We start from the raw sequence: 56,754 nt of genomic DNA, 5'->3' as shown, positions 1-56,754 counted from the left end.
TGGAAGCGGGGCTGGTGCGCGATGGGCTGATCGCGCAAAGCGAAACGCAGCGCGCAGAATTCTGGAGCCTGCGGGAGCATATCCCGATTGCCAACAAGAAGATCGGCTCAGTGGCGAGCCATGACATTTCGCTGCCGCTGAGCGCCTTGCCGGATTTCATTGTGGAGGCGAATGCCAAGGTTGAGAGTTTTGGCCCATTCCGGATCAACTGTTTTGGCCATCTGGGTGACGGCAATCTGCACTACAATGTCTTTCCGCCCAAAGGTGGCAACCGGCATGACTATGACAACATTCGCCACAGCGTGAGTGAGGCGGTCTATGACCTCGTGCACAGCTATGGCGGCTCGTTCAGTGCAGAGCATGGGGTGGGACGGATGAAAGTCGCGGCCTTGCAGAAATACGGGGACCCGGCGCGATTGGCCGCAATGCGCGCCATCAAAGCCGCGCTGGATCCAGCCGGGATCATGAACCCTGGTGCGGTGCTTTAGGGCGCGCCGCCAGAACCTTTTGGGGACCTCACCCCAAGGGTAGATGGCAAACCGCCTCAATATTGTGGCCGTCTGGATCGAGAACAAAGGCGGCGTAGTAGTCTGGGTGATAGTGCGGTCTAAGACCGGGCGCGCCGTTGTCCTTGCCACCGGCTTCAAGGGCCGCAGCATGGAAGGCATCCACGCAGGCGCGATCTGGAGCGGTTAGGGCAATGTGGAGTTTGCCCCGTGTGGCGTCTTCTTCGGCGATCCAGAAAAATGGGCGGGTGTCGCCGTAGCCGGTGACCCGAATGCCGTCTGTGTGCTCAGGCGGCACGGTGAAGAGGCGTGTGATGCCGAGGGGTTTGAAGACGCGGTCATAGAACGCGACGGAACGCGCAAAATCGGTGACGCCAAAAGTGATGTGATCAAGCAAAAGCGGCTCCATCGCACAGGTCTGATCCCACCTTAGGCAGTCTCAAGCTGTCGATGAAGCCGTTTGTTGTTTTCAGGCTTTGCCGAAGCGGAGTTTACAGGCCTTCAAACTCGCAAAGCACGGAGACGTCCATTCCCATGGCTTCGAGCTTTTCACGGCCGCCGAGTTCCGGCAGGTCGATGATGAAAGAGCAGCTGATGATTTCGCCGCCCAGACGCTCGATCAGCTTGATGCCGGCCTCTGCGGTGCCGCCGGTGGCCAGCAGATCATCCACCACCAGAACCTTTTCACCCGGCTGGATGGCGTCATCGTGGATTTCCACGATGGCTTCGCCGTATTCCAGTTTGTAGTCCTGGGAGATGGTGGTGCCGGGCAGCTTGCCCTTTTTGCGGATCGGCACAAAGCCGACGCTCAGCTGGTGGGCAATCGCGCCACCGAGGATGAAGCCTCGTGCTTCAAGCCCGACCACCTTGTCGATACGCGTGCCCGCATAGGGGTGCAGCATCTGGTCAATCGCCATGCGAAAGCCGCGCGGGTCGGCAAACAGCGTGGTGACATCGCGGAACATGATGCCCTCATGGGGGAAGTCCACGATGGTGCGGATGTAGTCTTTGACATTGGCGGCTTTGGGCATGAGGTCCCTCAAAAATGGTGCTTATGTGACGGCTCACATCTGCCCAATACCGCAAGATTTCGCAAGAGGAGGTTACTGACGTTTTGCCGAGCCTTTGTAGCGGCGCAGGCGGTACATGGCGTTGGTGAGCCAGCGGGCGTGCGGTTTGTGCCAATCCAAGCGATCATTCACCAACAGAGTTTTGGCGGTGTAGAGATTCATCGCATGTCCTTTCGTTAACTGCTTCTGCTTTTTAGAATTTTCTGGACTATGTATATTTAACGTATATACGCTCTTCAGAATATCAAGGTATTCCTTACCAGGGGGTTAAGGTGGCAGATCAGGGTAAATCAGAGGCAGGGGCTGTGTCTTCGAGCAAGAAGGCAAAAGCGAAGGCCAAGGAAAAGTCCAAAGCCAAGAAGGACAGTCAGCTGATTTTGCGGCTTGATAAAGAAGAGCGCGACGCCTTTGTGGAGCTGTGCAAAGAGCTCGACACCAGCGCCGCGCGGGAAATCCGCGGGTTTATCCGCAAGTTTCTCAAGAAAAACAGCGCCTAAGGTGGGGCGCTGCGTCTGTGCTTATTGGCGCGCGCTTTAGCTTGCGCGCTTCAAGGTGGCCGTGAGCACGCCCATGCCCATGAGGGTTGCCCCACCCAGACGGGTGAGAGAGCGCAGAACGGCAGGGCGCGAAATGCGGCTGCGCATTTTGTCTGCCAGAAGCGCATAGGCCAGCGCGTTGAGCGCGGCGAGGGTGACAAAAGTTGCGATCAGAATGGCGAATTGCGGCAGCATGGGCGCGATCGGCGTGATGAACTGCGGCACAAAGGCGATGAAGAAGCCGATGCTCTTGGGGTTGAGGGCCGTGACGGCGGCGGCATGGCCAAACACGCCGCGCGCGGGCAGATCGCTGCCTTTGGCAAGATCCCCCAGATCGGTTGTGCCTGCACTGCGCAGCATCTTGAAGCCGAGCCACAGCAGGTAGACAGCCCCGACCCATTTCAGCACCGTGAAGGCCGTCGCGGAGGCCAGCACAATGGCGCCAAGCCCCAAGAGAGAGGCCGACATGGCGATCAGATCACCCAGAGCCACACCAGCCGCTGTGGCCACAGCCACCTGCCGCCCTTGAGTGAGCGCGTAGCTCAGCACCAGAAGGATGGTGGGGCCGGGGATCAGCAAGAGCGCGGTTGAAGCGGCGACAAAGGTCAGCCAGAGGTCAAAGGGCATGGGGCAGGCGCTTTCTGCGTTGGTGTGGTGTGCGTGGGAGCACTGTGTCTACGCCCAATCCAAGTTGCAAGAGCGGGGGCTGTGTGCCGGGGTAAAAGCGGGTCAGGATACCCAGACGCGACGAATTTGCGATTTTGTGATACGATAGACCTTGTTTTGTTGCGTTTTAGTGAGGTTTGTTATGACAAAATTTCTTCTGGCTGCCGTTTTTGCCTTCACCCTGATCACCCCTGTTCACGCACAGGGCTGCCCTGACACCCATTACCCATGTGGTGATGGCAGTTGCTGTTCTAAGTAGGGGTGTATCATGAAACTGTTAAAAACCGTGCTGTCGATGGCCGTGGTGGTTGTCGCTGGTCTCTTCGCTTTTTCCTGGTTCACCAATGTCACCGAGGAGGACATTTACGCCTTTCATGAATTGGACTTTGACACCAACCCCATTCGCCTGACACCGGGCAGCGTTGTGGCTGTTTCCCCCAATGGCAAGGTCACGCGGATTTGCGACTTTGATATTGCCAGCATCCATACGGGGCCGGTTGAAAAGTCGATATATTACAATCAACTGCGGCAAGATTTCCCGAGCTATGTGAAATCCATTGCGCTGGTGAAAACGGTGTTTGGATCCGACGCGGAGAAAACGCTGGCCGTGGCGGGTGACACTCTTGCAGCTTATGAAGGCCGTGAGTTTGTGGGGCGCAATGCGGCCATCACCAATCTCAAGGATACGGCCAAGAACTTTGACGATCCCAACTGCGAGCATGACATGGCTTGGCATCTGTCAAAGGGGTATAAGGCCTGCACCGTTGAGAAAGTGCTCAATCAGGTGATGCTGCAGGACAGCGGCGCGATCAACGTGCAGACGGTGGCCGTGTCTTTCGCCGAGTACTCCAATTTCGTCACGCCAAAGAAGTTTGACGAATTTGGAATCGAATACACCGATGCGGCGGCGGGGGCCAACGGGCAGAAATGCGAAGGCAGTTCCCACCCGTGGACCACTGTTGTCAAACGGAAGCTGAATGTCATTCAGCGGGTGACGGTCTCTGTCACCGAAACCGTTTCTGAAAGCTGACCCAGCTTACAAAACACGCCCGGCCACTGCGTTGAGTTTCTCGACCATGGCCGGGTCGTGTTTGTCCGGGGCTGTCAAAATCGCAAATTCCAGCGCGCGGTCACAGCCGTGTTCGCAAGGTGCGCGCTCCGCGCCCAGAAGGGCGGGGAGGCGGCGCACCATGTTGCGGCCTTTGTCAGCATTGCCCATCAGGATCTTGATGATCTCGGACACATCCACTTCGCCGTGTTCGGGATGCCAGCTGTCATAATCGGTGACCATGGCAACGGAGGCGTAGCAGAGCTCGGCTTCGCGTGCGAGTTTGGCTTCGGGCATGTTGGTCATGCCGATCACATCCGCGCCCCAGCTTTCGCGGTACATTTTGCTTTCCGCGAGTGTGGAGAACTGCGGGCCTTCCATGGCGAGATAGGTGCCGCCCTTGTGCACGTTGATGCCTGCGTCTTTGGCTGCCGTGAAGCAGGCTTCAGAGAGGCGTGGGCAGGTTGGGTGCGCGACGCTGACGTGCGCCACAAGGCCGGGGCCAAAGAAGGATTTTTCACGTGCAAAAGTGCGGTCAATGAATTGATCCACAACAACAAAATCGCCCGGCGCCATTTCCTCGCGGAAAGAGCCTGTGGCGGAAACCGAGATCACGTCGGTGGCGCCAAGGCGCTTGAGCGCGTCGATGTTGGCGCGGTAGGGCACGGAGGAAGGCGTGTAGACATGGCCGCGGCCATGACGCGGCAGGAAGGCCATTTTCACGCCTTCAAGCCGACCGGTCAGGATTTCGTCAGACGGGGTGCCGAAGGCGCTTTCGACCGCCTGCCACTTGGCGTCTTCCAGCCCGTCGATGTCATAAATTCCGGAGCCGCCGATCACGGCGATCATGGTCTCTTTGGTGGCCTCAGTCATGGCTGTCTCCCAGTTCCAGATGTTGGAGGCAGTCTTGGGCGGCGGGCCGCGGAATTGCAAGGAAAAGGCGCGGGTGTCGCCGCTCTGTCAGAGGCTTTGGTGCGCGCGCCAGCACATGGCGCTGTTTAAGGCGTTTGCAATCCGCGCTCAGACAGCTGGGCGACATAGTCCGTATAAGCGGCTTCAAAGCCTGTGAGCGGCCATGTCAGATCCTGCGAAGTGCCGTGGCGGTCGCGGAAGGTGAAGCGTAGATCGCCGCCTGCGCGCATTTCCTGAACCAGCGTATCGGCCGCCGCGCCGCCAAAGCGGCAGCCAGCCCCGGTGAGGCATCCTACGCGGTTGGTGTGCCAGACGGAGGTTTGATCGCGTTCAATCCTGAAGTTGCCGGGGGCGGTCAGCGTGCCGAGTTCCATGCCAAATTCGATGTCATAGCCGCTCTCGGCACCTGGGGTGAGGAAGAAGAACTGTGCGGCAAATTTCGGCTGTGGGGAGAAGACATCGACGCGGCGGATGTAGCAGCGCTGGGCGAGGGTGCCGCTTTCGTCGCGCTCGTCACAGATGGTGTTCCAGATGTCGTGGATCTCATGGTGGGTGACGCGCCAGTTGGAGGGGCGGTCGTTGCCGTCCTGATCCTGAGCGGCCAGGGGGGAAGTGGCCAGGGGAGAAGCGGCAAGAAGCAGTGCGATGAGCCAGCGCATGGTGGGTCCTTTGGCAAGACGGGGAGGGCGTGAGTGGTGGCGTGTGAGTGGTGGGGACGTGAGTGGTGGCAGAGTGAGTGGGCGAAACTGGCGACAGCTTCTCCCCAAAGGCGTGCATTGTCCAATCACGTGACAACAGGAGTTTGTGATCAGGGCCGCGTTGTGCGCCCGAGAGGATGCCGGTTTTGGCAGCAGAGCCAAGCCTATGTGCCCTTAAGCGTTGTGGAAATGCCCACCCGAGCCTGCGCCGCAGGTGCCCGCTATTGTTTGCAAGGCTCAAACCCGTTAGGGAGGCCACAACAGCGAACATTCCCTGACAGACGTAGGTAGCCATATGAGACGCGCGGCGTTGGCCATGCTGGCCAAGAATATTTCTCCTCCCAACCTTTCCATCATGCAAGATGAGGGGTTCACCCCGAGCCGGATCAAGACCGAGGTGCTTTCGGGCCTGACGGTTGCGCTGGCGCTGGTGCCTGAAGCGGTGGCCTTTGCCTTTGTGGCAGGGGTGCACCCGCTGGTGGGCCTTTATGCGGCCTTCCTTGTGGGGCTGATCACCGCGCTGATCGGTGGCCGCCCGGGTATGATCTCCGGCGCAACCGGTGCGCTGGCCGTGGTGATGGTCGCCTTGGTGGCCGAACATGGCGTGGAATACCTCTTTGCGACCGTGATCCTGATGGGGATTTTGCAGGTCTTTGCCGGGGTGATGCATTGGGGCAAGTTCATCCGCCTTGTGCCGCATCCGGTGATGCTGGGCTTTGTGAACGGTCTGGCGATTGTGATTTTCCTCGCGCAGCTGACACAGTTCAAAGATCCGGACACCATCGTGAACACAGGCCATGGCGCCGGTGGCGGTGAGTGGCTGGCCGGGCCGCAGCTGTTTATGATGCTCGGGCTGGTGGCGCTGACCATGGTGATCATCTGGGGGCTGCCCAAACTGACCAAAATTGTTCCGGCACCGCTGGCGGGCATTGGCATTACGGCGATCCTGGTGATTGGTCTTGGCATTGACGTGCCAACCGTGGGCGATATGGCTTCCATCTCCGGTGGTCTGCCGAGCTTCCACATCCCGTTTGGTGAGGGCGAAGGCATCTACCCGCCTGCGATGCTGGCACCGTTTAATCTCGAAACGCTTTATATCATCCTGCCTTACGCGGTGATCCTTGCAGCCATCGGCCTGATCGAGAGCCTGCTGACCCTGAACCTTGTGGGCGAAATGACCGGCAAGCGCGGTGGCGCGAGCCAGGAGTGTATCGCGCAGGGCACAGCCAATGTGGTGACCGGCTTCTTTGGTGGCATGGGCGGCTGTGCGATGATTGGTCAGTCGATGATCAACGTGAAGTCCGGTGGCCGCACACGGATCGCCGGTATCGCGGCGGCGCTGTTCCTGCTGGCGTTCATCGTGGTGGCAAGCCCGCTGATCGAACGTATTCCGCTGGCCGCGCTGGTGGGCGTGATGTTCATGGTGGTGATCGGCACTTTTGCCTGGAACAGCTTCAAGATTATGCGCCGTGTGCCGCGCATGGACGCCTTTGTGATCGTGCTGGTGACGGTTGTGACCGTGCTGGAAGACCTCGCTGTGGCGGTGGTTGTCGGGGTGATCGTGAGCGCTCTGGCCTATAGCTGGCAGAACGCGCGCCGCATCCATGCCCACACCCGCGAGAGCGAGTCTGATCCGGGTGCGAAGGTCTATGAGATCGAAGGGCCGCTGTTCTTTGGCTCTGCGGATGGTTTTGCCGAGCTGTTTGAGATCGAGAACGATCCGGCGCATGTGATCGTGGATTTTGCCCGCTCCCGCGTGGTGGACCAGTCGGCATTGCAGGCGATTGAGGCCGTAGCGGCAAAGTATGAAGAGGCGGGCAAGCAGCTGGTGCTGCGTCACCTGAGCCGGGATTGTCATGAGCTGCTGAGCAAGGCAGGCCACCTGATGGTGGATAGCGACGATGACCCGGAATATGAAATTGCCGTGGATTACTCGGTGCGCACAGGCGTGCTGAGCGGTGGACACTGACCGCTTCTGAGCGGAAACAGTGCGGAAAAGAAGAAGGGCTGGCCGATGGGCCAGCCCTTTTTGTTTGGAGAGGCTTTGATTATGCGGCCTGAAGATCGCCACCGGCAGGACCGCCGAGTGGGTCCGGGCCGTAGCGGTTGTCGCCCTGTGTGCCGGGGACAAACAGAAGCGCGAGGGCAAACAGAATGCCGATGCCCGGAATGATGGTGATCAGGATGGCCCAGCCGGTCCAGCCGAAGTCACGGCAGCGCTGGCTGCCGACGGCCCAGCTTGCCACGAAGAGCGGCAGGATCAGCACCAGAAGGATGAGGCCGAGGCCCGCGGTTGCCGTTGCCAAAGCGGCAATAACGGCACTCAGAACCATGGAGATGATCACCATGGTCAGAACGAAAAGGAAGTAGCTTTTGCGGTTGCGGCGGCCGGAAAAGGAAAAGATATCTTGAAAGACGGGCTTGGACATTTCTGCTCCTAATAGTTGAATATTTTGGTCATTAATATTTTTTTAATACCTGTGCTAGTGCAAATTCCCGGAAGCAGAACGCACTGAAGTCCGCTACACAGCTCTGGTAGGTCTTGGGAGGCATGATGCCGTTTTTTGCTATTCTGATCGGGCTGTTGCCGTCGTTTCTTCTGGTGGTTTTGGGCGGTGTGGTGCGCGGGCGTCTCTCGGTGAATGCCTGGCAGGGGCTGGACAGGCTCAACTTTGAAATCCTCTTTCCGGCGCTCTTGTTTGTGGCGGCCAGCCAGCGCCCGCTTGAGCTCGCGCAGGTGGCGGCGATTGCGCCCATCGTCTGGGGGCTGCTGGCGGTGGCGCTGGGCGTGGGCTATCTGGCGCGCCCGTTTGGGCCGGAGGCCTTTCGGGATTTTGCGGCCGGGTGGCAGACTTCCTGGCGGACCAACACGGCACTGGCGTTTATCGCGGTGGCCACCACCGACGCGGCGGGCGTGGGCGAAATGGCTGTGGTGGTGGGCATGGGGGTGCCGATGGCCAATGCGCTGGCGGTGATTGTGCTGAGCCGGGGCGGCAGCCTTGGGCTCTGGGGTACACTGCGCAAGGTGGCGCTGAACCCGTTTTTGCTGGCGTCGCTGAGTGGCGTGATCGTGGGCTTGTCGGGGCTGCGCATACCGGGGCCGGTGTTGGCACCATTGGAGTTGCTTGCGGCGGCGGCCATTCCGATTGCGTTGATCTCGGTGGGGGCGACGATGAACTGGGGGGCGCTGGCGCGGCTGGACCGGTTCAGCGGAGCGATATGTGCCACCAAGCTGGTTGTGATGCCTGCAAGCGCGCTGGCGGTCGCTTTGGCCTTGGGGCTTGAGAGTGGCGTGGCCGCGGCGATGGTGGTCTGGGCCGCCCTGCCCACCGCAAGTGCGGCGCATGTTCTGGCGGCGGGCTTTGGGGCGGATCGGGAGCTGGCGGCGACTTTGGTGGCGCAGACAACTTTGCTGGGTGCGGTGAGCCTGACGCTTTGGATCACCTTGGTGGAGGTGGTGTTTTAGCCCGGAACAAAGGCGCGAAGCGCCGCCGGGCATCGCCCGACCGACCGCATGGGCGGGCGATTTTGCAAGGTCTCAGCATCCAAAAAACGCAAGAATGATTAGAGAGATAAAGTGGCAGCTTGTGCCAGATGGTCGCCCACCTTCGGTCGGGCGATGCCCTGCGAAACTCAAGCGCGTTCTAGTGCTTCAACATCTCCCGCCATGATCGCGGGGACGGCGGCTTCGATGCGGTCCTGTGGCCAATCCCACCAAGCGACCTCCAAAAGGCGGGCAATTGTGGCCTCATCAAAGCGTTTGCGTTCCACTGTGCCGGGATTGCCTGTCACGATCCCGTAGGGCGGCACTGTGCCGCGCACCACCGCGCCTGCGCCGATGATCGCGCCATGCCCGATCTGCGCGCCGGGCAGCACCATCGCGCCGTAGCCGAGCCAGACGTCATGACCCACAACCGTGTCGCGCTTATCGGGCTGATAGCCTTCGGGCACGGTTTCACCAAAAATCGGAAAGGGATAGCAGCTCAGCCCATCCATGGCGTGATTGGCTGAGGCGGTGATGAAGCGCACCCCATGGGCGATTTGACAGAATTTCCCGATCTGCAGCTTTTCTTGCGAAAACGGGAAGAGGTAGGGGGCCAGATGGGTGGCCCAGTCCTCAGGCGGTGCGAAGTCAGAGGCATAGGTGAAGTCTCCGACCGAGAAGTTGGGCTGTTCAATCACAGCGGAGAGCAAAACCGTGCCTGCGTGGCGTGATCCATCCGGGAGCACGATGGGGTGCGGCAGGGTTGGATCGGGCAGGGGCATGGGGCTCTCCGTGTGTTGGGGTCAGCTTTGGCCGGGGCGGGCCAGCGTGAATGTGTTGTCGACCACCGAGTAGTCTTTGTAGCCAAGGCGGGCGAGGGGGCGGAAGGTGGTCACGTCAAAGATGCCGTCCACAAGGCAGTCGTCGCGCAGATGCACGCCGGTGACTTCGCCCAGAACCATAAAGTTGTTTTCCCCCAAGAGCGGCACGATCTGGGTCATGCGGCATTCCAGCGAAGCCGGTGCGCCGATGAGGCGGGGGCAGGCGATGGTGTCGCACTCGGCCGCTTCCAGACCGGCTTTCTCAAACTCGTCCACGTCTTTGTCAAAGCCATCGGTGGAGATGTTCATCGCATCGCGCATGTCAGAGGCAACGATGTTTACGCAGAACACCTCGGTGGCGCGGATGTTGGAGAGGCTGTCCTTGCCCTCGGCCTGATCGGGTTTCGCCCCGGTGGAGGCAAACATCACCTGCGGCGGGTTGTCTGCGAGACCGTTGAAAAACGAATAAGGCGCGAGGTTGCGCGCGCCGTTTGCATCTTGCGTCGACACCCATGCAATCGGGCGCGGGGTGATGATCGCTTTGAACGGGTTGTGCGGGAGGCCGTGGCCGTCCTTTGGCTGATAGAACATGAGGTTTCCCTTATTGGTTTGCAGGAAGTCGTAGCGCCATGTTAGGGGCGAGGGAACCGTAAAAAGACGTCACAATCGGGCAGGGAGCGGGCGGTGTTCACGCTGGCAGTGGAGACAGGTGAGGATTGGTGGGAGGTAGAGGCGCTGTATGACCTCTGCTTTGCGCCGGGGCGTGAGGCGCTGAGTTCTTACCGGTTGCGCGATGGGGTGGACCCTGTGGCCGGGCTGTCGCTGGTGGCGCGGGATGTGGATGGCATTCTGGCGGGCGCGATCCGGTACTGGCCTGTGAAGATTGGCGACGTAAAGGCCTTGCTCTTGGGGCCTGTGGCGGTGCACCCGACCCATCAGGGCGAAGGGCTGGGCGGTTTGCTGATCGAAGACAGTCTGAGCCGCGCCGCCCCTTTGGGCTGGGAGCGGGTGATGCTGGTGGGCGATGCGCCATACTACCGCCGCTTTGGGTTTGAGAAGCTTGCAGATGTTGTGATGCCGCCGCCGACCAACCCGGAGCGTGTGCTGGGACGGGCGCTGGTGGACGGCGCTTGGGAGGACATCGCGGGGGATGTTGAAAGCGTGGCTGGCTGAGGCCTGAAAAAAAACGCGCTGTTGGGGCCAAAATAGGGGGTAAACCCATGTCATATGAGCTGACCACCAAGCAGATTGCGGATCTGACCGCGCTGCGCCACGCGCTGCATGAGACGCCTGAAATCTCCGGTGAAGAGGCGCAGACCGCCGCGCATATTGCGGAGGCATTGCGCCAAGCGGGGGCGGATCAGATCTGGACCGGCCTTGGTGGGCATGGGGTGGCAGCGGCTTTTGAGGGCCAGGAGGCGGGGCCAACCGTGATGATCCGCTGTGAGCTGGATGGCCTGCCGATCCATGAGGTGTCTGATTTGCCTTACCGTTCGCAGATTGATGGCAAAAGCCATGTGTGCGGGCATGACGGGCATATGACGATGGTGATGGGCTGCGCGCTTGCGCTGGCCCAACGTCCGGCGCGTGGCCGCGTGATATTGCTGTTTCAGCCCGCTGAGGAAACTGGCAGGGGCGCGCCTGCGGTGGTGGATGATCCGCAGTGGTCTGCGCTGAAGCCAGACTATGCCTTTGCCATTCACAATCTGCCGGGCTTGGCGCTGGGCACGGTTGGGCTTTGTGCGGGCACGGCCTGTTGCGCCTCACGCGGGATGCAAATCAGGCTGGCGGGCAAAAGCTCTCATGCGGCCATGCCGGAGGACGGCGTGTCTCCCGCAGGCGCAATGGCGGAGCTGATGACCGCCTTGCCCGCGCTGAGCCGTGGGGACGCGCTGGATGAGGCCTTTCGCCTTTGCACTCTGACCCATTGCAGCCTCGGGGAGCCGACCTTTGGCATTGCGCCGGGGGATGGCGAAATTCGCTGCACGCTGCGCTGTGTGAGTGATGCCACCATGCAGGGGTTGATCGAAGAGGCGGAAACAGCTGTGACGGAGGCGGCCCTGCGCCACGGGCTTCAGGCCGAGATCACCTGGCATGATGTTTTTGCCGCGACGGTCAACGCGGATGAGGCGGTTCAGCTGACACAGCGGGCCGCGCAGGCCACGGGGCTGGCGGTGGAGATGATGCCGGAGCCGATGCGGTTTTCTGAGGATTTTGGCTGCTTCGGACTGGACGGCGCGACCGCGGCGATGATTTTTCTGGGCTCCGGAGTGGATCAGCCGCAGCTTCACAATCCTGACTTTGACTTTCCCGATGCTTTGATCCCGCGCGGCACCCATATGTTTCTCAACCTGATCACACAGCTGCTGGAGGCGTGAGCCTAAGCGCGCCTAGAGCATAGGTTGAAGCCTTGGGCGGGATGCCTACCTATTCTCCATGACCAAAGTAGAGATTTTGCCGGACGCGCCGCTGCGTGAGATTGATCTGGAACGCGAGTTGGATGCGCTGGCCAAGCGGTATCAGGGCGCAAGCGGGCTGGGGATGAAGGTGCTTGGTGTGCTCGGCATCCCTGTGGGCGGCTTGTTGAAATCGCTGCCGCAAGAGGTGCAGACCGGTCTTGGTGGCGCGACGGAATATGCTCTGACGCAGGCGGTGAAATGGGCCGATGGCAGCCGTGGGGTGATCAAGGATCAGCCGGATTGGATCAACGCCTCTATCACTGCGGCGCTGGGCGCGGCGGGTGGTGTGGGGGGCGTGACCTCATCATTGGCGGAACTCCCGATCACGGTGACAGTATTGCTGCGCGCTATCCAAGGCGTTGCGGTGCAGCACGGGTTTGATCCGTCCAAAGAAAGCGTGCGCTTTGATTGTGTGCGTGTGCTGGCGGCCAATGGGCCGTTTGAGGAAGACCGCGGCGCGGATCTGGCGATGTTGGAGCAGCGCGCCGGGCTGGCGGTGGGCGGCGCAAAATGGGTGACAGCGGTGATTGTGCCCCGTCTGGCGCCCGTGCTGGGGCAGAAGCTGGCGGCGCAGGCGGTGCCGGTGATTGGCGCCGCTGCCGGCGCGGCGACGAACTATGCCTACACCAGCTATTACCAAGACATCGCCCATGTGCATTTTGGCCTGCGCAAGCTGGCTGTGGAGGCGGATGTTGCACCGGACGTGCTGGTGGCTGGGATGCGGAAGCGGCTGGGGACGGACTAGGTCTTTCATTAGCCCGGAACAAAGGTGCGTAGCGCCCGACCGCCCCCACGGGCAGGCGATGCTCCGAGCCTAAGCCTTAATTTCCGTTGCGCAGATACTCCATCACGGCGGGGCGGACGGATTGATCACCTTGTTCGCGCGCCTGATGGATCACGCGGCGCACCTCGCTGAGGTCCACGCGGCGCAGCAGGCTTTTGACCGGACCAATGGAGGCCGGACGCATGGAGAGGTGGCGCAGCCCCATGGCGGCAAGGCACACCGCCTCGATGGGGCGGCCTGCGTCTTCGCCGCAGAAGCTGAGCGGCGTGCCGGTGTCGATGCAGCGGTTCACGATGCCCTCAAGGAAGGTCAGGAAGCTCACATTCAACGTGTCATAGCGGCGGCGGACCCGTTCGTTTTCCCGGTCGGCCGCGAAGAAGAACTGCTTCAGATCGTTGCCACCGATGGAGAGGAAGTCGACCTCCTCATAGAACTTCTTGGGGGCAAAGCCGAGGCTTGGGGTTTCCAGCATCGCGCCCACTTCCAGCGTTTCCGGCAGAGGGTGTCCAAGAATACGCTCACGCTCCATTGCCTTGTCCACTTCGGCGCGGGCTGCGGTGTATTCCTCATATTGGGCGATGAAGGGGAACATGATGGTCAGCGGGCGGCCCTTGGCCCCGCGCAATAGCGCCTGAAGCTGCATGCGCATGACGCCGGGTTTGTCGAGCGCGACGCGCACGGCACGCCAGCCAAGTGCCGGGTTGGGCTCATCTTGGGGCGCCATATAGGGCAGCACTTTGTCAGAGCCGATGTCCAGCGTGCGAAACACAACGCGCTTGCCCTCTGCCGCATCCATCACGCGGCCATAAAGCTGCGCCAGTTCGGTGCGTTTGGGCATCTGGTTGCGGATCAGGAATTGCAGCTCGGTGCGGAACAGGCCGACCCCTTCCGCCCCGGAGGTGGGCAGGGAGGGCAGATCGGCCATAAGGCCCGCGTTCATGTGCAGATGCACCAGTTGGCCGTCCCGGCTTTCCGCGTCCTTGTCGCGGATTGAGGCGTAGCGTTCCTGGGCCTGGGTCGCCATGGCGATCTTGTCGCGGAAGGCTGTCACTACGGTGTCATCCGGGCGCAGGTGCACAATGCCCTGATCGCCGTCGACCATGATGTGGTCGCCATTGAGCGCTTCGGTCGTGATTTTGTCGGCGTGGATCACCAAAGGGATCGCCAGCGCGCGGGCCACAATGGCGGCGTGGCTGCCAACAGAGCCTTCTTCGAGCACGATGCCCTTGAGCTTGCGGCCATATTCCAGCAGCTCGCCAGGGCCGATGTTGCGGGCAATCAGGATCGGGTCAGAAGGCATTTCCGCACCGGTTTCGCTGCCCTGACCAGTCAGGATGCGCAGCAGGCGGTTTGAGAGATCATCGAGATCATGCAGACGCTCGCGCAGGTAGGCGTCGGTCACCTGTTCCATGCGGGACCGTGCGGCGGATTGCTCCATCTCCACAGCTGCCTCAGCAGAGAGACCGCGGGAGATGTCCTGCTCCATGCGGCGCATCCAGCCTTTGGAATTGGCAAACATGCGGTAGGCTTCGAGCACGTCGAGCTGTTCTTTGTCACCGCGGGCCGCCGTATCAAGCATCTTGTCCACGCCCACGCGCAGCTCTTCGACCGCGTCATTCAAGCGCTTCAGCTCGACCTCGGGATCGTCGGCCACAGGGTTGGTGACCACCACGCGCGGCTCATGCAGCCAGACATGGCCCTCGGAAGCCCCCTCCTGGCCGGAGGTGCCGCGAAACATCTCTGATTGCTGGTGCAGGGCGCTCATGGCCGCGCCTTCGCCGATGAAGGCGCCAAGCTCGGTCATTTCCGCAAGCACCATGGCGACAACCTCCAGCGCGTAGACTTCGTCCAGCGAGAAGGTGCGCTTTTCCTTGGATTGCACCACCAGAACGCCAAGGTTGTCGCCGAGTCGCTGCACCGGCACACCGCAGAAGCTCGAAAAGATCTCTTCGCCGGTTTCCGGCATATAGCGGAAACCCTTGGCGTTGGGCGCGTCGTCGGTGTTGACCACGGAGGAGGCGCGGGCCACGCGGCCCACAAGCCCTTCGCCCACGCGCAGGCGGGTCTGGTGCACCGCTTCGGGGTTCAGACCTTCGGTGGCGCAGAGCTCAAGCGTTTCATCATCACGAAACAGATAGATCGAGCACACTTCGGTGCCCATCGAACTGGCGATCAGGCTGGTGATCTTGTCGAGGCGTTCCTGACCGGCACTGTCTTCGGCCAAAGCGTCTCTGAGCCGCCCCAGCAGTTTGCGGCTTTCCGTCTGGGTATCTTGCGCCATAAACGGTGTGGTCCTTGGTTGTCGCTCACCTTGCGAATAGACCACAACCGCTCAGAAATCAAAACGCTTTATCTGCACCTTACCGTGGGGCAGGCTGTGAAGCTTACCGGCTTCGCATGGATTTTGGTCACTTCACGCCGCCACCCGTGGTAGGAGGTCGCGGGAGTCTTCTCCATATTTAGGGGATTGTTAACTGAAGTTGCCTCGCGTTTAAATTGAGGCAGTTAAAACCAACGAAGTACTTCCTGACGATGACTATTGTGAAATCGCTGTTGGCGGCGACAGCGCTAACTTTGAGCTCTCTGACATTGGCCGCACAAACCGCAGATCCCACTGAGCTTGCGTTTTGGGATACGGTCAAAACATCCGAAAATGCCGAAATGCTGCAGCTTTATCTGGAAAACTATCCAGAGGGCGCATTTGCCGGCTTGGCAAAGATCATGATCTCACAGCTTGGCGGCGCGCCTGCGGAGCCGAAAGCGGCGGCGGATGAGAGTGCGACGGATGAGGCAGCATCGCGTGCGGAGCCAAGTCAGTCGGCAGCCATGCTGGAAAAGGCAATGCGCAACTGTGATGCGCTGGTTGGGGATGTTGAGAGTTATCTGCGCAAAGATGCTTATCTTCCGGTGTTTGATCTGTCTGATGCCGATCTTCGAAAGGCGCTCTCGTCGTGCTCGATGGCTGGGCTCACGGAGCAACCCTCTGCCTATTTTAAGCATTTCATGGCGTACTACGCTTTGCTGGATCGCGAGGAGCGGGGGTTGTCAAATGAGGAATGGTCGGTGCTCCAAAAAGCGGCGGATGCGGATTTTCCGGCGGCCATTGTCTGGGCTGGGCGGCTGTATTTGCACACCTATGCTGGAGGCGCGGAGCAGAGCTTTTTGAACGAGGGGCTGGCGATTCTGGAGCGCGGCGTTGCGCTGAAGCAAGAATATGCCGCGTTTGAATTGGGGCAGTTTCATAGCGGAGCAGAGCCATACTATAGCGACGCGGAAGTGCCTTACCATGTCGACAATCCGACGGAGGATTATGGGAAGGCGTTGCAGTACTTTGCCAAGGCAGAGTCCTTTGGCAGCGCCACAGAAGCGGCCTTTGAGCAAGGTGCACTTTATGGCGATTTAACGTTGGATATCCGCGATGCGGATGCGGCTGTGGCGGCCTATGAGCGCAGTATCGCGCGGGGGCAACGCCTTGCGGACTCTCACGGAAGACGCAGCGGTTTTTTGACCATACCTGCTTTATCGTCTGCTCGGATAGATGTGCCGCAAGATATTATGGGCTTTCTCTCAGAACCTGACTTTGCAAGCGGGGTTCAGGCTGCCATGACGGCTGCCGAGCTTGGGTGGGAAGAGGGGGAAGCCTTTTGGTCAACCCGTGCGCTGGAGATGTTGCAGAAGTTGCTGTTTGTGATCTCGGATGCGCAGGCCATAAACTACGAAAACAATTTTTTGGCCTGGCGTGGCTCTGAGGACAACACAAACGTCATTGGGTTCTTGAAGGCTATTGCGGATACGATCGAATCCGAAATGGTCACCCGGTTTGAACAAAACCATCACGGCGAGAGTGGCGAGGATGCGGAAACGATGCGCGCCTGGCGGGAGGCGTTTGATCGCCTGATGGATGACCGTGTATATGCGTTCACTGAATTGAATGAAGTCACCGGTTGGGATTTCGATTTTCGGAGTGCAGATGACTGTATCAAGTGGGTGAATGAGGAGTGGATCTCTGTGCGGGTGTTCGAAGTCGAGGTCTTCAATGAATGCCCTGCGGATGTGAGCTTTGCTATGGTGGTTGATCAGGTGTCTCACTCAGGGAAAATCCATAAGCACGAGAAGCGCATTGAGCTTCCTACATGGGGAGAGGAGACGCTTCGGTTTAGTGCCCCCTTCGACGCTAAAACGGCCAACTACAACTGGCGGGCGTGTTATTCAGTGCAGGGGGAAATTGTGTCGTATGACGACGGCGATGCCCTGTTTTGCGAGGGGGCTGACCCGACCGAGGCGCAGGATCTGGTGGGAAACTATATTGGGCGGCGTGATGCGCTTAAACGGCATGTGAAAGAACTCCTGGATTGGGAGCTCGAACAGTTTTGACAAAAAAGCCCGCCAGATGGCGGGCTTTTGATTTTGGGTGGAGGGCGTGGCCTTACGCTTTCTCAAGCTCAAAAGCGTCGTGCAGGGCCTGCACGGCCAGTTCCATGTATTTGCGCTCGATCAGCACGGAGATTTTGATCTCGGAGGTGGTGATCACTTTGATGTTGATGCCTTCGTCAGACAGCACTTTGAAAGCCTTGGCGGCCACGCCGGACTGGCTGCGCATGCCGATGCCAACCACAGAGACCTTGGCGACCTCTTCGTCGATGACCAGCTCGGCAAAGTTCAGGCCACCGGAGGATTTCAGGGCGTCCAGCGCGGCTTCGGCGCGTTTCACCTGATCGGTGGGCAGGGAGTAGGTCATGTCGGTGCGGCCATCTTCGGAGATGTTCTGCACGATCATGTCCACATTCACGCCCGCGTCAGACAGGCAGCCAAAGATGATGGATGCGATGCCGGGGCGGTCGGCCACGGACAGCAGGGTCATTTTGGCTTCGTCGCGCGAATAGGCGACACCGGAGACGACGTTGGATTCCATTATTTCCTCCTCATCGCAGACCAGCGTGCCTGCTTCATCGGATTGTTCTTCAAAAGAGCTGAGAACCCTCAGCCGGACTTGGTTGCGCATGGCGAGTTCCACGGAGCGGGTCTGGAGGACCTTGGCGCCGAGGCTGGCCAGCTCGAGCATTTCTTCAAAGGCGATCTTGTCGAGTTTGCGCGCCTTTTGGCAGATGCGCGGGTCGGTGGTGTAGACGCCGTCCACATCGGTGTAGATGTCACAACGCTCTGCCTCAAAGGCGGCGGCAAAGGCCACCGCTGTGGTGTCAGAGCCGCCTCGGCCCAGGGTGGTGATGCGGCCTTCCTCGGAGATGCCCTGAAAGCCTGCCACAACGGCAACACGCATGCCTTCGCCAAATTTGGCGTTGATGTTGTCGGTCGGGATGTCCTCGATGCGCGCCTGGCTGTGGGCCGAGGTGGTTTTGAGCGGCACTTGCCAGCCCTGCCAGCTGCGCGCCGGTACGTCCATTTCCTGCAGGGTCAGCGCCATCAGGCCTGCGGTGACGTTTTCACCGGAACTGACCACGGCGTCATATTCACGTGCGTCATAAAGCGGGGAGGTTTCATCGACATAGCCCACAAGCTTGTTGGTTTCCCCGGACATGGCAGAGACGATGACGATGACGTCATAGCCTTTGGCCACTTCCACGCCGACGCGTTTGGCGGCGCGGCGGATGCGGTCAAGGTTGGCAACAGAGGTGCCGCCGAATTTCATCACAAGTACGGGCATGGCGCGTCCTTAAATCGTAAGTCGGAGGGGGTTTACGCGGTTGGGGGGCGAGAGGCAAGCTTGATTGACTTTATCGGCCCTTGAGGTGGGCGTGAGAGGCGCGGGAGGCATGAGGGGCCAGCCCCTCTGGCGCAGTGGGCTGCGCCATTCACCCCGGGATATTTGGGCAATGAGAAGTTTGTGAATGAGAAGATTGGCGCGCTTAGTAGGCGTGGGCGCGGCCGTCCCAGGTTTCAAAGCAGCCGGTGGTCTCAAGAGACAGGGCGTCAAACCGGTTGATCAGGCCAGAAGCGCTTTCTTCAAGAGTGATGTCTGCCTGTGTGCCGCCCATATCGGTTTGCACCCAGCCGGGGTGGTAGATACCCACGGCAATGCCGATGTGGGCCAGATCGGTCGCCAGATTGCGCCCAAGGTTCAAGGCGGCGGCTTTGGAGGCGCGGTAGATGTAGGAGCCCCCCGGTGCGCGGGTGTGGGAGGCCATCTGCGAAGAGATGATCGCGATTTTGGGGGCCTCGGAGAGCTGCAGGTTGGGCAGCAGGTTCTGCACGGTCAAAAAGACGCCGGTGACATTGGTGGCAAAGCTGTCCGCCCACATGTCGGTCGGGTAGCCGTCTGCGAGGTTTTGGCCCTTGTCCAGATAGACGCCGGCATTGCAGATCAGGAGATCGATGGGCTGGGCGTCCAGTGCGGCGGCCATGGCGGCCTGGCTGCTTGCGTCGCGCACATCCAGAGGCAGGAAATCTCCTCCGCCGCGGCTGGTGCCGGTGACCTTGTGACCTGCCTTGCGATAGCGATCAGAAAGCGTTGCGCCAATGCCTCGGTTGGCGCCGGTGATCACGATGTGCATGGGAAGGTCCTCTCTGGGTGTCAGTTGGTTTTGCGGCCGATGGAAAATGGCAGGGGCGCGACCGGCACGCCCTCTTCGATCAGGGCTTTGGCCTCTTCGGGCTTGGCTTCGCCATAAATGGCGCGCTCTGGGGCGCTGCCTTCATGCATTGCACGGGCCTCGGAGGCAAAATCCTTGCCGACATAATCGGAGTTGGCCTCAACATGCTGGCGCAGCTCGCGCAGGGCCTGCTCTGCCGGGGAGGCCGGAGCGGAGAGGGCGCCGGGGTTGGGCTTGGGCGCCTCTGCCGGTTGTTCCTGTGGTGCCGGGGCGGCGGCCGCTTTGCGCGCCGGACGCACGCGAGGCGCCATCATTGCCTTGGTGACATCCGTGTTGCCGCATAGGGCGCAGGCGACCATGCCGCTGGCCTGAAGCTTGTCGAAGGCTTCTGCGGATTGAAACCAGCTGTCAAACCGGTGGTCGTTGGCGCATTTTAGGGTGTAGTTGATCATCGCGATGGCGTGTCTTGGTCAGCTCTTGGGTGGCGCGAACATATGGTGCGTGTTGGGGGCGATCAAGCTTGGCGCAGCTGTTCGGCCTATGACCTTGCGCGTTTCTTGAGCTGTTTTGTGTCAAAGTTGCGCACGATCTCTGCCAGTTCCGGGATGCGGATGTGTTTGGCGGCTTTTTTCGGGCGCATCCATTTGCGGCGGCGCTGGCCTGCTTCGGGGTAGTGTTTGGCGAGTTTGTCGACCTCCAGAGCAAACACCATCACGCGGATTTTCTGGCCGCGCAGCGGGCCGCGGGTTTTGCGGTAGCGGAACTGGCCAATGCTGTGCTTGCCGATCGCGCCGGTGATGCCGGCCTCTTCCCAGGCTTCCTGTGCCGCAGCTTTGTGGGGTTTCATCCCATCCATGGGCCAGCCCTTCGGGATGATCCATTGCTGGGTGCCGCGGGAGGTGACCATCAGGATCTGTGGTTTGCCCTTGCGGATGCGGTAAGGCAGCGCGGCAAATTGCAGGTTCTTCCCGGTTTTGCGGGCTTTCTGGATCATGGCCTCAAGGGCCGAGGGGGCGAGGAGGCCCATCAGCCAACTCCTTGGTTCACGACACGCGCATGAGAGCGTTTGTGAGGAAGGTAGCGCAGATTGGGGAGGGGGCAAGCGCATAGTCGTCGCAACCCGCGATTTCTCGTGGAGGGTGTGGTTTGGGTCGCGTTTGGGACTTCATGGGGCGCGTGGCCGGTGAAATGTGGGAATGAATGGGATGGGTGGCAATGTTCATGGGAACTCACTGCGAATCACGTGGGTGTGACGGCGATTTGTGGGGATGTTGCGGCGCGTTTTGAGGCTTTTTGAGCGCTAGGTGGAGATTTTTTGGGATTTCTTGGGAAGTCGATTTCTGTGGATAAATCACACATTATTTGGTGTTCAAAAGTAAATGTCTGTGGATATGTGGTGTAATTCGAATCGATCGGCACCAATTTGGCGCGTTTTTTGCGGTGCGAAAATCGTGTATATAGACTCTGCGGGGCAAAATTTGTGTTGCCTTCCATAAATTCCCATGGCATCCCTAAATCCACGATGAGGACGGGAACAAACGAGGCGCTAAGACCTCAAATCCCAAGTCAGGTTTCATACAGGCACCCGCTTTCATCGAAAAAAAGAGATCCGGTGCGTGGGCGAGCAGAACATCCCCCCAGGTGGCACGCGCAACTGGACACCCGCACAAGCGGGACGAGGGCGGCGGATTGATCAGTGGCAGCAGATCAATCCGCCGTTTCGCTTCCACCGGACCCATTCCGGGTGGTGGGGCAGGCAGAGGTTGAAAGGGGCCATAGGCAGTGGCGCTTATGTTTCGCGGCGAAAGCCGTAACAAGGTGGATACGAAGGGACGGATGTCGATTCCGGCCAAGTTCCGCCGTGTGCTTGAAGCAGGCGATCCAGACTGGAAAAGTGGCGCAAACCCCAACCTCGTGATCGTATACGGCGGCAAGACCCGCGATTATCTGGAATGTTTCACGGTTGAGGCGATGAATGATGTGGTGGCCCGCATCATGAAAATGCCCCGTGGCAGCAAGAAGCGCCTTGCGCTCTCCAATCTCTATCTGACCCTGTCGATTGACGCCTCGGTGGATGACACCGGGCGGATCGTGCTGCCCAAAGAGCAGCGCGACAAGATCGGCCTCGCGGACATGGCGGTGTTTGCCGGTAAAGGCGACACCTTTGAGATCTGGAACCCGGAGACCTATGAAGCCACCCAGGCGGAGGCGCTTGAGGCGGATGACGATTTTGATCCGGATGCCGATCCTTCGATTTACCTTGATGGCGACGAGGGGTTCTAAGGATGGCGACCCCTGAAGATCCCGCCACCAAACGCTCTCACATTCCTGTTCTGCTTGCGCCTCTGCTTCGCGCGGTGGCACCTGTTTCGGGGCGCTGGCTTGATGGCACATTTGGCGCGGGTGGTTATACCCGTGGGCTGATCGATGCCGGGGCCAGCAAGGTCTACGGCGTGGATCGTGATCCGCTGGCGTTTGAGATGGCAGCCCCGTGGGTGGGCGGCTATGGCGATCAGATCGAGCTGGTGGCCGGTGTGTTTTCCAAGATGGATGAATATGCCGAGGATCTGGATGGTGTGGTGCTCGACCTTGGGGTCAGCTCGATGCAGCTGGATCTGGCAGAGCGCGGCTTTTCCTTCATGAAGGACGGCCCGCTGGACATGCGGATGAGCCAGGATGGGCCCTCGGCCGCGGATCTGGTGAATGAGGCCGGTGAGGCCGAGCTCGCGGATATCATCTACCAGTACGGGGAAGAGCGGGCGAGCCGTCGGATTGCCAAGGCGATTGTGCGGGAGCGGGCGGCTGCGCCGATCACCACCACATTGCGTCTGGCGGAGATCGTCGAGAGTTGCCTGCCGCGCCCGAAGCCGGGGCAGAGCCATCCGGCGACACGCAGCTTTCAGGCGCTGCGGATTGCGGTGAATGATGAATATGGCGAGCTGTTCCGTGGGCTGATGGCGGCGGAGCGCGCGCTGAAACCCGGCGGGCTTCTTGCGGTTGTGACCTTCCATTCGGTGGAAGACCGCATGGTGAAGCGATTCTTGCAGTCGCGCGCGGGCAAAACCGGCAACGTCAACCGCTATGCCCCTGAGACAGAACAGGAAAAGCCTGCGTTTGAGCTGATCACCCGCAAGGCGGTCGGACCTGACCCGGAAGAGCTTGAAGACAACCCGCGTGCGCGCTCTGCGAAACTGCGGGTGGCGCGGCGCACCGATGCGCCAGCGGGTGAGATTGCGGGCAAGGCGATTGGAATGCCAACCCTTGGAGGGCGGAAGTAAATGCGGACGGTGTTGTTTGTTTTGGCGGCTGGTATGGTGATTGCGCTGTCCGTGTGGGCCTATCAGGAGAACTATCGCACGCAGGCGATGATCGGTGAGACCGAACGTTTGCAGCGTGAGATTGGCGAGGCGCGGGCGCGTCTGTCGGTGCTGAAGGCGGAGTGGGCCTATCTCAACCGTCCCGACCGTCTGCGCGATCTGGCCGAGATCAACTATAACGATCTGCAGCTTTTGCCGCTGCGCCCCAACCAGTTTGGGCGCGTGGAGCAGGTGGCCTATCCGGCCAGCGGTGTTCTGTTTGACATTGAGAATGCAGTTGAGGTCTCCGCTGAGGAGGTCACACCATGACACGCACACCGCTGAGACCGCTTGCGTCGATCCTGCGGGCGCGGGATGTGGGGGAGAACCCGGACAGCATTGAGCGCGCCAACCTGCGCGCGCGCCATGAAGAAATGCGCAGCAAGGGGCGTGCCCGTGCGGAAGGGCGCTTGCTGATCATGGCGGTTCTGTTCACCGGCGCGTTTATCACTGTGGGCGCGCGGATGGGCGTGGTCAGCATGTCTGAAGCCACCGAGCCGCGCACAAGCTATGCCGGGAGCCGCATTCAGGCGGAGCGCGCCGATATTGTCGACCGGCATGGGCGCATTCTGGCAACCAACCTTGAGACCCACGCGCTTTATGCGCAGCCACATCACATGATTGACAAAGAGCGCGCCGCAAAAGAGCTGGTCGCGATATTTCCGGATCTGGATGAAGAACGCCTGATTAAAGATTTCACAGGAAAGAGAAAATTCCTCTGGATCAAGAAGAAGATCAGCCCTGAGCAGCAGCAGGCTGTGCATGATATTGGCGAGCCGGGGCTGCTGTTTGGCCGCCGCGAAATGCGGCTGTATCCAAACGGGCGTTTGGCGGCGCATATCCTTGGCGGGGCGAGCTTTGGCAAGGAAGACGTGCATGATGCCGAGCTGATCGGTGTCGCAGGTGTTGAAAAGTATTTTGACGATGCGCTTCGTGATCCAGCCAATGGCGACAAATCGCTGACCCTGTCCATTGACCTCACTGTGCAGGCCGCGGCCGAGCGCGTGCTTTGGGGTGGCATGAAGCTGATGAACGCCAAGGGCGCAAGCTCTGTGCTGATGGATGTGAAAACCGGTGAAGTGATCTCCATGGTCAGCCTGCCGGATTTTGACCCCAACAACCGCCCGCGCCCGCCGGTGCAGGGGCAGGCGGCGGACAGCCCGCTGTTTAATCGCGCGGTGCAGGGGCTTTATGAGCTTGGCTCGACCTTCAAGATTTTCACCGCCGCGCAATCCATCGAGCTGGGGATTGCCGCGCCTGAGACGCTGATCGACACCAAAGGGCCGCTGCGCTGGGGCAAGTTCCGCATTCGGGATTTCCGCAACTACGGCGCGCAGCTGACGCTGACCAAGGTGATTGTGAAATCCTCCAATATCGGCACCGCGCGGATTGCGCAGCTGATCGGGGCGGCGCGTCAGCAGGATTTCCTGCGCAACCTTGGTTTCTTTGAGCCGACACCGGTTGAGGTGGTCGAGGCGCGCGGTGCGCAGCCGCTGCTTCCGCGCAATTGGTCTGAGTTGTCGACTATGACGATTTCTTACGGCCATGGCATGTCGGCCAGCCCCCTGCATTTGGCGGCTGGTTATGCGGCGATCGCCAATGGCGGCACCAAAGTCACGCCAACCCTGCTGAAGCAGGATGATGTAGAAACCGGCCCGCGCGTGATGAGCGCAGAAAGTGCCGAAGCCGCCCGCACCATGTTGCGTAAGGTGGTGAGCGAGGGCACCGCCTCCTTTGGCGAGGTGCCTGGCTATGCGGTGGGCGGCAAGACCGGCACGGCTGATAAGCCGAAAGAAAACGGGCGCGGATACTATGAGGACAAGGTGATCGCCACCTTTGCGGCGATGTTCCCGACCCATGATCCGAAGTATGTGCTGATCCTGTCGCTGGATGAGCCGGTGGAAACCACAGGCGATGAGCCGCGCCGCACAGCAGGCTGGACCGCAGTCCCTGTGGCGGCTGAAATGATCGCGCGCGTCGCACCGCTTTTGGGGCTGCGTCCCGAAGTTGAACCCACGGAGTTGGCTGATATAACGCTGACATCAAACTAAGCCGAGCAAAGGCGGGGCACGGATGGCAGTGGGCGCAAAACATCTTTCTGAATTGGGCCTGACGGCCATTGGCGGGGCAAATCCGGCGATCACCGGCTTGGCGGTGGACAGCCGCGACGTGAAAGAGGGCTTTCTGTTCGCAGCGATGCCCGGCACGCGGGTGCATGGGGGCACTTTCATTCAATTTGCTTTGCGCATGGGCGCGTCTGCGATCCTGACCGACGCGGCGGGCGCAAAGATTGCGGAGCAGGAGCTGGCGGCAAGTGATGCCGCTGTGGTGATTGCGGAAGACTCGCGTCAGGCGCTGGCCTATACGGCGGCGCTGTTTTTTGGCGCACAGCCCGGCATTATGGCGGCGGTCACCGGCACCAATGGCAAAACCTCTGTGGCAACCTTCCTGCGGATGATCTGGCAGGAGATGGGGCTTGAGGCGGTGAACCTTGGCACCACCGGTGTGGAGGGCGATTTCACCGCTCCGCTGCATCACACAACGCCGGAGCCGATCACGCTGCACCGCACCTTGGCGGCTGCGGTGGAGGCGGGCATTGGCTTTGCTGCGATGGAGGCCTCTTCGCACGGTCTGGCGCAATGCCGTCTGGACGGGGTGCAGCTGAAGGCGGCGGGGTTCACCAACTTCACGCAGGATCACCTCGACTATCACGAGACCTTTGATGAGTATTTCAACGCCAAGGCCGGGCTTTTTGCGCGCGTTTTGCCGGAAGACGGCACGGCGGTGATCAATGTGGATGACCCACGCGGCATGGAGATGGCGCTGATCGCGGGCGGACGGGGGCAGGGCGTTCTGACCGTCGGCAAAGGCGACGCAGACCTCGCGCTCACTGCCCAGCGGCTGGATGCGACAGGGCAGGACGTGCGCTTTACCTTCCGGGGCAAAAGCTATCAGACGCGGCTCAATCTGCTTGGCGGGTTTCAGGCGGAGAATGTGCTTTTGGCGGCTGGTCTGGCTGTGGCCTGTGGCGCGGAGCCGGAACGGGTGTTTGAGGTGCTGCATGAGCTGAAAGGCGTGCGCGGGCGGATGCAACTGGCGGCGACGCGGGCCAATGGGGCGGCGGTTTATGTGGATTACTCCCATACACCTGACAGTGTGGCCACCGCGCTCAAAGCCCTTCGCCCTCATGTGATGGGCCGGCTCATCATTGTGGTTGGCGCAGGCGGAGATCGCGACACAACCAAACGCCCGCTGATGGGGCAGGCGGCCGCCGAACACGCCGATGTGGTGTTTGTCACCGATGACAATCCACGCAGCGAGGATCCTGCAGTGATCCGTGCTGCTGTGATGGAGGGCGCGCCCGAGGCCACCGAAGTCGGCGACCGGGCTGAGGCCATCCTGCGCGCGGTGGATGCGCTGGGGCCGGGGGATGCGCTGTTGATTGCGGGCAAAGGGCATGAGACCGGGCAGGAAATCGGCGAAGACATCCTGCCGTTTGATGATTGTGAGCAGGCCAGCGTGGCCGTGGCCGCTTTGGATGGAGGTCTGGCATGACGCTTTGGAGCTCTGTCGCCGCTGCCGAGGCAACCGGTGGGCGCAGCACGCGCGACTGGACCTGTAACGGTGTCTCGATTGACACGCGCACCCTTGAGGAAGGCGATCTGTTTGTGGCCCTCACCGCGGCGCGGGACGGCCATGAATTTGTGGCGCAGGCTTTGGAAAAAGGCGCCGCCGCCGCTTTGGTGAGCCGCATTCCGGAAGGCCTCACGGAAGATGCGCCGCTGTTGATTGTCGACGATGTGCTGGAAGGTCTGGAGGCTTTGGGCTGTGCCGCACGCGCCCGCACAGAGGCGCGGATTGTGGCGGTCACCGGCTCGGTTGGCAAGACCTCGACCAAAGAAATGCTGCGCGCTATGCTTGCGGGGCAGGGGCGCACCCATGCCTCTGTGGCGAGCTACAACAACCATTGGGGCGTGCCGCTCACCTTGGCGCGGATGCCCGAAGACACCGAATTTGCGGTGATTGAAATCGGGATGAACCATCCCGGCGAAATCTCGCCGCTTGCCAAAATGGCGCGGCCGCATGTGGCGCTGGTCACAACCGTTGCCGCTGTGCATCTGGAAGCTTTTGAGAATGTCGCGGGCATCGCGCAGGAGAAAGCGGCGGTGTTTGACGGGCTGGAGCCGGGTGGCATCGCCATCGTGAACGCGGATATCGATACGGCAGATGTGTTGCGCGCCCATGCGGAAGCTTTGGGGTTTGCCAAGCAGGAGTTTGGCGAGAGCGCAACAGATTGGCAGCTGGGCGAAATCAAGCTGCAGGGCAATGTGACCGTGGCGCGTGCCAAGCAAGGCGATGAGGCGCTGCTTTTTAAAGTGCAAAGCGCAGGACGGCACTTTGCGATGAATGCACTTGGCGCTTTGGCCTCGGTTGACGCGATGGGCGCAGATTTGGCGCTTGCGGTGGCCGATCTTGGCCGCTGGACCCCGTTTGTGGGGCGCGGGACACGCGAAACGCTGGTGCTCGATCCGGTGGAAACCGACCGTACGCTGGAGCTGATAGATGAGGCCTATAATGCCAATCCCACCAGCCTTGGTGCTGCGCTTGAGGTTCTCGCGGCAGCAGAGCCCAAAGACGGTATTGGCCGTATCGGCAAAGGGCGACGGATCGCCTTTGTCGGGGACATGAAGGAACTGGGGGCGGATGAGGTGGCGATGCACGCGGAGCTTGCCAAGCATCCGGCGATGGCGGAAATCGACATTGTGCATTGCGTTGGTCCGCTGATGCAGCACCTGCACGCCGCACTGCCCGATGAAAAACGCGGTTTGTGGGCTGCGACCAGTGCGGAGCTGGCGGCAGAAGTGCGTCGGCTGGTTGATTCCGGTGATGTGGTCATGGCCAAGGGCAGCCTGTCGATGGCGCTTGCTAAGGTGGTTGACGCCATCCGCAAACTGGGCCATCCCGCCCCGCAATCCAAAAACGAGGACCTGTAATGTTCTATTGGCTGACCGCGCTGTCGGATGGCGGTGATTTCTTCAACCTGTTCCGCTACATCACCTTCCGCGCGGGTGGTGCCTTCATGACGGCGCTGATCTTTGGCTTTCTGTTTGGCCGCCCGCTGATCAATGTGCTGCGCCGCAAACAGGGCAAAGGCCAGCCGATCCGTGACGATGGTCCCGAAGGGCATTTCGCCAAAGCGGGCACCCCGACCATGGGAGGCCTGCTGATTGTGGGCGCTTTGGTCACCTCCACCCTGCTTTGGGCGCGTTGGGACAATGGCTTTGTCTGGCTCGTGCTGTTTGTCACGCTGGCCTATGGCCTCATCGGGTTTGCCGATGACTATGCCAAAGTGTCCAAGCAGAACACCAAAGGTGTGTCGGGTCGCGTGCGCCTGTTGCTGGGCTTTGTTATTGCAGGGATTGCAGGGGTTTGGGCGACATTTTTGCAGCCCGACACGCTGCAGTTCCAGCTTGCTGTTCCGGTCTTCAAAGAGGTGCTGATCAATCTCAGCTGGGCCTATGTGCCTTTTGCCATGTTTGTGGTTGTGGGCGCGGCCAATGCGGTGAACCTGACTGACGGTCTGGACGGGCTTGCCATCATGCCGGTGATGATTGCCGCAGGCGCGCTGGGTGTCATTGCCTATGCGGTGGGCCGTGTCGACTTCACCGAATATCTGGATGTGCATTATGTGCCGGGTACCGGTGAAATCCTGATCTTTGTCGCCGGTCTGATCGGCGGCGGTCTTGGCTTTCTGTGGTACAACGCCCCGCCTGCAGCGGTCTTCATGGGCGACACCGGCTCGCTGGCGCTTGGTGGCGCACTTGGCGCCATTGCCGTGTCCACCAAACACGAGCTGGTGCTCGGTGTCATCGGCGGCCTCTTTGTGGTTGAGGCGCTCAGCGTGATCATTCAGGTGCTCTACTTCAAGCGCACCGGCAAGCGGGTCTTTCTGATGGCGCCGATCCACCACCACTATGAAAAGAAAGGCTGGTCGGAGCCGCAGATCGTGATCCGCTTCTGGATCGTCGCTGTGATCCTCGCGATGATTGGTCTGGCGACGCTGAAGCTGCGCTAAGCGACCCCTACAGGTGAGACAATGAGAGGCGTGCCGATTTTGGCGCGCCTTTTTGCTTCTCATTCTCCAAATATCCCCGCCGGAGGCACCCGACGTCTGCGCCTTGTGCCTCCCTCACGGTCGGGGCACTGTTGGCGCGGAACTTTTTGGGGGTGTCAGATGATTCCAGTACAGGGCTTTAAGGGCGCAAAGGTCGCCGTTTTGGGCTTGGGGCGCTCAGGACTTGCCACAGCGCGGGCGCTGCGTGCGGGCGGCGCAGAGGCGATCTGTTGGGACGACAACCCCAAGGCGCGCGAGACCGCCGAGGGCGAAGGGTTTCTCTGCGCGGATCTGCTCAAACAAAACGCGTTTGAGGGCATCGCCAGCCTGATCGTCAGCCCCGGCATTCCGCATCTCTACCCAACACCCAATCCCGTGGTGGCTGCGGCCTTGGAGGCCGGTGTCGCGGTGGACAATGACATCGGGCTGTTTTTCCGCTCCTTCGCCAACGGCGGCTGGGAGATGTTTGAGACCATGCCCAAAGTGGTTGCGGTCACAGGCTCCAACGGCAAATCCACTACGTCTGCACTGATCCACCATGTGCTGAGCGAGGCCGGGCGGCGCACGCAGCTGGCGGGCAATATTGGCCGTGGGGTGCTGGATCTGGATCCGGCGGAAGATGGTGATGTGATTGTGCTGGAGCTGTCGAGCTATCAAACCGATCTGGCGCGCAGCCTCACGCCGGATATTGCGGTCTTCACCAACCTCAGCCCCGATCATCTGGATCGGCACGCGGGCATGGGGGGCTATTTCGCCGCCAAGCGCCGCCTGTTTGCCGAAGGTGGGCCGGATCGCGCCATTGTCGGCGTTGATGAGATCGAAGGGCGCTATATGGCGGGGCAGCTTTCTGAAGGCCCCTCGGATGACCGGGTGATGCGCATTTCGACCGAGCGCAAGCTGACCGAGCCGGGGTGGAACGTCTTTGCCCGCAAAGGATTTCTGAGCGAGTATCGCAAGGGGCGGCAGGCCGGCTCGATTGACCTGCGCGCCATCAAGGGGCTTCCCGGTGCGCACAATCATCAGAACGCCTGTGCCGCCTATGCGGTGTGCCGCGCGTTGGGGCTTGCACCGCGTGTGATTGAGGCGGGTTTTGCCAGCTTTGGCGGCCTGCCGCATCGCAGCCAGATCGTCGCAGAGCATGCTGGTGTGACCTATGTGAACGACAGCAAGGCCACCAATGTGGATGCGGCGCAAAAGGCGCTGGCGGCGTTCAAAAAGATCCGCTGGATCTGTGGCGGGCTGGAGAAAGAGGGCGGTCTGGGCGATCTCGCTGAAAGCACGGGCGAGGTGGTGAAGGCCTATGTCATTGGGCGTGAGGCGGCCAATTTTGCCATGCAGCTCAAAGGGGTTGAGGCCGAGGTCTGCACCACGATGGAACAGGCGGTGGCGCGCGCCGCGGCGGAGGCGCAGCAAGGCGAGACCGTTCTGTTGGCCCCGGCGGCGGCGAGTTTTGATCAGTACGACAGCTTTGAAAAACGCGGCGAGGATTTTGTGGCGCAGGTACAGGCGGCGACAGGCGCAGCTTAACCCCGCTTGGCCGCAATCGCCTGACCTGCGGCCCAGCCCGAACTCCAGGCCCATTGGAAATTGAAGCCGCCAAGCCAGCCGGTCACATCCATGGCTTCGCCGATCACATAGAGGCCGGGCACGGCTTTGGCTTCCATGGTTTTGGACGACAGCCCGTCTGTGTCGATCCCGCCAAGAGTCACTTCTGCGGTGCGGTAGCCTTCGGTGCCGGAGGGGAGCAGCTCCCAGTTTTGCAGCCGATCACAGAGCGCTTGCAGGGCAGCGTCGGACTGATCGGCGAGATTGCCGGACAGATCCATGGTCTCGCTGAGGTGATCCACCAGACGGGAAGGCAGCAGCGTGGCCAGCTCTGTGGTGAGATTGCGGCGGCCCTGTTCCTGACGGCGGTTGCGCAGGGTGTCAAACGGGCTGCTGTCGGGGAATAGGTTCACGGCGATCGGCTGACTTTCGCGCCAGTAGGAGCTGATTTGCAGCATGGCGGGGCCGGAGAGGCCGCGATGGGTGAACAGCATCGCCTCCTCAAAGCTGGTGCCATTTGCCACAGCGCGCACCGGATGCGCCACGCCGGAAATGGCTTTGAAGCGACCATCAGAGAAGGTGAAAGGCACAAGGCCCGCGCGGGTGTCTGTGACGGCCAAGTCAAACTGGCGCGCAATGTCATAAGCCAGCCCGGTTGCGCCCATCTTGGGAATGCTTTTGCCACCGGTGGCCAGCACAAGATTGGTGCAGGTGAGCGCCTGCTGTTGGCCGCCTTTTTCAACCTCCACAGAGAAGGTTGTGCCATCATGGGAGACGCTGACGATCTGGGTTTCAAGCCAGAGCGCGGCACCCGCCTGTGTCATCTCTGCCTGCAGCATCGCGATGATGTCTTTGGCGCTGTTGTCACAGAACAGCTGTCCGAGGGTTTTCTCGTGATAGGCGATGTTATGGCGCGCCACCATGTCGATGAAATCCCACTGCGTATAACGGCTGAGCGCGGATTTGCAGAAATGCGGGTTGGCGGACAGGAAGTTCTCGGGACCTGCATACATATTGGTGAAGTTGCAGCGCCCGCCGCCTGAGATGCGGATTTTCTCGCCCGGCGCTTTGGCGTGATCCAGCACCAGCGTGCGTCCGCCGCTCTGCGTGGCGCACATCATGCCCGCCGCACCTGCGCCGAGAATGATGCTGTCCCAATGTGTCTGTCTGCTCATGCTGGCGGGGTGCCTGATGATGTCGCTCTGGTCAAGAGGGGCGCTGCTCTTGCCACATCTGCGATGTGGCGACCCCGGGATATTTTGAGAATGAGAAATCCCAGAGGGCGCTCTGGAGCTCAGAGGGCGGGTAAATCGGCCATCTCTATACTTTTCATAAAGCCTGTTGGGTGTTAGACTTTCACCCAGACCCGGAAAACGGGCGTTTTGAGGCAGAGATCGGCGTATTTCGATGACAGAGATGGTTTATGGCGCGTTGCCCGTTCGGGCGCGTGAGCCCGTGCTTCCGAAATGGTGGCAAACACTGGACAAATGGACGATGACATCCATTGTGTTGCTGTTTGTAGTTGGCTTGATGCTGGGCATGGCAGCAAGCCCCCCTTTGGCGGCAAAGAACGGGTTTGAGCCGTTTCACTACGTCAAAAAACAAGCTTTCTTTGGCGGGTTGGCGATGGTGACCATGGTTATCACCTCGATGATGTCCCCCACATTGGTGCGCCGTCTTGCGGTGGTTGGCTTTGGCGTGTCCATGATCGCGCTGGCGCTTTTGCCGGTGTTTGGCACGGATTTTGGCAAAGGCGCGACACGCTGGTATTCGCTGGGGTTTGCCTCCTTGCAGCCGTCTGAATTCCTCAAGCCGGGATTTGTGGTGGTCGCGGCCTGGTTGATGGCGGCCAATGAGGAGATCAATGGCCCTCCGGGGCGGCGCTGGTCCTTCCTGTTGATGATTACCATCGTGCTGATGCTCGCCATGCAGCCTGACTTTGGCCAGGCCTGTCTGATCCTGTTTGGCTGGAGCGTGATGTATTTTGTCTCCGGTGCGCCGATGATGCTGATTGGCGGGATCATCCTGTCGCTGATCCCGGTGGCGAATTTTGCCTATAACAACTCAGAGCACTTTGCCCGTCGGATTGACGGGTTTCTGGATCGTTCGGTCGATCCGACCACGCAGATTGGCTATGCCACCGAGGCGATCCGTGAAGGCGGTCTGTTTGGTGTCGGTGTGGGCGAAGGGCAGGTGAAATGGTCGCTGCCGGATGCGCATACCGATTTCATCATCGCGGTGGCGGCCGAAGAATACGGGCTGATCCTCGTATTTGCGATTCTCGCGCTCTACGCGACCATTGTGCTGCGCTCGTTTTTCCGCCTGATGCGGGAGCGTGATCCGTTCATTCGGCTGGCAGGCACCGGCCTTGTGGCGATTTTCGGCGTACAAGCGCTCATCAACATGGGCGTTGCGGTGCGGCTATTGCCCTCCAAAGGCATGACTTTGCCGTTTGTGAGCTATGGCGGCTCTTCCCTTATCGCCGGGGGGATTGCAGTTGGCATGATTTTGGCGTTTACCCGCAGCCGTCCTCAAGGTGAGATCGGGGACATTCTGCGGGGGCATGGTAGATGAGTAGACAGCCACTTTTGGTGATTGCGGCAGGTGGCACAGGCGGCCATATGTTTCCGGCGCAGGCGCTGGCGGAGGTGATGCTGCGCAAAGGCTGGCGGGTCAAGCTTTCCACAGATGCGCGTGGCGCCCGTTACACTGGTGGCTTTCCCCATACGGTGGAGATTGAGGAGGTCAGTTCGGCCACCTTTGCGCGTGGCGGGGCGCTGGCCAAGCTGGCGGTGCCGTTTCGCATTCTTGGCGGCGTGTTTGGCGCTGCGCTGAAGATGCGCAAAGACCGGCCCGATGTGGTGGTCGGTTTTGGCGGATATCCGACCATACCGGCCATGGGGGCGGCCTGGCTGTTGAAGTTGCCGCGGATGATCCATGAGCAGAACGGCGTGCTGGGCCGGGTCAATCAGGTGTTTGCCAACCGTGTCGATGTGGTGGCTTGTGGCACCTGGCCAACGGCGCTGCCGGACGGTGTTGAAGGCACGCCGGTGGGCAACCCTGTGCGCAAGGCGGTGATGGATCGCGCGGGCGCAGGCTATATCGCGCCGGGGGATTACCCTATGTCGGTGCTGGTGATTGGCGGCAGCCAAGGCGCGCGGATCTTAAGTGATGTGGTGCCTGCGGCGATTGCCGCTTTACCGTCTGACATTCTGGGCAATCTGCGCGTGGCGCATCAGGCGCGCGATGAGGATTTTGATCGGGTGTCGACCTTTTATGCAGAGGCGGGCATCGCGGCGGATGTGCAGCCGTTCTTCACCGATGTTCCGGCACGGATGAGCGAAGCGCAGCTGGTGATTTCACGTTCCGGCGCGAGCTCGGTGGCGGATATCTCCATCATTGGGCGGCCGTCGATCCTTGTGCCATTTGCGGCAGCGGCGGGCGATCACCAGACGGCCAATGCGCGGGGGCTTGCAGAGGCGGGCGGGGCGATTGTTGTGCCTGAGAGCCTTCTGACGCCGGAGTCACTGACCGAACAAATCACAACCATTTTGAGCAACCCGCAGGGCGCAAGCCAGATGGCGCAGGCCGCGCTGTCGGCGGGCAAGCCGGACGCGACCGAGGCGCTTGTGGCGCTGGTCGAGCAGCTGGCGAACAAGGACCAATAAGATGAACGCAGCAACCAAACTTCCCGGCGACGTGGGCGCCATCCACTTTGTGGGGATCGGCGGCATTGGCATGTCCGGCATTGCCGAGGTGCTGGTGAACCATGGCTATACGGTGCAGGGCTCTGATCTGAAGACCACCAAGATCACCCAGCGTCTGGCAGATATGGGAGCGACGGTGTTTGAAGGCCAGCGCGCAGAAAATCTGGAAAACGCCGAAGTGGTGGTGATTTCCTCGGCCATCAAACCGGGCAATCCGGAGCTGGATGAGGCCCGCCGCAAGGGCCTGCCGGTGGTGCGTCGCGCAGAAATGCTGGCCGAGCTGATGCGGTTGAAATCCAACATTGCTGTGGCAGGCACTCATGGCAAAACCACCACCACCACCATGGTTGCGGCGCTTCTGGATCATGGCCATTTTGACCCAACCGTGGTGAACGGCGGGATCATTCACGCCTATGGCTCTAACGCACGTGTGGGCGAGGGCGAATGGATGGTTGTGGAGGCCGATGAGAGCGACGGCACATTCAACCGTCTTCCGGCCACCATTGCGATTGTGACCAATATCGACCCGGAGCATATGGAGCACTGGGGCACCGAGGAGGCCTTGCACAAAGGCTTTTATGATTTTGTCTCCAACATCCCGTTTTACGGGTTGGCGGTATGCTGCACCGATGATCCGGATGTGCAGACGCTGGTGGGCAAGATCACCGACCGGCGCGTGGTGACCTTTGGCTTCAATGCCCAAGCGGATGTGCGCGCGGTGAACCTGACTTATAAAGCGGGCGTGGCGCATTTTGACATCGCGCTGCAAGCTGAGGGCAAGGTGATCGAAGGCTGCACTTTGCCGATGCCGGGGGACCACAATGTGTCCAATGCGCTTTCGGCCGTGGCCATCGCCCGTCATTTGGGCATGAAGCTTGAGGAAATCCGCGCAGCACTCGCGGCCTTTGGCGGCGTGAACCGCCGTTTCACCAAAGTGGGCGAAGTGCTGGGTGGCGTGCCGGTGATTGATGATTATGGCCACCATCCTGTGGAGATCGCCGCGGTGCTGAAAGCCGCGCGGCAGGCGATTGGCGACAGCGGCGGGCGGGTCATTGCCGTGCATCAGCCGCACCGTTTCACACGTCTGCATTCGCTGTTTGAGGATTTCTGCACCTGCTTCAATGAAGCCGATGTGGTGGGCATTGCCGATGTCTTTGCCGCCGGTGAAGCGCCGATTGAAGGGGCGAGCCGTGATGATCTGATCAATGGGCTGGTGGCGCATGGGCATCGTCATGCGGTGGCCATCTCTGAGGAAAGCGATCTGGTCGCCTTGGTCAAAGACACCGCAAAACCCGGTGACATCGTTGTCTGCCTTGGCGCAGGGTCGATCAGCGCCTGGGCCAATGGGTTGCCGGGGCATCTGGGCGCCTAAGTTTTGGTGGCTTGCGCGCACCTCACAGCGCAGTAGAGTGCCTCTGAAAGAGATATGAGGGACATGACGTGAGCCTATCTTTGACCCTTGCCTGCGTTTGGGTGCTGGCCGCCGCCGTGGTGGCCATGCTGCCTTTGCAGAAACAATTCGCCGTCGGCTGGGCCTTGTTTGTGGCCGCGATGATCCTGATTGCGGTGATCTTTTATGAGCACGGTTGGCTGTTTGGCGGGCTGGCGCTTTTCGGCTTTGTCTCCATGTTCCGCCGTCCGTTGAACTATTATGTGCGCAAGTGGATGGGGCTGCCTGTCGAGAGCGACATTGCCGAGGCTGAGGAATGAGCCTGTCGCTGACCTGTGCCTTTGTCTGGCTGATTGCGGCCAATCTGCGCGCGATGTTTCCGTCCAAGGACAATCTCTGGACCTTTGCCTATGTGATGATTGCGCTTGGTGTGCCGATTGTGATCGGCGTGGCCATTCAGCATAACATCTGGTTGGCGCTGGTGCTGGTGGGCATGGGCGCTTGGATCATGCGGTGGCCGGTGATCTACCTGTGGCGCTGGGTTAAGGGGAAGATCGAATGATCGCCGATCTGATCCTTGATGTGACCCTTGGGCTGAATGCACTGGTCTGGTTTGCAGTGATGCTGATGCCGCTTTATGGCGCGGTGACAGGATTTCGTCGCACCCGACCTTTGCTGAAACGCGCAAGTTTGATCCTGATCTGTCTGGCGGTTCTGCTGGCCTCGTTGCTGGTGACGCTCAGCACCTTTGACACCGTTTCTGATCCGGAGTCATTGGCGGCGCTTTATGCCTATAGCGGCTGGCTGTTGCTGGCTTTGCCCGGCGTGCTGGCGATGGGCTGGGGGCTGCATTTTGCAATCTTCCGGCTGCGCAATCGCGCTTAGGCGGGAATTGGCGCCATGCCAGAGGTCAGGGGCTTGCCGGGCTGAGGTCGCTTCGGTATCGGTGCAGGGACCATAAGACCCCGAAGGACCCCTGACATGACTGATCTGCCCACACCGCGCGGCAAGCTAACGCCTGGCAAGGAGCTGTCGGGGCTGACTTGGCTGCGTGTGGGTGGCCCGGCGGATTATCTGTTTCAGCCCGCGGATGTGCAGGATCTGGCGGATTTCCTCAAAGCACTGCCCAAAGATGTGGCGGTGTTTCCGATGGGGGTCGGCTCCAATCTGATCGTGCGCGATGGCGGTTTGCGCGCCGTGGTGATCCGCATGGGGCGCGGCTTTAACGGCATTGAAATTGAAGGAAACCGCGTGCGCGCCGGTGTGGCTGCGCTGGATGCGCATGTGGCGCGCAAGGCGGCTGCCGAAGGTGTTGATCTGACCTTTCTGCGCACCATTCCCGGCGCGATTGGCGGCGCGGTGCGTATGAATGCAGGGTGCTACGGCAGCTATACCGCAGATGTGTTTATGCAGGCGACGGCTGTCACGCGCGAGGGCGAGATCGTGACGCTTACAGCGGAGGATCTGAATTTCCAGTACCGCCAGACGGATCTGCCGGAGGGCTGGGTGCTTGTGGAGGCGGTTTTGGAAGGCCCATCCGGTGATCCGGAAGAGCTCGCTGCGCGCATGGAGACACAATTGGCCAAGCGCGATGCGACGCAACCCACCAAAGACCGCTCCGCTGGCAGCACCTTCCGCAATCCGGCTGGCTTCTCCTCTACTGGGAAGGCGGATGATGTGCATGACCTCAAAGCCTGGAAGGTGATTGATGATGCAGGGATGCGCGGCGCACGCATAGGTGGCGCGCAAATGAGCGAGATGCATTCCAATTTCATGATCAATACCGGCGACGCCACAGCGGCAGATTTGGAAAATCTGGGCGAGGAAGTGCGAAAAAGGGTTTTCCAAAACAGCGGAATAGAGCTACAGTGGGAAATCATGCGGGTCGGGGAACCGTCCGCTGACTAATTTCTTACCAAATGCTTAATAACAGGCACAAAAAAGCGGTTTGAAGATATCACAACAAGGGCGCAAAGCCCGATAAAACAGGGCAAAGCCCGAACTGAGAGCAGGGCACAAAGCCCAATCCGAGCAGGCATCCCTTGCCTGAATAAAAATGCGGCTGAACAAGGCCGCGATAACGAGTCCGAAGGGCTCAAACCAAAACAGGGCCGAAAACGGCTCGGGACATTGAGGCACGTTGGGTATGTCAGAGCAGACAAACCCCAAAGTTGCAGTTGTGATGGGCGGACCCTCTGCAGAACGCGAGGTTTCGCTTTCCACAGGGCGTGAATGCGCTGCTGCGCTGCGGGAAGCAGGATATGAGACCGTCGAGCTTGATGCCGGGTCGGATCTTGTTGCGCGCCTTAAGGAGATTTCTCCGGATGTGATTTTCAATGCGCTGCATGGCCGCAGGGGCGAAGACGGCTGTGTGCAGGGCATTTTTGAATGGATGCGCATCCCCTACACCCATTCCGGTGTGCTTGCCTCGGCCCTTGCCATGGACAAGCAGCGCGCCAAAGAGGCTTTCAAAGCCGCCGGTCTGCCGGTGGTGGAAAGCGTGATAGCGGACAAAGCCGATGTGAGTGCGCGCCACGTGATGGAACCGCCCTATGTGGTGAAGCCCAACAATGAGGGCTCCTCGGTTGGCATCTATATCGTCAACGCCGGAGCCAACACGCCGCCCAAACTGGCGGAGACCATGCCGGATGAGGTGATGGTGGAAACCTATGCACCTGGCCGTGAATTGACGACCACCGTGATGGGCGACCGCGCTTTGGGCGTGACCGATATCATCACCGAAGGCTGGTATGATTATGAGGCGAAATACGCCGAGGGCGGATCGCGCCATGAGATCCCCGCGCAGGTGCCGCAAGAGATCTACGACGCCTGCATGGACTTTGCCGTGCGCGCACACAATGCGCTTGGCTGCCGGGGTGTCTCGCGCACCGACTTCCGCTGGGATGAGGCGCGTGGTTTGGATGGGCTGATCCTGCTGGAAGTCAACACGCAACCGGGCATGACCCCCACATCGCTGTCGCCGGAGCAGGCGGCGCATTGCGGCATGTCATTTGCAGAGTTCTGCAGCTGGATGGTGGAGGACGCCTCATGCGATCGCTGAGCGCGCCAAAGCGCAAAAAGCCGCGTCACGATCCTGCGCCGAGCCGGTGGGCCTATCGCTTTGAGCGGCTGATGCTGACGCCGCTCTTTCGCTTTTGCCTGCGTACGGTTGTGCCGTTTGCTGTCGTGGCTGGTGGTACGCTGATCTATTTCTCTGATGAGGATCGTCGCGAGGCACTGAGCCTTGCGATCAATGATCTGCGCCGCGAGATTGCGACACGCCCTGAGTTCATGGTCAGCGCCATGGCGATTGATGGTGCCTCAGATGGCACCTCCGAGGACATCCGCGATATTCTGTCGCTGAGTTTTCCGGTGAGCTCCTTTGATCTTGATCTGCCCGCCATTCAGGCGCGGGTCAGTGAGCTGCCGTCCATCGCCAGCGCCTCGGTGCGGGTGCGCACCGGCGGGGTGTTGCAGCTTGATATTGCAGAGCGCACGCCAGTTGTTGTTTGGCGCACCCATGAGGGGCTGACGCTTGTGGATCCGGATGGTCATGTGACCGGTCCGGCTGTGTCGCGCAGTGCTCATGCACAGATGCCGCTGATTGCGGGCGAGGGCGCTGAAGGCCATGTGCGCGAAGCGTTGGAGCTTTTTGCTGCGGCTGATCCGATCGCGGATCGTGTGATCGGCCTTGTGCGTGTCGGGGAGCGGCGCTGGGACGTGGTGCTGACCCGTGAGCAGCGGATTTTGCTGCCGGAGCAGGGGGCTGTGCAGGCGCTTGACCGTGTGGTCGCGCTCAACAGCGCGCAGGAGCTTCTGGAGCGCGATATTTCGGTGGTGGACATGCGGCTGACCCGTCGTCCGACCATCCAACTTACAGAAAATGCCGTCGAGGACTGGTGGCGCACCAGTCAGATAACCTTGGGGACAACAGGACAATGACAGAGCTGTATCAAAGCCAGCGCGCCATGCGTGCGATGCGCAAAGCGGCCATGCAACGCGGTGTGATTGCGGTTCTGGATGTGGGAACGTCCAAGATCGCCTGTCTGGTTCTGCGCTTTGACGGCTCGGATCGGCTGGCCAGCGTTGAGGGCATCGGCTCCATGGCGGGGCAGAGCGGCTTTCGGGTGATCGGCGCCAACACCATCATGTCCCGTGGTGTGAAGTTTGGCGAAATCGACACCATGCAGGAAACCGAGCGTGCCATTCGCACCGTGGTGCAGGCAGCGCAGAAGATGGCCAAGATCCGCGTAGACCACGTGATCGCCTGTTTCTCCGGCGCGGAGCCGCGCTCTTACGGTTTGGACGGCCAGATTGATGTGCATGGTCAAGTGGTTGGTGAGCAGGATGTGGCGCGCGTGCTTGCCGCCTGTGATGTGCCCGACTATGGCGCGGACCGCGAAGTGTTGCATGCACAGCCGGTAAACTTTGCGCTGGACCACCGCTCTGGTCTCAATGACCCGCGCGGGCAGGTGGGGCAGGTGCTGACCACTGACATGCATATGCTGACTGTCGACAAAGCGGCGGTGCAGAACCTTGTGCATTGTATCAAGCGCTGTGATCTGGAACTGGCGGGGATTGCCTCCTCGGCCTATGTCTCCGGTCTGTCCGCACTGGTGGAAGATGAACAGGAGCTTGGCGCGGCGTGCATCGATATGGGGGGCGGGGCGACCAGCCTGTCGATCTTCATGAAGAAGCACATGATCTTTGCCGACACAGTGCGCATGGGCGGCGATCACGTCACCGGCGACATCTCCATGGGGCTTCAGGTGCCCATGGCCACGGCGGAGCGGATCAAGACCTTCTATGGCGGCGTTGTGGCCACCGGGATGGATGATCGCGACATGATTGAGCTGTCCGGGGATACCGGCGATTGGGAGCATGATCGGCGCACGGTGAGTCGCGCAGAATTGATTGGAATCATGCGCCCGCGTGTCGAAGAAATCCTCGAAGAAGTGCGCGCGCGGCTGGACGTGGCCGGGTTTGAGCACCTTCCAAGCCAACAAATTGTGCTGACCGGCGGCGGCAGCCAGATCCCGGGATTGGACGGTTTGGCCTCCAAAATCCTGGGTCAGCAGGTGCGCCTTGGCCGCCCGATGCGCGTGCATGGGCTGCCGCAGGCAGCGACCGGGCCGGGCTTTGCCGCCACAGTTGGCATGTGCCTTTTTGCAACCCATCCGCAGGACGAATGGTGGGACTTCGACCTGCCGGTGGATCGCTATCACTCGCGCACCATCGGGCGCGCGGTGCGGTGGTTCCGGGAAAATTGGTGAGGCTTTAGTTGGGGATAAAGTGACGAAAGTGACTTTTTGGGGGTGACCTCATCGGACTGCGCCGTTAAGGTTTTCGTAACCGCCAGAGAACGCGGATCAAGCAGGCCGAGCAGTGGTCTCCGATATCATAGTAGCCAGTCTCGTGACGCCAGAGGTGTCTCGGATGGTTCCGTAGTGTTGTGCTGCGCATGGATTGCCCCGCAAAATATCGCGGTTTCGGCAAGATGCCGCTAGTTTTATAATTTTTCCTCCACATTTTGTGGCGAAATGCGCTTTTTGGGATGACGATTCCGGAAAGCGTGTTTAATAATGTGTTGGAGTAGGCAGAAAATGGCCCGCTGTGGCGGGTAAACAACAGGCGGACAGTTCTATGGCTTTGAATCTGACGATGCCCGATGAGGGTGATCTGAAACCCCGTATCACCGTATTTGGTGTAGGCGGCGCAGGCGGCAACGCGGTCAACAACATGATCGATAAAGCGCTGGAAGGCGTGGAGTTCGTTGTGGCGAACACCGACGCGCAGGCGTTGCAGCAGAGCAAATCTGACAGCCGTGTGCAGCTGGGCGTAAAGGTCACCGAAGGTTTGGGCGCTGGGGCGCGCGCAACCGTTGGCGCCGCGGCCGCTGAAGAAAGCATCGAGGAGATCGTGGATCACCTCGCAGGCGCACACATGTGCTTCATCACCGCAGGTATGGGCGGCGGCACCGGCACCGGTGCGGCCCCGATCATCGCGCAAGCCGCGCGTGAACTGGGTGTTCTGACGGTGGGTGTTGTCACCAAGCCGTTCCAGTTTGAAGGTGCCAAGCGCATGCGTCAGGCCGAAGAAGGCGTGGAGCAGCTGCAAAAGATGGTCGACACGCTGATCATCATCCCGAACCAGAACCTATTCCGCCTCGCCAACGAAAAGACCACCTTCACTGAAGCCTTCTCCATGGCGGATGACGTGCTCTATCAGGGCGTGAAAGGTGTGACTGATCTGATGGTGCGTCCGGGCCTGATCAACCTCGACTTCGCGGACGTGCGTGCCGTGATGGACGAGATGGGCAAAGCGATGATGGGCACCGGCGAAGCAACCGGCGAAGATCGCGCTATCCAAGCGGCAGAGAAGGCGATTGCCAACCCGCTGCTGGACGAGATCTCCCTGCGCGGTGCCAAGGGCGTGCTGATCAACATCACCGGTGGTCACGACCTGACCCTGTTCGAACTGGACGAAGCGGCCAACCGTATCCGCGAGGAAGTCGACGCCGACGCCAATATCATCGTGGGCTCCACCATGGACGACACGCTGGAAGGTGGCATGCGCGTATCCGTCGTTGCCACTGGCATTGACGCCGCAGAAGCCAACGCAGCTATGCCGCTGCCGCGCCGCTCCATGAAAGCGCCGCTGCCACAGGCTGAAGTTGAAGCAGCACCGGCTGCCGCAGCCCCTGTTGAGCAGGCACCGGTTGCCGCACAGGCCGCACCAGCGGCTGCGCAACCTGCCGCAGCAGCTCCAGCAGAGCCATCCCTGTTCCCGCAGATGGACGCACAGCGCGCCGCCGCGGAAGAGCAGATGGAAGACATCTTTGAAGCGCCCGCCGCACCGACAGCACCGGCCGCGCCGACCTTTGATGCCGCTTCCGCAGGTGCTGATGTGCCACCACCGGCTTATCAGCCGACCGCCGCACAACAGGTGCAGCCGCAGATGTTTGAGGAAGAAGAGCCTCAGGATTTCGTTGCGCCACAGCGTCCGGCTCCGGGCACACCGACACCACAGCTGATGCAGCGCCTGCAAGCCGCTGTTGAGAAAGCGCCGGCCGCACCGGCCCGTCCGGCTGCAGCAGCGCCTGTGCAGGAGCCACGTGCAGAAGAGCGTCCGCGCTTTGGCATCAACTCGCTGATCAACAAGATGACCGGCCACGCTGCTGAGCAGCAACCAGCCGCACGTCCGGCACCTGCTGCACCGGTTGCGCGCCAGCAACCAGCGGTTCAGTCGCAGGCACCGGCCACGCAAATGGACGAAGATCAGGAACGTATTGAAATTCCGGCCTTCCTGCGCCGTCAAGCGAACTGATTTATTCAGCTTAACACGTGAAGAGGTCGCCTTTTACAGGCGGCCTTTTTATTTTTGTTTGCAACGGCTTGTGCGGTTCGTGGCGGGTTTTTGCCGAACTGTTACAAACATGTTTCAGTCCGTTGCAAAGCTTTATTTGAGGTGACGGGCGGAACCAACTACCTCACTATTGCGGCCAAATGGGGTGCGCCGCGTAACCTTTGAGGATCACCGTGCAAGCCACTTTGAAAACACCAGTTCATTTCGTTGGAACCGGCCTACACTCCGGCGCTGAAGTGCACCTGACCGTGCGCCCGGCTTCGTCAGACTACGGCATCTGGTTCAAGCGGACGGACATTCTGGTGGGCGATGCGATGATCCCGGCGCGCTGGGATGTGGTTGAACAAACCGCGCTCTGCACCCGTATTCTCAACTCCGCAGGTGTGGCGGTGTCCACCATTGAGCACCTGATGGCGGCTCTGGCGGGCTGCGGCATCCACAATGCGTTGATCGAGATAGACGCGGCTGAAGTGCCGATCCTTGATGGCAGCTCTGCGGAATTTGTGCGCGGCTTCCTGAAAGCGGGCATCGTGAGCCAGCATGCGTCTGTCTGGGCTATCGAAGTTCTGAAGCCGGTGTCGGTCACCCGTGGCGACGCGGTTGCTGAGCTGCTGCCAGCAGATGAAATGCGCATCGATTTTCACATCGACTTTGTTGATGAAGCCATTGGTCAACAGACCAAGACCCTGAGCCTTGCCAACGGCAGCTTTGTGCGCGAGCTGTGTGACAGCCGCACTTTCTGTCGTCAGGCGGATGTCGAAGCCATGCAGGCCAATGGTCTGGCGCTGGGGGGCGACCCAACAGAGAACGCTGTGGTGTTTGATGGTGCCAAAGTCAGTGCGCAGGGGGGGCTGCGCCACTCCGATGAGCCTGTGCGTCACAAGATGCTGGACGCGATGGGCGATCTCTATCTTGCCGGTGCGCCTCTACTGGCGCAGTATCGCGGCCACCGTGCCGGACACGCCCTGACCAATGCGCTTCTGCGTGAGCTTTTTGCTGATCCATCAGCATGGCGTCTGGTGGAATGCACGGCCGCACAGGCCGCACGTTTGCCTGGTGCGGGCGTGCATATGGGCGAGGTTCCTGCGGTCGCCTAAATGTGATTGCAAGATTTGAAGCCAAAGACGTTTTGCCCGGGAAAATTCTGTGCTAACAGCATTCTGGAAGGGTGGGTAAATCCCGCGATGAAGAGAAGGTTGAGCACTATGTCAGGCATCGGGTCGCGGGCACGTCTTCTGGGATCGGTTCTGGCACTGGCCGTTGTGGTGGCCTGTGGCGACAATGACGCAAGCGACGCACGCCGTGGTTTGATCGATCTGGAACAATTCACACCGGAACAGATTTACGAGCGTGGCGAATTCGAGCTGGCAAGGAATCGCGGCACGGATGCGGCGTTCTTCTTTTCTGAGATTGAGCGGCTTTACCCTTATTCAGAGCTGTCCCAGCGCGCCTTGATCATGCAGGCGTTTTCTTATCACGCCGATAAGAGCTATCCCGAGAGCCGGGCTGCAGCACAGCGCTATATCGACTTTTATCCGGCGGATGAGGATGCGGCCTATGCGCAGTATCTTCTGGCGCTGAGCTATTATGACCAGATCGACGAAGTGGGGCGTGACCAAGGACTGACCTTTCAGGCTCTGCAAGAGCTGCGCAAGGTCATCGAGATATATCCGGACAGCGAATATGCCCGTTCGGCGGCGCTGAAATTTGATCTGGCCTTTGACCACCTCGCCTCCAAAGAGATGGAAATCGGCCGCTACTACCTGCGCCGGGATCACTTTGCGGCGGCGATCAAGCGTTTCCGTGTGGTGGTAGAGGATTTCTCCACCACGACCCACACGGCAGAAGCGCTGCACCGTTTGGTTGAGGCGTATCTCTCGCTGGGTCTGGTGCAGCAGGCACAGACCGCAGGGGCCATTCTCGGTTATAACTTCCAGTCCACCGAGTGGTATGAAGACAGCTACAAACTGTTGACGGGACGCGGGCTTGAGCTTGAGGCCGCAGGCGATGGCTGGCTCAATCAGGTTTACCGTCAGACCTTGAAGGGGCAATGGCTGTAACGGCGCGCAGGTTGCGCCCTGCCAACTGACCCACATGCTGCGCTCTCTTGATATCCGCGATATGCTGATCATTGATCGGCTTGAGCTGGCGTTTCAGCCTGGCCTCAATGTGCTGACCGGTGAGACCGGGGCAGGCAAATCCATTTTGCTCGACAGTCTGGGCTTTGTGCTGGGCTGGCGCGGGCGTGCCGAGTTGGTGCGCGCAGGGGCGGAGCAGGGTGAGGTCGTGGCAGAGTTTGATCTGCACGAAGGCCATCCTGCGCACGCCATTCTCGAAGAGGCTGGGCTGCCTGGAGGTGAAGAGCTGATCCTGCGGCGGGTGAACCGCACCGATGGCCGCAAGACGGCATGGGTGAACGATCGGCGTGTGTCGGGGGAAGTGCTGCGGCGCTTGTCTGAGACCTTGGTGGAGCTGCACGGTCAGCATGATGACCGGGGTCTGTTGAACCCCAAGGGCCACCGCGACCTGCTCGATATTTTTGCGGATACCGAAAAGCTGCGCGGCAAAACCCGCAGCACCTGGAGCGCGGTGACCAAGGCGCGCAAGGCGTTGACCGCAGCCGAGGCGGCGCTGGCGGAGGCAAAAGCCGAAGAGGACTTCCTGCGCCATGCGGTGGCTGAGCTTGATAAGCTTGATCCCCAACCGGGAGAAGAAGCCGAGCTCGATACCCGCCGGCGCATGATGCAGGGTGCTGAGAAGGTGCGTGAGGACGTCAGCCGCGCCCATGCGGCGCTTGGCAATGGCGGTGCGGAGAGCGCCATGGGCGACGCCCTGCGCTGGCTGGATGGTGCTTTGGCGGAAACAGGCGGGGCGCTTGACGCGCCGGTCGCGGCATTGGAGCGCGCGCTCAATGAGGTGAGCGATGCGGTTGACGGCATCGAGCGCTGTTTGGAGGCGTTGGATTTCAACCCGCATGAGCTGGAAGAGATCGAAGAGCGTCTGTTTGCGATCCGGGCTTTGGCGCGCAAGCATGGCGAAGTGCCAGATGAGCTTGGCACATTTGCGCAAAACCTGCGCACGCGCCTGGCCGCGCTGGATGCGGGCGAGGGCAATATTGCGGCGCTGACCGCAGATCTCAATGCGGCAGAGAGCGCTTATGACGCCGCTGCAAACGCCCTGACCAAGGCGCGCCAGACCGCTGCCAAAGGGCTTGATAAGGCCGTCATGGGCGAGCTTGCGCCGCTCAAGATGGAACGCGCGGTGTTTGAGACCCGCATCAGCGAAGGCGACGCCGGTCCGGAAGGCCGCGACGCGGTGGAGTTTGTGGTGGCCACCAACCCTGGCGCGCCGGCAGGGCCGCTTGCCAAGATCGCCTCAGGCGGTGAATTGAGCCGGTTCCTTCTGGCGCTGAAGGTGTGCCTGACCAGCGACATCAGCGGCATGACCCTGATCTTTGACGAAATCGACCGCGGTGTGGGCGGCGCGACTGCGGATGCGGTGGGCCGACGCCTGAAAGCATTGGCCGATGGCGGGCAGGTGCTTGTTGTGACCCACTCTCCGCAGGTGGCCGCGCTTGGCGCGCATCACTGGCGCGTGGAAAAGAGCGTGAAAAACAATCAGACCCTCAGCCGTGTGGTGCCTTTGAGCGCGGATGAGCAGATTGACGAAGTGGCCCGTATGATCTCTGGTGACACGATCACCAGCGAAGCCCGCGCCGCCGCCAGAGCGCTTCTGGGCTGACGCAACGGTCTGCGCTGCCTCAGGCGTGGCAGCTGTCGCACAATTGTCCACATTCATGTGAAATGCGGGGCTTACCCCTTTGCTATGACAGCAAAACCCGCGTAGAGCAGAGAAGACCCCCAATGGGTCTGACTCCCGGAGATTTTGCGGCCCAATGGCGAAATCGGTTGGCTCCTTTCTGGCGGAAAGCGCTCAAGACGCGGCAAACACTTGTCGTGGAGGATGGCGCGTGCTGGTCACCAAGGGGCCAAGTCAGTTTCAGTTCTGGATCATCGCGCTTTGTATCGGGATTGCCGCCGGTTTTGCGGCTTTGTTCTTTCGCAAAGGCATCCATTGGCTGCAGTCCACGCTTTATGGCGCTGAGGATCTGACCAAGCTGCACAGCTTTGCCTATACGCTGCCATGGTACTGGTTGCTGGTGATCCCGACCGTCGGTGGCTTGGTGGTTGGATTGATCCTGCACCACTTCACGCCGGATGGGCGGGTGCGCTCTGTGGCGGATGCCATCGAAGGCGCCGCATTGCATGAAGGGCGTGTTGAGAAACGGGCCGGGATTGCCTCTGCCTTTGCTTCGCTCATCACCCTGTCCTCTGGCGGCTCGACCGGTCGCGAGGGGCCTGTTGTGCATGTGGCGGGCGTGATTTCGAGCTGGGTCAGCGACCGCATCAATGCCAATGGCATCACCGGGCGCGATCTGTTGGGCTGTGCGGTTGCGGCGGCCGTCTCTGCCTCCTTTAATGCGCCGATTGCCGGGGCGCTCTTTGCGCTGGAGGTGGTGCTGCGCCACTTTGCCGTGCACGCCTTTGCGCCCATCGTGATTGCCGCCGTTGCTGGCACGGTGATCAACCGGCTGGAGTTTGGCGATGTCACGGAGTTCATGCTCAACACCGGCACCGAGCTGCAATTTTATCAAGAGCTGCCCGCCTTCCTGATCCTTGGCGGGATTTGCGGGCTGGCGGCTGTGGCGCTGATGTGGACGATCTTCTGGGCAGAAGACATGGCCAACCACGTGCAGGAAGAGCTGCGCATCCCACGGTGGCTGCGTCCGGCGATTTCAGGCATTTTGCTGGGCATTCTGGCGATTTGGTTCCCGCATATTATTGGCGTCGGCTATGAGACCACCTCTGCGGCTCTGACAGGGCAGCTGCTGTTGCATGAGGCAGTGGTCTTTGCGGTGTTGAAGGTGATTGCCGTCTCCATCACCATGGCGGGCCGTATGGGCGGGGGCGTGTTCTCACCTGCCTTGATGTTGGGCGCGTTGACCGGTTTGGCCTTTGGCATGATTGCCACGGCGATCTTCCCCGATGTGTCCGGCACCACCACGCTTTATGCGCTGGCCGGGATGGGGGCCGTGGCCGCCGCCGTGTTGGGCGCGCCGATTTCCACCACACTGATCGTGTTTGAAATGACCGGAGACTGGCAGACAGGGCTGGCGGTGATGGTGGCGGTTTCGATCTCCACCGCGCTCAGCTCCCGCCTTGTGGATGGCTCGTTCTTCCTCACCCAGCTTGAGCGACGCAACGTGCATATCGCAGCAGGCCCGCAGGCCTATCTGCTGGCGCTTTGTGGGGTGGCCAAGGTGATGCGGAGCAATGATGATCCCAAAGCAGCCCCAGAGGAGCGGTGCTGGGAGATGGTGGCTGAAGGCTGTTATGTGAGCGGCAATGCCACGCTGGAAAGCCTGATGCCGATGTTTGAAGCCACAGGCGAGGCCTTTATCCCCGTGGTTACGGTGGTGGGCGAAGATGCCTCACTAGAGCTGTTGGGGGCGGTCTTTCACGTGGATGCGCTGCGGGCCTACAACAAAGCGCTGGCGGAAACCGCAGCCGAAGAGCATTCCTGAGCGCTTGCGTGCTTACTCGTAAAATTCCACAGAGGTTGCCCGCAGTTTGTAGGTCGCGCTGACATCAGAGTCCCCATCGACCAGAAACAAAGAGCTTATCGTCGGATCGTTGCGCAGCTCGCCAGTGATCCAGACCGGGGTGTAAAGCCCCTCCGGCTCAAAGCCTTCCGGATAGCTCACGTGCACAATCTGATTGGCAGGGGGCGGGGGTACGTGGATACAGGCGCCGACCGTTGGCACCAGCAGGAATTCGGTGGCCTTGTCGCCGTTCATCTCAAGCGGCAGCAGGTAGCCGGGCAGGCGGATGGACTGGCCAACCACAGCGTCATTGGGTGCGCTGGCCTCGGCCTCCAGCTGCGCCATGATACGCAGGCGCTCAGACAGCAGGAAATCCACCTTCACACCCTGATCATAGAGCACGCCACGCAGAGCCTTGGCATCTGCGGCGGCGTCTTTGTCGTTGTCTTCTTCGGCAATGGTGTCCAGCCGCAGGACGCGGGCGAGGTTTTCCATTTGCTCGTTGGTGAGGGTTTCAAAGGGGTTTTTGATCGGTGTGGTTGGCCCTACAAGATCATCCCAGCCCAGCTCACGCGGCTCTGAAGCAAGGCTTGCGGTGCCCAGGCCCGCAGAGATCAGCGCTGCTGCGGCTGCAGTGAATAGCAGTTTCATCGTTGGTGTCCTCACACTCAAAGCCGTGTTGCCAGCCCATCTGCCAACGCCATGCGATATATACCCCAAGCTGGCAGAAAACTGGCCAAGAGGCCAAAACAAAAGATCGCGATCAGGAAGCGCAGATCCGACGCCGAGTTTGCGGAAAAGCCGAGCGTTGGCCGACAGCGAGTGGATGTTCTGCTCATGTGCAGGAGCACACGTTCGCAAGCCTCAATGCATAGTGACACCTGCGTGATCGCAGGTGTCTTCTTGTCCGGCCACCCTTAGGTGAGCGCCTCAGTCTTCGTGCCCGCCATCGTCCCAGCCTCTTTGGCGAGAAGACGAGCGGCGGGAAGATGAGATCAGACGCGCTCGACCGTCACCAAATCGGAGCCGTGAAAAGCGATATGAGCCTTGATCCGCTCAACCGCTTCAATCGGGGCCTCATAACTCCAGGCGGCATCCTTGATGGTCGTGCTCTTGGTCACGATGGAATAATAGGAGGCGTCGCCTTTATGTGGGCAATGCGTGGTCTTTTCGCTGTCGTCCAGAAAGGCTGTCGCGATATCGGCGCGGGGGAAATAGATCACAGGCGCATGGCCCTCTTCGCTCAGCTCCAGTGCCGCGCTGCTTTCGCCCAAAATGGCGCCGCCAGCCCGCACAACCCAATTGCCGTCTGCCTTGCGAATGGTGATATTGCCGCTCATCAAATTTCCCCTTTTCCTCATCCTGTTGCCACTATCGCCGCTTTGTGACAGCGCTATGTCAGCTCAAACGACCTGCCGCACAGTCAAAGCGGCGCAGTTGCGCCATCCAACCACACATTCTCCTCTGGTGCGAGACGTGGTGACAAAAGCTGACGACACGTCGCATGGTAGTCATTGAGCCAGTCACGCTCATCAGCGCTCAGCATGTCGTGCACAATCAGCTCGCGGGAAATGGGTGTGTAGGTCAGGGTGCGGAACTGCAGCATTTCGCGGTGATCGTCGCCACCGGGCAGAGCAGGGGCCTCCTCAACCACAATCAGGTTCTCGATACGAATGCCAAAGGCATCGGGGCGATAATAGCCCGGCTCATTGGACAGGATCATACCTGCCTCAAGCGGCACGTCACTCACCCGGCTGAGGCGCTGTGGGCCCTCATGCACACAGAGATACGCACCAACACCATGGCCCAACCCGTGGTCAAAATCCTGCCCGGCCATCCAGAGTGGCAAACGGCCAATGGCCTCGATATGGCTGCCTGCGACGCCTTTGGGGAAGCGCATGCGTGACACGGCGATCATGCCCTGCAGCACACGGGTGAAGGCCACTTTTGCCTCAGTGTCGACCTCGCCAACCGGCAAAGTACGGGTGATATCCGTGGTGCCATCGGCATATTGTCCGCCGCTGTCGAGCACCATCAGCTCGCCCTCTTGCAGCTGGCGGTTGGTGTCTTCCGTGACGCGGTAATGCATGATCGCGCCGTGCGGGCCGGAGCCGGCAATGGTGTCAAAGCTGATGTCCAGCAGCGCATTGGTGGCGCGGCGGCTGTCTTCCAGTTTGCGCACCACATCGATCTCGGTGAGGGCGGTTTTCTCCTGCGCGTCAAACCAGCTCAGGAAGGTGCTGACGGCCGCGCCGTCCCGCAGGTGCGCCTCCACCATGCCTGCAATTTCTGCGGCGTTTTTGCGCGCCTTTGGCATCACGCAGGGATCCTGATCATAGGCGATCTCTGCCGCGCTCTGGGCGACGGCGGCCTGCACTGCGATTGGTGCGCTTGCTTTGTCCAGTCGCACGGTGCCGCTGGATTTGGTCAGATGCGCAATAAAGCCTGCTGGATCATGGACACGCACCTCTGCGCCCAGATGGTCCTGAACCGCTGAAAGCTTTGCCTCTGCCATGAACAGATCCACGCTGGCATCCGCGTTGAGGATGGCAAACCCATGGGCCAGCGGGTTGCGCGGAATGTCGGCACCGCGGATGTTGAGCAGCCAGGCGATGCTGTCCGGAAGCGTGATCACCGCAGCGTCATGGCCCGCCGAAGACAGCTCGGCGGCCAAACGGGCACGTTTCTGGGTGTGGCTTTCCCCTGCAATATCCGTGGGATGGGCTTTCACAGCAGCCATTGGCGCGTCAGGCTGATCCTCCCAGATTGCGTCAATCGGGTTGGCCATGGGCACAAAGGTGATGTCGGTGCCAGCCACCGCTTTTTGCAGCGCTTCAAGCTGGCCAATTGTGTAGAGCCAGGGGTCAAAGCCAACGCGCCCCGCGCCCAGATGCTCCACAATCCAAGGCCCTGGCAGGACCTCAGGCCAATCCACTGGTGTGTAGCAGTCGGCCACCTGTTCTTTGACCTGTGTGCGGTAGCGCCCGTCGACAAAAACACCGGCGATGTCGCTCAACACCACGCAGAACCCGGCAGAGCCGGTAAAGCCCGTCAGCCAGGCCAGACGATCGTCACGTGGCGCGACATATTCCCCTTGATGGGCATCCGCGCGCGGGACCAGAAACCCGTCCAGCCCTTGCGCCTTCAGACCCCCGCGCAGTTTCTCAAGCCGGGCAGGGCCTTGTTCCGGGCGTGCGGTGACGTTGAAATCCTGAAACATGGTGAGGCTCCGTGGCTGTAGGTTGAACGCGCGTTCAGTGATACGCAATCGCTCTGCAATGGCAAGTCAGTAAGAGAGGGAACTGGTGTTGGGGGAGCGGGGAGGGGGCAGCCCCCTCAGCCCCAGGATTTTGAGTGGGACATTTGGTACATGAGAAAACCGGCTTCTCATTCGTCAAATATCCCGGGGTGGGCACATCGTAGATGTGACAGGGGCAGAGCCCCTATCCCTTAACCTGCTTTGCGCATGCCCATCACACGTGCGCGCGCACGTGGGTCGCTGTCAAACAGGGCCGCCAGCTGTTCAGTCATGGCGCCGGCAAGCTGTTCCACGTCAGTGATGGTCACTGCGCGGTCGTAGTAGCGGGTCACATCATGGCCGATGCCGATAGCAAGCAGCTCAACAAGCTTGCGTTTTTCCACCATCGCGATCACGTCGCGCAAGTGTTTTTCCAGATAGTTGGCCGGGTTGACCGACAGGGTGCTGTCATCCACCGGCGCGCCGTCAGAGATCACCATCAGGATTTTACGCTGCTCTGGACGCATCATCATCCGGCGGTGCGCCCATTCCAGCGCCTCCCCGTCGATGTTTTCCTTGAGCAGGCCTTCTTTCATCATCAGGCCCAGATTGGGGCGCACGCGCCGCCATGGGGCGTCGGCGTGTTTGTAGATGATGTGTCGCAGATCATTGAGACGACCGGGCTGTTGCGGACGGCCGTCATTGAGCCATTTCTCCCGCGCTAGTCCGCCTTTCCAGGCACGCGTCGTGAAGCCGAGGATTTCGACCTTCACGTTGCAGCGCTCAAGCGTGCGCGCAAGCACATCGGCGCAGATCGCGGCAATAGAGATCGGGCGGCCACGCATGGAGCCGGAGTTGTCCAGAAGCAGCGTCACCACGGTGTCGCGGAATTCGGTGTCATGCTCCATTTTGAAGCTCAGAGGTGTGGTCGGGTTGGCCACAACCCGCGCCAGACGGCCCGCATCCAGCGTGCCTTCCTCCAGATCGAACTCCCAGCTGCGATTCTGCTGGGCCTGCAGGCGGCGCTGCAGACGGTTCGCAAGGCGGCTCACGGCGCCTTTGAGCGGTTCAAGTTGCTGGTCGAGATAGGCGCGCAGGCGCTCCAGCTCGATAGGCTCGGCCAGATCTTCGGCAGCAATCTCTTCGTCGTTGGTGGTGTCAAAAACCACATAGTTCGGGTCAGCCTCAGACACCGGAGGGGGCGGCGGTGGATCAAGCGGGGCCTCGCCATCAGGCATCTCCGCCTCATCAGACATTTCGTCTTCAGCCATGTCATCCATAGTGACCTGAGCTTCGGACATGTCCTGCTGCTCTTCCTGAGACTGCTCAGGGTTGGCTTCCGCGTCTTCTTCGTCTTGATCGTCCTCGCCGGTGCTGTCCGGGTTGTCCTCTTCCTCGGATTCGGGTTCCGCCTCGTCCTGTTCATCCTCAAGATCGTCGGGGTCGTCGCCAAGCTGGTCGCCGTAGCCGAGGTCGTCGATGATCTGACGGGCGAATTTTGCAAAAGCTTGCTGATCTGACAGAAGATCCTGCAGATCGTCCAGATGTTCGCCGGCGTTTTGTTCGATATAGCCGCGCCAGAGCTCCATCACATTGGCCGCTGCCGGGGGCAAATCGCGGCCGGTTGCCAGATGGCGGATCAGATAGCCTGCGGCGGTTGCCAGAGGGGCCTGATCGCGGGAGGCGATCTCACCATAGCCGCGGCCCGCAGCTTCGTGGCTGATCTTGACGTCAATATTGGTCGCGGTGCCCGGCATCTCGCGCGCACCCATGGCTTCGCAACGCGCGGTTTCCATCGCCTCATAGAGGTCACGTGCCATGCCTTGACCAGGCGCATAGCGCAGATGGGTCGCGTCATCGTGATATTTGTGCTGCAGCGCCAGCGCATCCGCCGTGCCGCGCGCCAAAAGCACCTCATCGCGGGTCATGCGGCGGCTCACTTGCGGCAGGCGCACGCTGTCGCCGGAAATGCCGGAAGGATCAACCGTGTAGGTCACCGACAATTCCGGATCGTCGGCCATCACTTTGGTGGCCTCTGCCAAGGCCTTTTTGAACGGATCAGCGGGGTTGTCGGACTTCTTGATCATGCCTGTGATTAATCACGGGAGCGGCGGCATGTGCAAGGCGTGAATGCGATTTCCTATGGTCTGAACGTCGCGGCCAAAGTGGCAACGCTGCCACGCTCACAGCACCATGTTGCGGCAATCGGCAATACGCTGGACAAGCGCCGCCTCAGCGCGTTCTGCCACACCGCGATCAAAGCTGTAGAAAGAATGTGCGAGCAGACCGGCGACTTCGCTCCATCCCTGCGCGCGCCACTGCACGGAAACCTGCGTGCCATCCTCGTCTGGCAAGGCATCGGGCAACACCGCTTCGAGCATCAGATCAAAGGTTTCCACCAAGGCGGCATTGCCATCCGCTTCTGGGTTTTGAACCGCACGCTGATGTGTGGTCAGCGCCGAGATGCGCCCGGAGCAGGTGGCAAAGGCTTGCGCCTGTTGGTGCGGCCAAATTGGCAGAGAGGAAGCAGCGGTGCCCATGGTCAGCAGGGCGGCGCCACAGAGAAGGCTGCGGAAGGTCGTGCGTGCTGAATATGTCATGTAACAAGTTTATGACGCTTCGGCGGTCAGTCAATACTGTATATACAAATGATATTACACATATATCTCACGTATGGGTGAGCGTGCCTGAAGTATGTACGTTCTGTGGCTCCGATTTGGAGACTTTGTTAAACGCACAACATTTCAGCCGCAGACTGAGCTTCGCACAAACAAAAAAAGCCGCCTCAAGGAGGCGGCTTCTCAACTTTCTCACAGCAGGTTTAGCCTAGGCTGACGCTGGCTGCGCTTTCCGGCAGTTCTTCGTCAAAGCAGCGCTGGTAGAACTCTGCAACGGTCTGGCGCTCCAGCTCGTCACATTTGTTTAGGAAGCTCAGGCGGAAGGCGTAGCCGACATTGCGGAAGATTTCTGCGTTTGCGGCCCAGTTGATCACGGTCCGCGGGCTCATCACAGTGGAGAGATCGCCGTTCATGAAGGCTGTCCGGGTCAGGTCCGCGACGGTGACCATCTGGTTCACGATCTTGCGGCCCTCAGCGGTGTTGTAGTGCGGCGCCTTGGACAGAACGATTGCGGCTTCCGCGTCATGGCTCAGATAGTTGAGCGTGCTGACCAGCGACCAACGGTCCATCTGGGCTTGGTTGATCTGTTGGGTGCCGTGATAGAGGCCAGTGGTGTCACCCAGACCAACGGTGTTTGCGGTGGCAAACAGGCGGAAGTAGGGGTTCGGCTTGATCACTTCGTTTTGGTCGAGCAACGTCAGCTTACCGTCTGCTTCCAGCACACGCTGGATCACAAACATCACGTCCGCACGGCCCGCGTCATATTCGTCAAACACGATCGCAGTTGGGTTGCGCAGAGCCCATGGCAGGATGCCTTCGTGGAATTCAGTGACCTGCTTGCCGTCGCGCAGCTTGATCGCGTCCTTACCGATCAGGTCGATACGGCTGATGTGGCTGTCGAGGTTCACACGCACACAGGGCCAGTTCAGACGCGCAGCAACCTGCTCGATGTGTGTGGATTTACCGGTGCCGTGGTAGCCCTGAATCATCACACGACGGTTGTGGCCAAAGCCCGCGAGGATCGCCAGCGTGGTTTCCGGGTCAAACTTATAGGTCGGGTCGATTTCCGGCACACGGTCTGTACGCTCTTCAAAACCCTTGATTTTCATATCGCTGTCGATGCCAAAGACTTCGCGCAGATCAATGTCTTCAGTGGGCTTTGTGTTGCTGTCCATGATGCCGTCGGCCATGCTCGTTGTCCTTCCATGTGCCGCGCAATCAGGGGCGGCTGAAATCTACCGGCCTTTGGTGCATCAAATTGAAAAGGATCACAAGCGAAACCACAAAAAAGACGCGGCGTTGTGCATTGGCTGCAAGGGGCCGCTCTTTTGGCGCGCTATTGATCAGGCAAAAGCGTTCGCCAAAGGCACTTGCGTTTCGCCTTTAAACCTCGTCCAGCGCGGCGCGCACTGCTGCTGTGATTTTCTCGCGGCTCGCAGCATCCAGCCCCTGCATTTCCACCACAAGCTTGTCGCCGTGCTCGGTGGCGCTGGCGGCGCGGCGGTTGGTGCCGTGGCGCAGCACACGATAGGGGGTGATGGCGCGCGAGATGCCTTTGAAGTGCTGCGGCTCCAGCGGCTCGGCATCGACCAGATCACGGGCATGGGCGTAGGTTTCATAGCTCATCACAATGCCGCCCGGCTCCGCGATGCCTTCCAGTCGCGCGGCCAGATTGGCTTCCGCACCGATGATGGTGTAATCCATGCGGGTTTCTGAGCCGAAATTGCCGACGTTACAGTAACCTGTATTGAGCCCCATGCGGGCGCGGAACGGGTGTTCCACGCCGCGTGCCCGCCAGATTTGTTCCAGCTCATCCAAGCGCTGTTGCATTTCAAGCGCCATGCGCACGCAGGCGCGGGCGTCTTCTGACACGCCTTGGGTGGAAGGATCCCCCACAAAGGCGACAATCGCATCGCCGATAAACTTGTCGATGGTGGCGCCGTGCTTGGCCGCGATCAGCCCCATTTCCGAGAAGTATTCATTCAGCAACGCGGTCAGCTCTTCGGGCTGCATCCGTTCCGTGGTGGCGGTGAAGTCTTTGATATCGCTAAAGAACACCGTCAGCTTTTTGCGCTCAGTGCTGATGGAGGCGTCTTTCTCCCCCTCAAAAATCGAGCGGTAGACCTGCGGTTCCAGATATTTGGAGATCTTGAGGGAGACATCGGCCAGAAAGGCGTTGTTCTCTGTCAGCTCTTTGTTGGCGTCGCGGAATTTGCCGGCCAGTTGCAGCTGGTGGCGCGCAAAGGTCACCACCAGAAAACCAGCCACCAGCATATAGGTCAGCAG

General features: G+C 60.4%; 54 protein-coding genes (2 of these 54 cut by a window edge). 32 read left to right on the top strand and 22 right to left on the bottom strand.

Features of this window, described 5'->3' with window-relative positions:
• Positions 1 to 488, top strand: partial view of an FAD-binding oxidoreductase gene (locus J7412_RS15160; protein ID WP_209079396.1) — the final stretch only. It extends 916 nt beyond the left edge of the window; only the last 488 of its 1,404 coding nucleotides appear in the window; the start codon falls outside the window, past its left edge; the stop codon is at positions 486 to 488.
• 28 nt (positions 489 to 516) lie between these two features.
• Here the strand turns inward: J7412_RS15160 and J7412_RS15155 are convergent, their stop codons facing one another.
• From J7412_RS15155 to J7412_RS22035, 3 genes are all read right to left on the bottom strand, one after another.
• Positions 517 to 903: a VOC family protein gene (locus J7412_RS15155; RefSeq protein WP_209079395.1), complete on the bottom strand. Its 387-nt coding sequence runs from the start codon at positions 901 to 903 to the stop codon at positions 517 to 519.
• Between the two features lie 94 nt (positions 904 to 997).
• Positions 998 to 1,537 (bottom strand): adenine phosphoribosyltransferase, encoded by a 540-nt coding sequence (locus J7412_RS15150; RefSeq protein WP_209063752.1) that lies wholly within the window; start codon positions 1,535 to 1,537, stop codon positions 998 to 1,000.
• Between the two features lie 72 nt (positions 1,538 to 1,609).
• Positions 1,610 to 1,738 carry a hypothetical protein gene (locus tag J7412_RS22035; protein WP_280637739.1) on the bottom strand — a complete coding sequence of 43 codons (129 nt, stop codon included), beginning with the start codon at positions 1,736 to 1,738 and terminating at the stop codon, positions 1,610 to 1,612.
• Positions 1,739 to 1,848: 110 nt separating this feature from the next.
• On the opposite strand from J7412_RS22035, the gene J7412_RS15145 reads away from it, so the two are divergent.
• The gene (locus tag J7412_RS15145; RefSeq protein WP_247743945.1) at positions 1,849 to 2,073 is read left to right on the top strand and encodes a hypothetical protein; all 225 of its coding nucleotides are present in this window, start codon (positions 1,849 to 1,851) and stop codon (positions 2,071 to 2,073) included.
• A gap of 36 nt (positions 2,074 to 2,109) precedes the next feature.
• Here J7412_RS15145 and J7412_RS15140 read toward each other — a convergent pair whose 3' ends face one another.
• Positions 2,110 to 2,739, bottom strand: coding sequence for a LysE family translocator (locus tag J7412_RS15140; RefSeq protein WP_209079394.1), 630 nt, complete (start codon positions 2,737 to 2,739; stop codon positions 2,110 to 2,112).
• 307 nt (positions 2,740 to 3,046) lie between these two features.
• Here J7412_RS15140 and J7412_RS15135 point away from each other — a divergent pair, with 307 nt between their 5' ends.
• On the top strand, positions 3,047 to 3,808 hold the full coding sequence (locus J7412_RS15135) for a hypothetical protein (RefSeq protein WP_209079393.1): 762 nt from the start codon (positions 3,047 to 3,049) through the stop codon (positions 3,806 to 3,808).
• A gap of 6 nt (positions 3,809 to 3,814) precedes the next feature.
• Here J7412_RS15135 and J7412_RS15130 read toward each other — a convergent pair whose 3' ends face one another.
• Complete coding sequence (locus tag J7412_RS15130; RefSeq protein ID WP_209079392.1) at positions 3,815 to 4,699, bottom strand: S-methyl-5'-thioadenosine phosphorylase; 885 nt, start codon at positions 4,697 to 4,699, stop codon at positions 3,815 to 3,817.
• Positions 4,700 to 4,824: 125 nt separating this feature from the next.
• On the bottom strand, positions 4,825 to 5,397 hold the full coding sequence (locus J7412_RS15125; RefSeq protein ID WP_209079391.1) for an invasion associated locus B family protein: 573 nt from the start codon (positions 5,395 to 5,397) through the stop codon (positions 4,825 to 4,827).
• Between the two features lie 334 nt (positions 5,398 to 5,731).
• Between J7412_RS15125 and J7412_RS15120 the strand changes: the two genes are divergently transcribed.
• Complete coding sequence (locus J7412_RS15120; RefSeq protein WP_209079390.1) at positions 5,732 to 7,405, top strand: SulP family inorganic anion transporter; 1,674 nt, start codon at positions 5,732 to 5,734, stop codon at positions 7,403 to 7,405.
• 79 nt (positions 7,406 to 7,484) lie between these two features.
• On the opposite strand, the gene J7412_RS15115 is transcribed toward J7412_RS15120, so the two are convergent.
• Positions 7,485 to 7,865, bottom strand: a complete 381-nt coding sequence (locus J7412_RS15115) for a DUF805 domain-containing protein (protein ID WP_209079389.1) — start codon at positions 7,863 to 7,865, stop codon at positions 7,485 to 7,487.
• Positions 7,866 to 7,990: 125 nt separating this feature from the next.
• Here J7412_RS15115 and J7412_RS15110 point away from each other — a divergent pair, with 125 nt between their 5' ends.
• A complete protein-coding gene (locus J7412_RS15110; protein WP_209079388.1) occupies positions 7,991 to 8,902 on the top strand; it encodes an AEC family transporter in 912 nt (303 codons plus the stop codon).
• 167 nt (positions 8,903 to 9,069) lie between these two features.
• Here J7412_RS15110 and J7412_RS15105 read toward each other — a convergent pair whose 3' ends face one another.
• Together J7412_RS15105 and J7412_RS15100 are read right to left on the bottom strand one after the other, a co-directional pair.
• The gene (locus tag J7412_RS15105; RefSeq protein WP_209079387.1) at positions 9,070 to 9,702 is read right to left on the bottom strand and encodes a CatB-related O-acetyltransferase; all 633 of its coding nucleotides are present in this window, start codon (positions 9,700 to 9,702) and stop codon (positions 9,070 to 9,072) included.
• Between the two features lie 21 nt (positions 9,703 to 9,723).
• Entirely contained in the window at positions 9,724 to 10,332 is a 609-nt protein-coding gene (locus J7412_RS15100; RefSeq protein ID WP_209079386.1) for a flavin reductase family protein, read from the bottom strand.
• 93 nt (positions 10,333 to 10,425) lie between these two features.
• Here J7412_RS15100 and J7412_RS15095 point away from each other — a divergent pair, with 93 nt between their 5' ends.
• The 3 genes from J7412_RS15095 to J7412_RS15085 are packed head-to-tail and all read left to right on the top strand — an operon-like array spanning position 10,426 to position 12,945.
• Complete coding sequence (locus tag J7412_RS15095) at positions 10,426 to 10,914, top strand: N-acetyltransferase (protein WP_209079385.1); 489 nt, start codon at positions 10,426 to 10,428, stop codon at positions 10,912 to 10,914.
• 47 nt (positions 10,915 to 10,961) lie between these two features.
• Positions 10,962 to 12,119 carry an amidohydrolase gene (locus J7412_RS15090; protein ID WP_247743944.1) on the top strand — a complete coding sequence of 386 codons (1,158 nt, stop codon included), beginning with the start codon at positions 10,962 to 10,964 and terminating at the stop codon, positions 12,117 to 12,119.
• A 58-nt stretch (positions 12,120 to 12,177) separates the two neighbouring features.
• Entirely contained in the window at positions 12,178 to 12,945 is a 768-nt protein-coding gene (locus J7412_RS15085) for an EcsC family protein (protein ID WP_209079384.1), read from the top strand.
• A gap of 76 nt (positions 12,946 to 13,021) precedes the next feature.
• Here the strand turns inward: J7412_RS15085 and ptsP are convergent, their stop codons facing one another.
• Complete coding sequence (ptsP, locus tag J7412_RS15080) at positions 13,022 to 15,265, bottom strand: phosphoenolpyruvate--protein phosphotransferase (protein ID WP_209079383.1); 2,244 nt, start codon at positions 15,263 to 15,265, stop codon at positions 13,022 to 13,024.
• A 251-nt stretch (positions 15,266 to 15,516) separates the two neighbouring features.
• Between ptsP and J7412_RS15075 the strand changes: the two genes are divergently transcribed.
• The gene (locus tag J7412_RS15075) at positions 15,517 to 17,358 is read left to right on the top strand and encodes a hypothetical protein (RefSeq protein ID WP_209079382.1); all 1,842 of its coding nucleotides are present in this window, start codon (positions 15,517 to 15,519) and stop codon (positions 17,356 to 17,358) included.
• A gap of 52 nt (positions 17,359 to 17,410) precedes the next feature.
• Here the strand turns inward: J7412_RS15075 and J7412_RS15070 are convergent, their stop codons facing one another.
• The 4 genes from J7412_RS15070 to J7412_RS15055 form a co-directional block, all read right to left on the bottom strand.
• Positions 17,411 to 18,646, bottom strand: coding sequence for an aspartate kinase (locus J7412_RS15070; RefSeq protein WP_209079381.1), 1,236 nt, complete (start codon positions 18,644 to 18,646; stop codon positions 17,411 to 17,413).
• 202 nt (positions 18,647 to 18,848) lie between these two features.
• Complete coding sequence (locus J7412_RS15065; RefSeq protein WP_209079380.1) at positions 18,849 to 19,493, bottom strand: SDR family NAD(P)-dependent oxidoreductase; 645 nt, start codon at positions 19,491 to 19,493, stop codon at positions 18,849 to 18,851.
• 20 nt (positions 19,494 to 19,513) lie between these two features.
• A complete protein-coding gene (locus J7412_RS15060; protein WP_209079379.1) occupies positions 19,514 to 19,984 on the bottom strand; it encodes a DUF1178 family protein in 471 nt (156 codons plus the stop codon).
• An 86-nt stretch (positions 19,985 to 20,070) separates the two neighbouring features.
• The gene (locus tag J7412_RS15055; RefSeq protein WP_247743943.1) at positions 20,071 to 20,559 is read right to left on the bottom strand and encodes an NUDIX hydrolase; all 489 of its coding nucleotides are present in this window, start codon (positions 20,557 to 20,559) and stop codon (positions 20,071 to 20,073) included.
• Positions 20,560 to 21,323: 764 nt separating this feature from the next.
• Between J7412_RS15055 and mraZ the strand changes: the two genes are divergently transcribed.
• The 8 genes from mraZ to murD all read left to right on the top strand — a co-directional run bounded on the left by mraZ (position 21,324) and on the right by murD (position 30,530).
• Positions 21,324 to 21,815: a division/cell wall cluster transcriptional repressor MraZ gene (gene mraZ, locus J7412_RS15050; RefSeq protein ID WP_247742913.1), complete on the top strand. Its 492-nt coding sequence runs from the start codon at positions 21,324 to 21,326 to the stop codon at positions 21,813 to 21,815.
• Between the two features lie 2 nt (positions 21,816 to 21,817).
• A complete protein-coding gene (gene rsmH, locus J7412_RS15045) occupies positions 21,818 to 22,810 on the top strand; it encodes a 16S rRNA (cytosine(1402)-N(4))-methyltransferase RsmH (RefSeq protein WP_209079377.1) in 993 nt (330 codons plus the stop codon).
• A complete protein-coding gene (locus tag J7412_RS15040) occupies positions 22,811 to 23,158 on the top strand; it encodes a cell division protein FtsL (protein WP_209063715.1) in 348 nt (115 codons plus the stop codon).
• A complete protein-coding gene (locus J7412_RS15035) occupies positions 23,155 to 24,939 on the top strand; it encodes a penicillin-binding protein 2 (protein ID WP_209063712.1) in 1,785 nt (594 codons plus the stop codon). The genes J7412_RS15040 and J7412_RS15035 overlap by 4 nt, the downstream gene beginning before the upstream one ends.
• 22 nt (positions 24,940 to 24,961) lie before the next feature.
• Positions 24,962 to 26,443, top strand: a complete 1,482-nt coding sequence (locus J7412_RS15030) for a UDP-N-acetylmuramoyl-L-alanyl-D-glutamate--2,6-diaminopimelate ligase (RefSeq protein ID WP_209079376.1) — start codon at positions 24,962 to 24,964, stop codon at positions 26,441 to 26,443.
• Positions 26,440 to 27,882 (top strand): UDP-N-acetylmuramoyl-tripeptide--D-alanyl-D-alanine ligase, encoded by a 1,443-nt coding sequence (murF, locus tag J7412_RS15025; RefSeq protein WP_209079375.1) that lies wholly within the window; start codon positions 26,440 to 26,442, stop codon positions 27,880 to 27,882. Before J7412_RS15030 ends, murF begins: the two co-directional genes overlap by 4 nt.
• Entirely contained in the window at positions 27,882 to 28,964 is a 1,083-nt protein-coding gene (gene mraY, locus J7412_RS15020; RefSeq protein ID WP_209079374.1) for a phospho-N-acetylmuramoyl-pentapeptide-transferase, read from the top strand. Before murF ends, mraY begins: the two co-directional genes overlap by 1 nt.
• A 159-nt stretch (positions 28,965 to 29,123) precedes the next feature.
• On the top strand, positions 29,124 to 30,530 hold the full coding sequence (gene murD / locus J7412_RS15015; RefSeq protein WP_209079373.1) for a UDP-N-acetylmuramoyl-L-alanine--D-glutamate ligase: 1,407 nt from the start codon (positions 29,124 to 29,126) through the stop codon (positions 30,528 to 30,530).
• Here murD and J7412_RS15010 read toward each other — a convergent pair.
• Positions 30,527 to 31,723, bottom strand: a complete 1,197-nt coding sequence (locus J7412_RS15010) for an NAD(P)/FAD-dependent oxidoreductase (RefSeq protein ID WP_209079372.1) — start codon at positions 31,721 to 31,723, stop codon at positions 30,527 to 30,529. The genes murD and J7412_RS15010 overlap by 4 nt on opposite strands.
• 232 nt (positions 31,724 to 31,955) lie before the next feature.
• Between J7412_RS15010 and ftsW the strand changes: the two genes are divergently transcribed.
• The 15 genes from ftsW (at position 31,956) to J7412_RS14935 (ending at position 48,594) form a co-directional block, all read left to right on the top strand.
• Positions 31,956 to 33,122 (top strand): putative lipid II flippase FtsW, encoded by a 1,167-nt coding sequence (gene ftsW, locus J7412_RS15005; RefSeq protein ID WP_209079371.1) that lies wholly within the window; start codon positions 31,956 to 31,958, stop codon positions 33,120 to 33,122.
• Positions 33,119 to 34,216, top strand: a complete 1,098-nt coding sequence (gene murG / locus J7412_RS15000; protein ID WP_209079370.1) for an undecaprenyldiphospho-muramoylpentapeptide beta-N-acetylglucosaminyltransferase — start codon at positions 33,119 to 33,121, stop codon at positions 34,214 to 34,216. The genes ftsW and murG overlap by 4 nt, the downstream gene beginning before the upstream one ends.
• A 1-nt stretch (position 34,217) precedes the next feature.
• Entirely contained in the window at positions 34,218 to 35,627 is a 1,410-nt protein-coding gene (gene murC, locus J7412_RS14995) for a UDP-N-acetylmuramate--L-alanine ligase (RefSeq protein WP_209079369.1), read from the top strand.
• Between the two features lie 68 nt (positions 35,628 to 35,695).
• Positions 35,696 to 35,965, top strand: a complete 270-nt coding sequence (locus J7412_RS14990) for a DUF2484 family protein (RefSeq protein WP_209079368.1) — start codon at positions 35,696 to 35,698, stop codon at positions 35,963 to 35,965.
• Positions 35,962 to 36,207, top strand: a complete 246-nt coding sequence (locus J7412_RS14985; protein ID WP_209079367.1) for a DUF2484 family protein — start codon at positions 35,962 to 35,964, stop codon at positions 36,205 to 36,207. Before J7412_RS14990 ends, J7412_RS14985 begins: the two co-directional genes overlap by 4 nt.
• Positions 36,204 to 36,530, top strand: a complete 327-nt coding sequence (locus tag J7412_RS14980) for a hypothetical protein (RefSeq protein WP_209079366.1) — start codon at positions 36,204 to 36,206, stop codon at positions 36,528 to 36,530. The genes J7412_RS14985 and J7412_RS14980 overlap by 4 nt, the downstream gene beginning before the upstream one ends.
• Before the next feature lie 96 nt (positions 36,531 to 36,626).
• A complete protein-coding gene (gene murB, locus J7412_RS14975) occupies positions 36,627 to 37,553 on the top strand; it encodes a UDP-N-acetylmuramate dehydrogenase (protein ID WP_209079365.1) in 927 nt (308 codons plus the stop codon).
• A gap of 238 nt (positions 37,554 to 37,791) precedes the next feature.
• Positions 37,792 to 38,706, top strand: a complete 915-nt coding sequence (locus tag J7412_RS14970; RefSeq protein ID WP_209079364.1) for a D-alanine--D-alanine ligase — start codon at positions 37,792 to 37,794, stop codon at positions 38,704 to 38,706.
• On the top strand, positions 38,694 to 39,587 hold the full coding sequence (locus J7412_RS14965; protein ID WP_209079363.1) for a cell division protein FtsQ/DivIB: 894 nt from the start codon (positions 38,694 to 38,696) through the stop codon (positions 39,585 to 39,587). Before J7412_RS14970 ends, J7412_RS14965 begins: the two co-directional genes overlap by 13 nt.
• A complete protein-coding gene (gene ftsA / locus J7412_RS14960) occupies positions 39,584 to 40,918 on the top strand; it encodes a cell division protein FtsA (RefSeq protein WP_209079362.1) in 1,335 nt (444 codons plus the stop codon). Before J7412_RS14965 ends, ftsA begins: the two co-directional genes overlap by 4 nt.
• A 370-nt stretch (positions 40,919 to 41,288) precedes the next feature.
• A complete protein-coding gene (gene ftsZ, locus J7412_RS14955) occupies positions 41,289 to 42,971 on the top strand; it encodes a cell division protein FtsZ (RefSeq protein WP_209079361.1) in 1,683 nt (560 codons plus the stop codon).
• A 212-nt stretch (positions 42,972 to 43,183) separates the two neighbouring features.
• Positions 43,184 to 44,107, top strand: coding sequence for a UDP-3-O-acyl-N-acetylglucosamine deacetylase (gene lpxC, locus J7412_RS14950; RefSeq protein ID WP_209079360.1), 924 nt, complete (start codon positions 43,184 to 43,186; stop codon positions 44,105 to 44,107).
• A 108-nt stretch (positions 44,108 to 44,215) separates the two neighbouring features.
• Positions 44,216 to 45,070, top strand: a complete 855-nt coding sequence (locus J7412_RS14945; RefSeq protein ID WP_209079359.1) for an outer membrane protein assembly factor BamD — start codon at positions 44,216 to 44,218, stop codon at positions 45,068 to 45,070.
• A 34-nt stretch (positions 45,071 to 45,104) separates the two neighbouring features.
• Entirely contained in the window at positions 45,105 to 46,751 is a 1,647-nt protein-coding gene (gene recN / locus J7412_RS14940; RefSeq protein ID WP_209079358.1) for a DNA repair protein RecN, read from the top strand.
• Positions 46,752 to 46,905: 154 nt separating this feature from the next.
• A complete protein-coding gene (locus tag J7412_RS14935) occupies positions 46,906 to 48,594 on the top strand; it encodes a chloride channel protein (RefSeq protein ID WP_209079357.1) in 1,689 nt (562 codons plus the stop codon).
• Positions 48,595 to 48,606: 12 nt separating this feature from the next.
• Here J7412_RS14935 and J7412_RS14930 read toward each other — a convergent pair whose 3' ends face one another.
• From J7412_RS14930 to J7412_RS14900, 7 genes are all read right to left on the bottom strand, one after another.
• Positions 48,607 to 49,263 carry a DUF3299 domain-containing protein gene (locus J7412_RS14930; RefSeq protein ID WP_209079356.1) on the bottom strand — a complete coding sequence of 219 codons (657 nt, stop codon included), beginning with the start codon at positions 49,261 to 49,263 and terminating at the stop codon, positions 48,607 to 48,609.
• 344 nt (positions 49,264 to 49,607) lie between these two features.
• On the bottom strand, positions 49,608 to 49,952 hold the full coding sequence (locus J7412_RS14925; RefSeq protein WP_209063667.1) for a DUF427 domain-containing protein: 345 nt from the start codon (positions 49,950 to 49,952) through the stop codon (positions 49,608 to 49,610).
• An 83-nt stretch (positions 49,953 to 50,035) separates the two neighbouring features.
• Positions 50,036 to 51,832, bottom strand: a complete 1,797-nt coding sequence (locus tag J7412_RS14920; RefSeq protein WP_209079355.1) for an aminopeptidase P family protein — start codon at positions 51,830 to 51,832, stop codon at positions 50,036 to 50,038.
• Positions 51,833 to 52,062: 230 nt separating this feature from the next.
• The gene (gene cobT / locus J7412_RS14915; RefSeq protein WP_209079354.1) at positions 52,063 to 53,937 is read right to left on the bottom strand and encodes a cobaltochelatase subunit CobT; all 1,875 of its coding nucleotides are present in this window, start codon (positions 53,935 to 53,937) and stop codon (positions 52,063 to 52,065) included.
• A gap of 96 nt (positions 53,938 to 54,033) precedes the next feature.
• Entirely contained in the window at positions 54,034 to 54,450 is a 417-nt protein-coding gene (locus J7412_RS14910) for a hypothetical protein (protein ID WP_209063661.1), read from the bottom strand.
• A 221-nt stretch (positions 54,451 to 54,671) separates the two neighbouring features.
• Positions 54,672 to 55,658: a cobaltochelatase subunit CobS gene (gene cobS / locus J7412_RS14905; protein ID WP_209063659.1), complete on the bottom strand. Its 987-nt coding sequence runs from the start codon at positions 55,656 to 55,658 to the stop codon at positions 54,672 to 54,674.
• 193 nt (positions 55,659 to 55,851) lie between these two features.
• Positions 55,852 to 56,754 carry the 3' portion of an adenylate/guanylate cyclase domain-containing protein gene (locus tag J7412_RS14900; RefSeq protein WP_209079353.1) on the bottom strand. It continues 660 nt past the right edge of the window, so the window shows 903 of its 1,563 coding nt (coding positions 661-1,563); the start codon falls outside the window, past its right edge — the gene reads right to left on this strand; it ends in the stop codon at positions 55,852 to 55,854.

This window comes from Shimia sp. R9_3 (assembly GCF_017743755.1).
Classification (GTDB): domain Bacteria; phylum Pseudomonadota; class Alphaproteobacteria; order Rhodobacterales; family Rhodobacteraceae; genus Shimia.
Note: the sequence above shows the minus strand (reverse complement) of the source record. Positions and strands in the feature narration are given on the sequence as shown.

Coding starts and splice junctions, on each gene's coding strand:
- J7412_RS15030 (WP_209079376.1), top strand. CDS start 24,962: ATGGCAGTGGGCGCAAAACATCTTTCTGAATTGGGCCTGACGGCCATT.
- J7412_RS15125 (WP_209079391.1), bottom strand. CDS start 5,397: ATGCGCTGGCTCATCGCACTGCTTCTTGCCGCTTCTCCCCTGGCCACT.
- cobS (WP_209063659.1), bottom strand. CDS start 55,658: ATGGCCGACGGCATCATGGACAGCAACACAAAGCCCACTGAAGACATT.
- murC (WP_209079369.1), top strand. CDS start 34,218: ATGAACGCAGCAACCAAACTTCCCGGCGACGTGGGCGCCATCCACTTT.
- ftsZ (WP_209079361.1), top strand. CDS start 41,289: ATGGCTTTGAATCTGACGATGCCCGATGAGGGTGATCTGAAACCCCGT.
- J7412_RS14920 (WP_209079355.1), bottom strand. CDS start 51,832: ATGTTTCAGGATTTCAACGTCACCGCACGCCCGGAACAAGGCCCTGCC.
- J7412_RS15070 (WP_209079381.1), bottom strand. CDS start 18,646: ATGCCCGTACTTGTGATGAAATTCGGCGGCACCTCTGTTGCCAACCTT.
- J7412_RS15035 (WP_209063712.1), top strand. CDS start 23,155: ATGACACGCACACCGCTGAGACCGCTTGCGTCGATCCTGCGGGCGCGG.
- J7412_RS14985 (WP_209079367.1), top strand. CDS start 35,962: ATGAGCCTGTCGCTGACCTGTGCCTTTGTCTGGCTGATTGCGGCCAAT.
- J7412_RS15060 (WP_209079379.1), bottom strand. CDS start 19,984: ATGATCAACTACACCCTAAAATGCGCCAACGACCACCGGTTTGACAGC.
- J7412_RS15110 (WP_209079388.1), top strand. CDS start 7,991: ATGCCGTTTTTTGCTATTCTGATCGGGCTGTTGCCGTCGTTTCTTCTG.
- J7412_RS14930 (WP_209079356.1), bottom strand. CDS start 49,263: ATGAAACTGCTATTCACTGCAGCCGCAGCAGCGCTGATCTCTGCGGGC.
- J7412_RS15150 (WP_209063752.1), bottom strand. CDS start 1,537: ATGCCCAAAGCCGCCAATGTCAAAGACTACATCCGCACCATCGTGGAC.
- murD (WP_209079373.1), top strand. CDS start 29,124: ATGATTCCAGTACAGGGCTTTAAGGGCGCAAAGGTCGCCGTTTTGGGC.
- murG (WP_209079370.1), top strand. CDS start 33,119: ATGAGTAGACAGCCACTTTTGGTGATTGCGGCAGGTGGCACAGGCGGC.
- J7412_RS15105 (WP_209079387.1), bottom strand. CDS start 9,702: ATGCCCCTGCCCGATCCAACCCTGCCGCACCCCATCGTGCTCCCGGAT.
- rsmH (WP_209079377.1), top strand. CDS start 21,818: ATGGCGACCCCTGAAGATCCCGCCACCAAACGCTCTCACATTCCTGTT.
- J7412_RS15040 (WP_209063715.1), top strand. CDS start 22,811: ATGCGGACGGTGTTGTTTGTTTTGGCGGCTGGTATGGTGATTGCGCTG.
- J7412_RS15055 (WP_247743943.1), bottom strand. CDS start 20,559: ATGGGCCTCCTCGCCCCCTCGGCCCTTGAGGCCATGATCCAGAAAGCC.
- J7412_RS14970 (WP_209079364.1), top strand. CDS start 37,792: ATGTCAGAGCAGACAAACCCCAAAGTTGCAGTTGTGATGGGCGGACCC.
- J7412_RS22035 (WP_280637739.1), bottom strand. CDS start 1,738: ATGAATCTCTACACCGCCAAAACTCTGTTGGTGAATGATCGCTTGGAT.
- J7412_RS15115 (WP_209079389.1), bottom strand. CDS start 7,865: ATGTCCAAGCCCGTCTTTCAAGATATCTTTTCCTTTTCCGGCCGCCGC.
- J7412_RS15100 (WP_209079386.1), bottom strand. CDS start 10,332: ATGTTCTATCAGCCAAAGGACGGCCACGGCCTCCCGCACAACCCGTTC.
- J7412_RS15140 (WP_209079394.1), bottom strand. CDS start 2,739: ATGCCCTTTGACCTCTGGCTGACCTTTGTCGCCGCTTCAACCGCGCTC.
- J7412_RS14945 (WP_209079359.1), top strand. CDS start 44,216: ATGTCAGGCATCGGGTCGCGGGCACGTCTTCTGGGATCGGTTCTGGCA.
- J7412_RS15085 (WP_209079384.1), top strand. CDS start 12,178: ATGACCAAAGTAGAGATTTTGCCGGACGCGCCGCTGCGTGAGATTGAT.
- mraY (WP_209079374.1), top strand. CDS start 27,882: ATGTTCTATTGGCTGACCGCGCTGTCGGATGGCGGTGATTTCTTCAAC.
- J7412_RS15130 (WP_209079392.1), bottom strand. CDS start 4,699: ATGACTGAGGCCACCAAAGAGACCATGATCGCCGTGATCGGCGGCTCC.
- murF (WP_209079375.1), top strand. CDS start 26,440: ATGACGCTTTGGAGCTCTGTCGCCGCTGCCGAGGCAACCGGTGGGCGC.
- J7412_RS15065 (WP_209079380.1), bottom strand. CDS start 19,493: ATGCACATCGTGATCACCGGCGCCAACCGAGGCATTGGCGCAACGCTT.
- ftsW (WP_209079371.1), top strand. CDS start 31,956: ATGACAGAGATGGTTTATGGCGCGTTGCCCGTTCGGGCGCGTGAGCCC.
- ptsP (WP_209079383.1), bottom strand. CDS start 15,265: ATGGCGCAAGATACCCAGACGGAAAGCCGCAAACTGCTGGGGCGGCTC.
- J7412_RS14980 (WP_209079366.1), top strand. CDS start 36,204: ATGATCGCCGATCTGATCCTTGATGTGACCCTTGGGCTGAATGCACTG.
- J7412_RS14965 (WP_209079363.1), top strand. CDS start 38,694: ATGCGATCGCTGAGCGCGCCAAAGCGCAAAAAGCCGCGTCACGATCCT.
- ftsA (WP_209079362.1), top strand. CDS start 39,584: ATGACAGAGCTGTATCAAAGCCAGCGCGCCATGCGTGCGATGCGCAAA.
- J7412_RS15010 (WP_209079372.1), bottom strand. CDS start 31,723: ATGAGCAGACAGACACATTGGGACAGCATCATTCTCGGCGCAGGTGCG.
- J7412_RS14935 (WP_209079357.1), top strand. CDS start 46,906: ATGGCGAAATCGGTTGGCTCCTTTCTGGCGGAAAGCGCTCAAGACGCG.
- J7412_RS15135 (WP_209079393.1), top strand. CDS start 3,047: ATGAAACTGTTAAAAACCGTGCTGTCGATGGCCGTGGTGGTTGTCGCT.
- recN (WP_209079358.1), top strand. CDS start 45,105: ATGCTGCGCTCTCTTGATATCCGCGATATGCTGATCATTGATCGGCTT.
- murB (WP_209079365.1), top strand. CDS start 36,627: ATGACTGATCTGCCCACACCGCGCGGCAAGCTAACGCCTGGCAAGGAG.
- J7412_RS15090 (WP_247743944.1), top strand. CDS start 10,962: ATGTCATATGAGCTGACCACCAAGCAGATTGCGGATCTGACCGCGCTG.
- cobT (WP_209079354.1), bottom strand. CDS start 53,937: ATGATCAAGAAGTCCGACAACCCCGCTGATCCGTTCAAAAAGGCCTTG.
- mraZ (WP_247742913.1), top strand. CDS start 21,324: ATGTTTCGCGGCGAAAGCCGTAACAAGGTGGATACGAAGGGACGGATG.
- J7412_RS15075 (WP_209079382.1), top strand. CDS start 15,517: ATGACTATTGTGAAATCGCTGTTGGCGGCGACAGCGCTAACTTTGAGC.
- J7412_RS14925 (WP_209063667.1), bottom strand. CDS start 49,952: ATGAGCGGCAATATCACCATTCGCAAGGCAGACGGCAATTGGGTTGTG.
- J7412_RS15120 (WP_209079390.1), top strand. CDS start 5,732: ATGAGACGCGCGGCGTTGGCCATGCTGGCCAAGAATATTTCTCCTCCC.
- J7412_RS14910 (WP_209063661.1), bottom strand. CDS start 54,450: ATGACATATTCAGCACGCACGACCTTCCGCAGCCTTCTCTGTGGCGCC.